The sequence below is a fragment of the Actinoplanes sp. NPDC024001 genome, assembly GCF_040638955.1.
Lineage (GTDB): Bacteria > Actinomycetota > Actinomycetes > Mycobacteriales > Micromonosporaceae > Actinoplanes.
Genome location: NZ_JBEZZB010000053.1, coordinates 1 through 54,841, shown reverse-complemented (window position 1 = coordinate 54,841; position 54,841 = coordinate 1). Strand labels below are relative to the sequence as shown.

At 72.0% G+C, this 54,841-nt stretch carries 60 protein-coding genes (1 of these 60 cut by a window edge); 31 read left to right on the top strand and 29 right to left on the bottom strand.

Annotated features, from left to right (window positions below; genetic code table 11):
- Nucleotides 1–582 carry the 5' portion of a histidine kinase gene (locus tag AB0F81_RS21780; RefSeq protein ID WP_360199963.1) on the bottom strand. 588 nt of this gene lie to the left of the window's left edge, so only the first 582 of its 1,170 coding nucleotides appear in the window; its start codon is at nt 580–582; its stop codon lies beyond the left edge, outside the window.
- Between the two features lie 116 nt (nt 583–698).
- Between AB0F81_RS21780 and AB0F81_RS21775 the strand changes: the two genes are divergently transcribed.
- Entirely contained in the window at nt 699–1,409 is a 711-nt protein-coding gene (locus AB0F81_RS21775; RefSeq protein WP_360199961.1) for a GAP family protein, read from the top strand.
- Here the strand turns inward: AB0F81_RS21775 and AB0F81_RS21770 are convergent.
- A complete protein-coding gene (locus AB0F81_RS21770) occupies nt 1,388–1,759 on the bottom strand; it encodes a VOC family protein (protein WP_360199959.1) in 372 nt (123 codons plus the stop codon). The genes AB0F81_RS21775 and AB0F81_RS21770 overlap by 22 nt on opposite strands.
- A 26-nt stretch (nt 1,760–1,785) precedes the next feature.
- Between AB0F81_RS21770 and AB0F81_RS21765 the strand changes: the two genes are divergently transcribed.
- Entirely contained in the window at nt 1,786–2,241 is a 456-nt protein-coding gene (locus tag AB0F81_RS21765) for a hypothetical protein (RefSeq protein WP_360199957.1), read from the top strand.
- A gap of 38 nt (nt 2,242–2,279) precedes the next feature.
- Here AB0F81_RS21765 and AB0F81_RS21760 read toward each other — a convergent pair whose 3' ends face one another.
- Nucleotides 2,280–2,885: a TetR family transcriptional regulator gene (locus AB0F81_RS21760; RefSeq protein WP_360199955.1), complete on the bottom strand. Its 606-nt coding sequence runs from the start codon at nt 2,883–2,885 to the stop codon at nt 2,280–2,282.
- 74 nt (nt 2,886–2,959) lie between these two features.
- Between AB0F81_RS21760 and AB0F81_RS21755 the strand changes: the two genes are divergently transcribed.
- The 5 genes from AB0F81_RS21755 to AB0F81_RS21735 all read left to right on the top strand — a co-directional run bounded on the left by AB0F81_RS21755 (nt 2,960) and on the right by AB0F81_RS21735 (nt 9,450).
- Nucleotides 2,960–3,367: a VOC family protein gene (locus tag AB0F81_RS21755; protein WP_360199953.1), complete on the top strand. Its 408-nt coding sequence runs from the start codon at nt 2,960–2,962 to the stop codon at nt 3,365–3,367.
- 9 nt (nt 3,368–3,376) lie between these two features.
- Nucleotides 3,377–3,781, top strand: a complete 405-nt coding sequence (locus AB0F81_RS21750) for a hypothetical protein (protein WP_360199951.1) — start codon at nt 3,377–3,379, stop codon at nt 3,779–3,781.
- A gap of 99 nt (nt 3,782–3,880) precedes the next feature.
- Nucleotides 3,881–5,251, top strand: a complete 1,371-nt coding sequence (locus AB0F81_RS21745; RefSeq protein WP_360199949.1) for a glutamate decarboxylase — start codon at nt 3,881–3,883, stop codon at nt 5,249–5,251.
- Between the two features lie 10 nt (nt 5,252–5,261).
- A complete protein-coding gene (locus AB0F81_RS21740) occupies nt 5,262–7,121 on the top strand; it encodes an alkyl sulfatase dimerization domain-containing protein (protein ID WP_360199947.1) in 1,860 nt (619 codons plus the stop codon).
- 22 nt (nt 7,122–7,143) lie between these two features.
- Complete coding sequence (locus AB0F81_RS21735; RefSeq protein WP_360199945.1) at nt 7,144–9,450, top strand: glycoside hydrolase family 3 C-terminal domain-containing protein; 2,307 nt, start codon at nt 7,144–7,146, stop codon at nt 9,448–9,450.
- Here the strand turns inward: AB0F81_RS21735 and AB0F81_RS21730 are convergent.
- Nucleotides 9,352–11,799, bottom strand: coding sequence for an MMPL family transporter (locus AB0F81_RS21730; protein ID WP_360199943.1), 2,448 nt, complete (start codon nt 11,797–11,799; stop codon nt 9,352–9,354). The genes AB0F81_RS21735 and AB0F81_RS21730 overlap by 99 nt on opposite strands.
- Complete coding sequence (locus AB0F81_RS21725) at nt 11,792–12,424, bottom strand: TetR/AcrR family transcriptional regulator (protein WP_360199941.1); 633 nt, start codon at nt 12,422–12,424, stop codon at nt 11,792–11,794. The genes AB0F81_RS21730 and AB0F81_RS21725 overlap by 8 nt, the downstream gene beginning before the upstream one ends.
- Before the next feature lie 109 nt (nt 12,425–12,533).
- On the opposite strand from AB0F81_RS21725, the gene AB0F81_RS21720 reads away from it, so the two are divergent.
- Together AB0F81_RS21720 and AB0F81_RS21715 are read left to right on the top strand one after the other, a co-directional pair.
- Nucleotides 12,534–15,200, top strand: a complete 2,667-nt coding sequence (locus AB0F81_RS21720; protein ID WP_360199939.1) for a penicillin acylase family protein — start codon at nt 12,534–12,536, stop codon at nt 15,198–15,200.
- A gap of 95 nt (nt 15,201–15,295) precedes the next feature.
- Nucleotides 15,296–15,763, top strand: coding sequence for an RICIN domain-containing protein (locus AB0F81_RS21715; protein WP_360199937.1), 468 nt, complete (start codon nt 15,296–15,298; stop codon nt 15,761–15,763).
- Between the two features lie 435 nt (nt 15,764–16,198).
- Here the strand turns inward: AB0F81_RS21715 and AB0F81_RS21710 are convergent, their stop codons facing one another.
- The 4 genes from AB0F81_RS21710 to AB0F81_RS21695 are packed head-to-tail and all read right to left on the bottom strand — an operon-like array spanning nt 16,199 to nt 20,099.
- Entirely contained in the window at nt 16,199–17,014 is an 816-nt protein-coding gene (locus AB0F81_RS21710; RefSeq protein ID WP_360199935.1) for an ABC transporter permease, read from the bottom strand.
- On the bottom strand, nt 17,011–17,856 hold the full coding sequence (locus AB0F81_RS21705; protein ID WP_360199933.1) for an ABC transporter permease: 846 nt from the start codon (nt 17,854–17,856) through the stop codon (nt 17,011–17,013). The genes AB0F81_RS21710 and AB0F81_RS21705 overlap by 4 nt, the downstream gene beginning before the upstream one ends.
- A 1-nt stretch (nt 17,857) precedes the next feature.
- Nucleotides 17,858–19,063, bottom strand: a complete 1,206-nt coding sequence (locus tag AB0F81_RS21700) for an ABC transporter substrate-binding protein (protein WP_360199931.1) — start codon at nt 19,061–19,063, stop codon at nt 17,858–17,860.
- The gene (locus tag AB0F81_RS21695; RefSeq protein WP_360199929.1) at nt 19,056–20,099 is read right to left on the bottom strand and encodes an ABC transporter ATP-binding protein; all 1,044 of its coding nucleotides are present in this window, start codon (nt 20,097–20,099) and stop codon (nt 19,056–19,058) included. Before AB0F81_RS21695 ends, AB0F81_RS21700 begins: the two co-directional genes overlap by 8 nt.
- A gap of 107 nt (nt 20,100–20,206) precedes the next feature.
- On the opposite strand from AB0F81_RS21695, the gene AB0F81_RS21690 reads away from it, so the two are divergent.
- The 3 genes from AB0F81_RS21690 to AB0F81_RS21680 all read left to right on the top strand — a co-directional run bounded on the left by AB0F81_RS21690 (nt 20,207) and on the right by AB0F81_RS21680 (nt 22,383).
- Nucleotides 20,207–20,980 (top strand): GntR family transcriptional regulator, encoded by a 774-nt coding sequence (locus AB0F81_RS21690; RefSeq protein WP_360199927.1) that lies wholly within the window; start codon nt 20,207–20,209, stop codon nt 20,978–20,980.
- A gap of 41 nt (nt 20,981–21,021) precedes the next feature.
- On the top strand, nt 21,022–21,753 hold the full coding sequence (locus AB0F81_RS21685; protein ID WP_360199926.1) for a cache domain-containing protein: 732 nt from the start codon (nt 21,022–21,024) through the stop codon (nt 21,751–21,753).
- Nucleotides 21,754–21,879: 126 nt separating this feature from the next.
- Nucleotides 21,880–22,383, top strand: coding sequence for a hypothetical protein (locus AB0F81_RS21680; RefSeq protein WP_360199924.1), 504 nt, complete (start codon nt 21,880–21,882; stop codon nt 22,381–22,383).
- A 109-nt stretch (nt 22,384–22,492) separates the two neighbouring features.
- Here AB0F81_RS21680 and AB0F81_RS21675 read toward each other — a convergent pair whose 3' ends face one another.
- A complete protein-coding gene (locus AB0F81_RS21675; protein WP_360199922.1) occupies nt 22,493–23,092 on the bottom strand; it encodes a dihydrofolate reductase family protein in 600 nt (199 codons plus the stop codon).
- 95 nt (nt 23,093–23,187) lie between these two features.
- Between AB0F81_RS21675 and AB0F81_RS21670 the strand changes: the two genes are divergently transcribed.
- From AB0F81_RS21670 to AB0F81_RS21660, 3 genes are read left to right on the top strand one after another with little or no spacing between them, the layout of a single operon-like run.
- Nucleotides 23,188–23,706, top strand: a complete 519-nt coding sequence (locus AB0F81_RS21670) for a helix-turn-helix domain-containing protein (protein WP_360199920.1) — start codon at nt 23,188–23,190, stop codon at nt 23,704–23,706.
- A complete protein-coding gene (gene ligA, locus AB0F81_RS21665; protein WP_360199918.1) occupies nt 23,703–25,700 on the top strand; it encodes an NAD-dependent DNA ligase LigA in 1,998 nt (665 codons plus the stop codon). The genes AB0F81_RS21670 and ligA overlap by 4 nt, the downstream gene beginning before the upstream one ends.
- Entirely contained in the window at nt 25,693–25,881 is a 189-nt protein-coding gene (locus AB0F81_RS21660; RefSeq protein WP_360199916.1) for a hypothetical protein, read from the top strand. The genes ligA and AB0F81_RS21660 overlap by 8 nt, the downstream gene beginning before the upstream one ends.
- A 299-nt stretch (nt 25,882–26,180) precedes the next feature.
- Here AB0F81_RS21660 and AB0F81_RS21655 read toward each other — a convergent pair whose 3' ends face one another.
- Both AB0F81_RS21655 and AB0F81_RS21650 read right to left on the bottom strand, forming a co-directional pair.
- Entirely contained in the window at nt 26,181–27,401 is a 1,221-nt protein-coding gene (locus tag AB0F81_RS21655; RefSeq protein WP_360199914.1) for a DinB family protein, read from the bottom strand.
- A 95-nt stretch (nt 27,402–27,496) separates the two neighbouring features.
- A complete protein-coding gene (locus AB0F81_RS21650) occupies nt 27,497–28,372 on the bottom strand; it encodes an AraC family transcriptional regulator (protein ID WP_360199912.1) in 876 nt (291 codons plus the stop codon).
- Nucleotides 28,373–28,457: 85 nt separating this feature from the next.
- Between AB0F81_RS21650 and AB0F81_RS21645 the strand changes: the two genes are divergently transcribed.
- Nucleotides 28,458–29,084, top strand: a complete 627-nt coding sequence (locus tag AB0F81_RS21645; RefSeq protein WP_360199910.1) for a methyltransferase domain-containing protein — start codon at nt 28,458–28,460, stop codon at nt 29,082–29,084.
- A 48-nt stretch (nt 29,085–29,132) separates the two neighbouring features.
- Here AB0F81_RS21645 and AB0F81_RS21640 read toward each other — a convergent pair whose 3' ends face one another.
- Genes AB0F81_RS21640 through AB0F81_RS21630 form a run of 3 tightly spaced genes read right to left on the bottom strand, consistent with a single transcriptional unit; the run spans nt 29,133 to nt 29,985 of the window.
- On the bottom strand, nt 29,133–29,294 hold the full coding sequence (locus AB0F81_RS21640; RefSeq protein WP_360199908.1) for a hypothetical protein: 162 nt from the start codon (nt 29,292–29,294) through the stop codon (nt 29,133–29,135).
- Entirely contained in the window at nt 29,291–29,506 is a 216-nt protein-coding gene (locus tag AB0F81_RS21635; protein ID WP_360199906.1) for a helix-turn-helix transcriptional regulator, read from the bottom strand. The genes AB0F81_RS21640 and AB0F81_RS21635 overlap by 4 nt, the downstream gene beginning before the upstream one ends.
- A complete protein-coding gene (locus AB0F81_RS21630) occupies nt 29,506–29,985 on the bottom strand; it encodes a DUF2975 domain-containing protein (RefSeq protein WP_360199904.1) in 480 nt (159 codons plus the stop codon). Before AB0F81_RS21630 ends, AB0F81_RS21635 begins: the two co-directional genes overlap by 1 nt.
- Nucleotides 29,986–30,073: 88 nt before the next feature.
- On the opposite strand from AB0F81_RS21630, the gene AB0F81_RS21625 reads away from it, so the two are divergent.
- Both AB0F81_RS21625 and AB0F81_RS21620 read left to right on the top strand, forming a co-directional pair.
- Complete coding sequence (locus AB0F81_RS21625; protein ID WP_360199902.1) at nt 30,074–30,523, top strand: pyridoxamine 5'-phosphate oxidase family protein; 450 nt, start codon at nt 30,074–30,076, stop codon at nt 30,521–30,523.
- A 14-nt stretch (nt 30,524–30,537) separates the two neighbouring features.
- The gene (locus tag AB0F81_RS21620; RefSeq protein WP_360199900.1) at nt 30,538–31,500 is read left to right on the top strand and encodes a YafY family protein; all 963 of its coding nucleotides are present in this window, start codon (nt 30,538–30,540) and stop codon (nt 31,498–31,500) included.
- Here AB0F81_RS21620 and AB0F81_RS21615 read toward each other — a convergent pair.
- Both AB0F81_RS21615 and AB0F81_RS21610 read right to left on the bottom strand, forming a co-directional pair.
- Nucleotides 31,491–32,408, bottom strand: a complete 918-nt coding sequence (locus tag AB0F81_RS21615; RefSeq protein WP_360199898.1) for an SDR family oxidoreductase — start codon at nt 32,406–32,408, stop codon at nt 31,491–31,493. The two genes, AB0F81_RS21620 and AB0F81_RS21615, sit on opposite strands and share 10 nt — an antisense overlap.
- A 43-nt stretch (nt 32,409–32,451) precedes the next feature.
- Nucleotides 32,452–33,105, bottom strand: coding sequence for an HAD hydrolase-like protein (locus tag AB0F81_RS21610; RefSeq protein WP_360199896.1), 654 nt, complete (start codon nt 33,103–33,105; stop codon nt 32,452–32,454).
- A gap of 71 nt (nt 33,106–33,176) precedes the next feature.
- On the opposite strand from AB0F81_RS21610, the gene AB0F81_RS21605 reads away from it, so the two are divergent.
- Nucleotides 33,177–33,494, top strand: a complete 318-nt coding sequence (locus AB0F81_RS21605; protein WP_360199894.1) for a hypothetical protein — start codon at nt 33,177–33,179, stop codon at nt 33,492–33,494.
- Entirely contained in the window at nt 33,494–34,756 is a 1,263-nt protein-coding gene (locus AB0F81_RS21600; protein WP_360199892.1) for a DUF6745 domain-containing protein, read from the top strand. Before AB0F81_RS21605 ends, AB0F81_RS21600 begins: the two co-directional genes overlap by 1 nt.
- 34 nt (nt 34,757–34,790) lie before the next feature.
- Here the strand turns inward: AB0F81_RS21600 and AB0F81_RS21595 are convergent, their stop codons facing one another.
- The 9 genes from AB0F81_RS21595 to AB0F81_RS21555 all read right to left on the bottom strand — a co-directional run bounded on the left by AB0F81_RS21595 (nt 34,791) and on the right by AB0F81_RS21555 (nt 43,504).
- Nucleotides 34,791–35,447, bottom strand: coding sequence for a hypothetical protein (locus AB0F81_RS21595; RefSeq protein ID WP_360199890.1), 657 nt, complete (start codon nt 35,445–35,447; stop codon nt 34,791–34,793).
- A gap of 49 nt (nt 35,448–35,496) precedes the next feature.
- Nucleotides 35,497–36,357 (bottom strand): STM4011 family radical SAM protein, encoded by an 861-nt coding sequence (locus tag AB0F81_RS21590; RefSeq protein WP_360199888.1) that lies wholly within the window; start codon nt 36,355–36,357, stop codon nt 35,497–35,499.
- The gene (locus tag AB0F81_RS21585; protein WP_360199886.1) at nt 36,344–37,648 is read right to left on the bottom strand and encodes an STM4012 family radical SAM protein; all 1,305 of its coding nucleotides are present in this window, start codon (nt 37,646–37,648) and stop codon (nt 36,344–36,346) included. The genes AB0F81_RS21590 and AB0F81_RS21585 overlap by 14 nt, the downstream gene beginning before the upstream one ends.
- Nucleotides 37,645–38,487 carry an STM4013/SEN3800 family hydrolase gene (locus AB0F81_RS21580; RefSeq protein WP_360199884.1) on the bottom strand — a complete coding sequence of 281 codons (843 nt, stop codon included), beginning with the start codon at nt 38,485–38,487 and terminating at the stop codon, nt 37,645–37,647. Before AB0F81_RS21580 ends, AB0F81_RS21585 begins: the two co-directional genes overlap by 4 nt.
- Nucleotides 38,480–39,844, bottom strand: a complete 1,365-nt coding sequence (locus tag AB0F81_RS21575) for an STM4014 family protein (RefSeq protein WP_360199882.1) — start codon at nt 39,842–39,844, stop codon at nt 38,480–38,482. The genes AB0F81_RS21580 and AB0F81_RS21575 overlap by 8 nt, the downstream gene beginning before the upstream one ends.
- Entirely contained in the window at nt 39,844–40,764 is a 921-nt protein-coding gene (locus AB0F81_RS21570) for an STM4015 family protein (protein WP_360199880.1), read from the bottom strand. Before AB0F81_RS21570 ends, AB0F81_RS21575 begins: the two co-directional genes overlap by 1 nt.
- Before the next feature lie 117 nt (nt 40,765–40,881).
- Entirely contained in the window at nt 40,882–41,589 is a 708-nt protein-coding gene (locus AB0F81_RS21565) for a siderophore-interacting protein (protein WP_360199878.1), read from the bottom strand.
- A complete protein-coding gene (locus AB0F81_RS21560; RefSeq protein ID WP_360199876.1) occupies nt 41,586–42,356 on the bottom strand; it encodes an MBL fold metallo-hydrolase in 771 nt (256 codons plus the stop codon). Before AB0F81_RS21560 ends, AB0F81_RS21565 begins: the two co-directional genes overlap by 4 nt.
- Nucleotides 42,356–43,504: an MFS transporter gene (locus tag AB0F81_RS21555; protein ID WP_360199874.1), complete on the bottom strand. Its 1,149-nt coding sequence runs from the start codon at nt 43,502–43,504 to the stop codon at nt 42,356–42,358. Before AB0F81_RS21555 ends, AB0F81_RS21560 begins: the two co-directional genes overlap by 1 nt.
- A 49-nt stretch (nt 43,505–43,553) precedes the next feature.
- Between AB0F81_RS21555 and AB0F81_RS21550 the strand changes: the two genes are divergently transcribed.
- From AB0F81_RS21550 to AB0F81_RS21535, 4 genes are all read left to right on the top strand, one after another.
- Complete coding sequence (locus tag AB0F81_RS21550) at nt 43,554–44,279, top strand: FCD domain-containing protein (RefSeq protein WP_360199872.1); 726 nt, start codon at nt 43,554–43,556, stop codon at nt 44,277–44,279.
- Nucleotides 44,248–44,781: a GNAT family N-acetyltransferase gene (locus tag AB0F81_RS21545; RefSeq protein WP_360199870.1), complete on the top strand. Its 534-nt coding sequence runs from the start codon at nt 44,248–44,250 to the stop codon at nt 44,779–44,781. Before AB0F81_RS21550 ends, AB0F81_RS21545 begins: the two co-directional genes overlap by 32 nt.
- Before the next feature lie 171 nt (nt 44,782–44,952).
- On the top strand, nt 44,953–46,299 hold the full coding sequence (locus AB0F81_RS21540; protein ID WP_360199868.1) for an FAD-dependent oxidoreductase: 1,347 nt from the start codon (nt 44,953–44,955) through the stop codon (nt 46,297–46,299).
- Between the two features lie 104 nt (nt 46,300–46,403).
- Entirely contained in the window at nt 46,404–46,979 is a 576-nt protein-coding gene (locus AB0F81_RS21535; RefSeq protein WP_360199866.1) for an RICIN domain-containing protein, read from the top strand.
- A gap of 51 nt (nt 46,980–47,030) precedes the next feature.
- Here AB0F81_RS21535 and AB0F81_RS21530 read toward each other — a convergent pair whose 3' ends face one another.
- Together AB0F81_RS21530 and AB0F81_RS21525 are read right to left on the bottom strand one after the other, a co-directional pair.
- A complete protein-coding gene (locus AB0F81_RS21530) occupies nt 47,031–47,810 on the bottom strand; it encodes an ABC transporter permease (RefSeq protein WP_360199864.1) in 780 nt (259 codons plus the stop codon).
- A complete protein-coding gene (locus tag AB0F81_RS21525) occupies nt 47,807–48,745 on the bottom strand; it encodes an ATP-binding cassette domain-containing protein (RefSeq protein WP_360199862.1) in 939 nt (312 codons plus the stop codon). Before AB0F81_RS21525 ends, AB0F81_RS21530 begins: the two co-directional genes overlap by 4 nt.
- A gap of 77 nt (nt 48,746–48,822) precedes the next feature.
- Here AB0F81_RS21525 and AB0F81_RS21520 point away from each other — a divergent pair, with 77 nt between their 5' ends.
- From AB0F81_RS21520 to AB0F81_RS21490, 7 genes are all read left to right on the top strand, one after another.
- The gene (locus AB0F81_RS21520) at nt 48,823–49,581 is read left to right on the top strand and encodes a TetR/AcrR family transcriptional regulator C-terminal domain-containing protein (protein WP_360199860.1); all 759 of its coding nucleotides are present in this window, start codon (nt 48,823–48,825) and stop codon (nt 49,579–49,581) included.
- Entirely contained in the window at nt 49,578–50,336 is a 759-nt protein-coding gene (locus AB0F81_RS21515; protein WP_360199858.1) for an ABC transporter permease, read from the top strand. Before AB0F81_RS21520 ends, AB0F81_RS21515 begins: the two co-directional genes overlap by 4 nt.
- A 48-nt stretch (nt 50,337–50,384) precedes the next feature.
- On the top strand, nt 50,385–50,783 hold the full coding sequence (locus AB0F81_RS21510; RefSeq protein ID WP_360199856.1) for a helix-turn-helix domain-containing protein: 399 nt from the start codon (nt 50,385–50,387) through the stop codon (nt 50,781–50,783).
- Complete coding sequence (gene modA, locus AB0F81_RS21505) at nt 50,780–51,547, top strand: molybdate ABC transporter substrate-binding protein (protein ID WP_360199854.1); 768 nt, start codon at nt 50,780–50,782, stop codon at nt 51,545–51,547. The genes AB0F81_RS21510 and modA overlap by 4 nt, the downstream gene beginning before the upstream one ends.
- Nucleotides 51,544–52,365 (top strand): ABC transporter permease, encoded by an 822-nt coding sequence (locus AB0F81_RS21500; RefSeq protein ID WP_360199852.1) that lies wholly within the window; start codon nt 51,544–51,546, stop codon nt 52,363–52,365. The genes modA and AB0F81_RS21500 overlap by 4 nt, the downstream gene beginning before the upstream one ends.
- The gene (locus AB0F81_RS21495; protein ID WP_360199850.1) at nt 52,362–53,426 is read left to right on the top strand and encodes an ABC transporter ATP-binding protein; all 1,065 of its coding nucleotides are present in this window, start codon (nt 52,362–52,364) and stop codon (nt 53,424–53,426) included. The genes AB0F81_RS21500 and AB0F81_RS21495 overlap by 4 nt, the downstream gene beginning before the upstream one ends.
- 162 nt (nt 53,427–53,588) lie before the next feature.
- Nucleotides 53,589–54,323: an SDR family oxidoreductase gene (locus tag AB0F81_RS21490; protein ID WP_360199848.1), complete on the top strand. Its 735-nt coding sequence runs from the start codon at nt 53,589–53,591 to the stop codon at nt 54,321–54,323.
- Here the strand turns inward: AB0F81_RS21490 and AB0F81_RS21485 are convergent.
- A partial coding sequence (locus AB0F81_RS21485; protein ID WP_360199846.1) for a helix-turn-helix transcriptional regulator occupies nt 54,261–54,841 on the bottom strand: 581 nt, incomplete at its 5' end. The two genes, AB0F81_RS21490 and AB0F81_RS21485, sit on opposite strands and share 63 nt — an antisense overlap.

The following is a 54,841-nucleotide window of genomic DNA, read 5'->3' as shown; positions in this document are numbered from 1 at the left end:
CAGGTCGCGGGCCATCGAGGCGCGTTCGGCCAGGACCGCCTCGCGGGCGGTGCGCTCGGCGTCCAGGGCGCCGAGCTGGCGCTGCTGGCGGATGTTCGCCGCCCACCACAGCGGCACGAACAGCAGCGTGATCAACTGCAGGGCGATGAAGACGGCGACCCGGAACTCGCCGGTGGCCAGCCCGCCGACCACGCTGACCGTGCCGATCAGCACGAACACCGCGGTCGTCACCGAGGCGCGGGCGCGGGCGGAGGCGAACAGGCCGACCGAGAAGATCAGGTCGAACAGCACCATGACGAGTGCGATGCTGCCGCCGAGCAGGATGTCCGCAACGGCCGCGGCGGTGCCGACCCCGAGCGCGAGCATCGGGTGACGGCGTTTGCCGAGCATGGCGAGGCACCCGATCGCCAGCGGGAGGGTGTGCCACCCTTCGGGCAGAGCGGCCAGGGCCGGTGGCTCCGGAATGTCCCAGATGTTGACGAGCCCGACGAGGTTGACGGCCAGACCCGCCACGAACGTCCCGGCGGCATATCCGGCGTCCTGGAAGCGGGTGCTGTTCTTCCAGCGCGCTTTCAGCCCCACGCCCTCATCCCATCACGGATGGGCGGCTGCGGCGTACCCCGAAGGATGTATGCGCCGGTGGGCCGGACATCCTTCGGCCGACGCGCCGTCAGGCGCCGGCCGCCGACGATGAGCGCATGGATGTCGCTCTCCTGGGATCGCTGGCCGTGCTGGCGCTGATCGATTCCACCAGCTTCGGCACGCTGCTGATCCCGATCTGGCTGATGCTGCATCCGGGCCGGCTGCGGCCCGGCCGCATCCTGATCTTCCTGGGTACGGTCGCCGCGTTCTACTTCGTCATCGGGGTGGCCGTGGCGCTCGGCGCCGACGCGTTCCTGCCGCAGATCAGCCGGGTCCTCGACACCCGCCCGGCGATGTGGACCCAGCTCGTCATCGGCGCCGCCCTGTTCTTCTGGAGTTTCCGGCTGGAGCAGAACCAGAAGCGGGGCGCCGGCGGTGGGCGCCTGCTGCGCTGGCGGGAGCGGGCCCTCTCCGACGAGCGGGGCGCCCGCGGTCTCGCGGTGCTGGCGCTCGCGGCGGCGGCGGCCGAGGTGACGACCATGCTGCCCTACCTCGGCGCGATCGGCCTGCTCACCACCGCGCAGCTGCCCACGGCGCAGGTCGGGCTGGTGATGGCCGGTTACTGCCTGGTGATGATCGTGCCCGCGGTGCTGCTGCTGGCGCTGCGGCTGGTCGCCGGGGAATGGGTCAGCAAGCCGCTGACCCGGATCAGCGACTGGATGGCGAACAGCAACACACTGGCCTGGATCGTCGGCATCGTCGGGTTCCTGCTCGCCTACGACGCGGCCGCCCGGCTGGGCCTGACTCACTTCGGCAGCGGCGGCTGAAGCACGCAGAACTCGTTGCCGTCCGGATCGGCCAGCACGTGCCATGTCCAGCCGTCCTCGACCACCGGGGTGTCGGTGACCTGTCGCCCGCCGGCCTCGATCACCCGGGCCACCTCGGTGGTCAGGTCGGGCACGCGCAGGTCCAGATGCAGCCGGTTCTTGACGTCGGTCTTCGGCTCCGGCACCCGCTGCAGCAGCAGCTCGACCCCGGGCCGGCCGGCGGGCAGCAGCCTGCGGTACCGGCCGGTGCCGCCGGGCTCGGCGCGATAGTCGAGGACCTCGCACCAGAACGCCGCCGAGCGGTCGAGATCGGCGCAGTCCAGGACGAGGACGATGTCTTTTCCGGTCACCGCCCCACCTTATGTATCGTGCGCCGGTGACAAAACGCTGGTGGGGCCTGCTGGCCGGGGTCTTCGCGGTCGCCGGTCTGGCCTGGTCGGGCCTGTTCGCGATGGACCGGGCCAGTTCCGGGCCGGTCGCCACGCCGGTCTCGCCCACTCCACTGTTCATCAGCTGCATCCGGGTGGAGGGCACGCCGTCGCCGTGCGACAGCTTCGCGAACTACCGGCTGTGGCGGCGTCCCCTCGAGGACTACGAGCGCACCGCGGCCGAGAAGGTCAGGGCAAATGTCGAGGCGGCCGTCCCGTCCGCAACTCCGGCTCCGGGGGTGACTGAGATCGCGTCGGCACTGGCCGGGGCCGGCCTGGTCCGGGCGATCGTGCGGACGGCCCGGGCCGAGGACCCGGCGCCGCTCGGCAGCGTGATGCTGGCGGTGCCGGTCGGCCGCGCCTGTGTGCTGGGCTTCCACGACGACGGGGTGCTGCAGGCCTAGCCGGCGGGGCCCCTGCACGACGGCCGCTGCCTGGCGCTCTAGCCGCCGGCCCGGTCGGCCGGGCGCAGGCCGTTCAGCAGGCGCAGCAGGTCGGCCCAGGTCTCGTCGAGGGCGGCGTCCCGGTCGGGTGACTCGGCGATCCGCAGCGCCGCCTCGTTCATCGCCCCGGAGAGCAGCGCGGCGGTCGCGTCCGGCGAGGTGACCCGCAGGTGGCCGGCCGCGGCCAGCTCGGCGACCGCCTCGGCGAGGTGGTGCCCGGAGGCGGCCGCGTCCTGGCGGCGCCAGGTGCTCCAGCCCATCACCGCCGGCGCGTCCAGCAGCAGGATCCGCCGGTGGGTGTCGGTCACGCTCGCGGTCAGGAACGCCCGGCAACCGGCGACCAGGCCGTCCCACGGCTCGCCGGCCGCATCCGCCGCGGTGGTCACCGCGTCGGCGACCCGCTGCTGCGCGGCGGCCGCGACCGCCTCGAACAGCGCCTGCTTGTTGCGGTAGTGGTGGTAGACCGCGCCGCGGGTCACCTCCGCGGCGGCGGCCACCTCCTCCAGGCCGACGGCCGCGTAACCGCGCTCGGCGAACATGGCGGTCGCCACCTCCCGGATCCGCCTGGCGGTGATCTCGCTCTGCTCCTTGGTGGCCCGCGCCATGCCCCGTCCTCCCTTTACATACACGCTGTATGTATGCTCCACTTACCTGCACAGTGTATGTAAAGGGGGAAGTCATGGCACTGACCAGCTGGTACCCGGTCCTGATGACCGGCGACGTGGCCGCCACCGCGGCCTTCTACCGCAAGCACTTCGGGTTCGAGAGCACCTTCGAGGCCGACTGGTACGTGAGCCTGCGCCGCGACCGGTGGGAACTCGCCGTGCTGGACCGCGACCACGAGACCATCCCCGCCGCCTACCGTGGCCCGGCCGCCGGCGGGATGCTGCTCAACCTGGAGGTCGACGACGTCGACGCCGAGTGGGAGCGGCTGGTCGGCGGGGGCGCCCTGGAGCCGCTGCTGCCGATCCGCACCGAGGCCTTCGGCCAGCGCCACTTCATCGTCGCCGGGCCGGACGGCGTCATGATCGACGTGATCACCAATGTGGAGCCGTCGGAGGAGTTCGCGGCGGGCTTCACTTCCTAGACTGGTGGCATGCCGCATCGCCGTCGGAGCTGGGTCTGGCCCGGCCGGGTCGCCTTCGCCGTCATCCTGCTCGCGCTGATCGGATATCTGGTCGCGGTCGGGCTGGAGCGGGCGGACAAGGTCGCCAGCAGCGTCGCCGCCGTGCTCGCGCTGGTCGCCCTCGGCGCGCCCCATCTCCTCCCGTCGCGGCCGGCGCCGCCTCCCACGACAGCCGCCGGGACGGGGTCGGTGGGCATCGGCGGCAACAACTCGGGCGCGGTGTCCACCGAGGTCAGCGGGACGGCTCCGCCGCCACCGGCCGTGCCTCCGGGTCCGGGTGTCACCGCGAGCGGCCCGGGTTCGGTGGCGGTCGGGGGCGACAACACCGCAGCGATCCGCACGCGCGTGACCGGTCCCGAAGAAGGCCGCCGGTGATCTTCCCGCGGTCGCGTACCGCGTAATCATCCGCGGCGGGGGAGGCATTGCCGACCTCGCGTCGCTGTGATGGGTGGCAGCGACGAGGGGAGACGCGCGATGTTGAAACATCCCAAAGCGGCCCGGCCGGTGTCCCCGGTGCTGTCGGTGGCACCGCGATTCGGCCTGGAGGGAGTGGCGATCCCGCGCCACGAGATACCGGCCGGCGAGATGCCACCGGACGTGGCCTACCAGATCGTGCACGACGAGCTGATGCTCGACGGGAACTCGCGGCTGAACACCGCCACCTTCGTCACCACCTGGATGGAGCCGCAGGCCGACCGGTTGATGGCCGAGTGCTTCGACAAGAACATGATCGACAAGGACGAGTACCCGCAGACCGCGGAGATCGAGTCGCGGTGCGTGCACATCCTGAGCCGGCTGTGGAACGCGCCCGACCCCCGGCAGGCGACCGGCTGCTCGACCACCGGCTCCAGCGAGGCCGCGATGCTCGGCGGGCTGGCGCTGAAGCGGCGCTGGCAGCGCCAGGGCAAGCCGGGCCGGCCGAACCTGGTCATGGGCATCAACGTGCAGGTGTGCTGGGAGAAGTTCGCCAACTACTGGGACGTCGAGATGCGGCTGGTCCCGATGGACGGCGACCGTTTCCACCTGAACGCCGAGGAGGCGGTGCGGCTCTGCGACGAGAACACCATCGGCGTGGTCGCGGTGCTCGGCTCCACCTTCGACGGCTCCTACGAGCCGGTCGCCGAGATCTGCGCGGCCCTCGACGACTACCAGGCCCGCACCGGCATCGACGTCCCGGTGCACGTGGACGGCGCCTCCGGCGCGTTCGTCGCGCCCTTCCTCGACCCGGACCTGGTGTGGGACTTCCAGCTGCCCCGGGTCGCGTCGATCAACACGTCGGGGCACAAGTACGGCCTGGTCTACCCCGGTGTCGGCTGGATCGTCTGGCGCGACGCGCAGGCGCTGCCCGAGGACCTGATCTTCTGGGTCAACTACCTCGGCGACGACATGCCGACCTTCGCGCTGAACTTCTCCCGGCCCGGCGCGCAGGTCGTCGCGCAGTACTACAACTTCCTGCGGCTGGGGTTCGAGGGCTACGCCCGGGTGCACGGTTACGCCCGGGAGGTCGCCACCCGGCTGTCCGGGCAGATCGCCGACCTCGGGCCGTTCGAGCTGATCACCCGTGGTGACGAGCTGCCGGTCTTCGCGGTGAAGCTGCGCGACGGGATCACCAACTACACCGTCTTCGACGTCTCCCAGGCGCTGCGCGAGCGGGGCTGGCAGGTGCCCGCGTACACGTTCCCGAAGAACCGGGAGGATCTCGCCGCGCTGCGGATCGTGGTGCGCCGCGGCTTCACCCACGACCTGGCGGACCTGCTGGTCGAGGACCTGAAACGGCATCTGCAGCACCTCGACAAGCAGTCCGGCCCGGCGCACGACGCGACCACGTCCGGCTTCCACCACTGAAGGGCGGATCATGTCCGAACCGGCGAGCCGCACCATCGAGGCTCAGCACGAGTACCTGAGCAAGGCGCTGCCGTTCCACGACCGGCAGGACTTCGAGGACGCCCAGCGTGGTTTCGTCGCCGCGCTGGACCGGACGCTGGTGCACACGTCCGAGGGCCGCGTGGTCTGGGACAGCGAGCCGTACCGGTTCCTCACCGGCGACGCCCCCGCGACGGTGAACCCGAGTCTGTGGCGGCAGTCCCAGCTCACCGCGATGCACGGCCTGTTCGAGGTGGTCCCCGGCATCTTCCAGGTGCGCGGCTTCGACCTGTCGAACATCACCTTCGTCGAGGGCGAACGCGGCGTCATCGTGATCGACCCGCTGATCTCGGTGGAGACGGCAGCCGCCGCCATCGCGCTCTACCGCGCGCATCGCGGCGACCGCCCGGTGACCGGCCTCATCTACACGCACAGCCACGTCGACCACTTCGGCGGGGCCCGCGGCGTGCTGCCCGGAGACACCGCCGACGGCGTGCCGGTGCTGGCCCCGGCCGGGTTCGTCGAGCACGCCGTGCGGGAGAACGTCTACGCCGGAACGGCGATGGCCCGCCGGGCCGCCTACATGTACGGCGCGGTGCTGCCGCGCGGCCCGCAGGGACAGGTGGGCGCCGGGCTGGGCCAGACCAACTCGACCGGCACGATCACGCTGATCCCGCCGACGCTGGAGATCACGCACACCGGCCAGGAGGAGACGGTCGACGGCGTACGGATGGTCTTCCAGATGGCGCCGGGCAGCGAGGCGCCCGCCGAGATGCACTTCTACTTCCCGGACCACCGGGCGCTGTGCCTGGCCGAGAACGCCGTGCACAACCTGCACAACCTGCTGACCCTGCGCGGCGCCGAGGTCCGCGACCCGCACGCCTGGGCCGGTTACCTCACCGACGCCGTCGACATGTTCGGCGCCGACCTGGAGGTGGTGTTCGCCTCGCACCACTGGCCGACCTGGGGCCGCGAGCGCGCCGTGGAGTTCCTGCTGCTGCAGCGCGACCTCTACGCCTATCTGCACGACCAGACCGTCCGGATGCTGAACATCGGCCTGACCGGTCCGGAGATCGCCGAGGCCATCCAGTTGCCCCCGGCGCTGGAGCAGGCCTGGCACGCCCGCGGCTACTACGGTTCGGTGAGCCACAACGTGAAGGCCGTCTACCAGCGCTATCTCGGCTGGTACGACGGCAACCCGGCCCACCTGTGGCCGCACCCGCCGGTCGAGGCGGCCCGCCGCTACGTGGAGTTCATGGGCGGCGCCGACGCCGTGGTGGACAAGACCCGGGCCAGCCTGGCGGCCGGCGACTTCCGCTGGGCCGCCGAGGTGCTCAACCACGTGGTCTTCGCCGAACCGGAGCACGCGGCGGCCCGGGCCCTGCTGGCCGGCGCCTACGAGCAGCTCGGGTACGGCTCGGAGAACGGCACCTGGCGCTGCGTGTACCTCTCCGCCGCCCACGAGCTGCGGCACGGCGGGTTCGGCACCCCGGTCTCCACCAGCTCCGGTGACCTGATCTCCCAGCTCACCCCGGAGCAGCTGTTCGACACCATGGCGATCCGGGTCGACGGCCCCCGCTGCTGGGACGAGCGGGTGACGGTGGACGTGCTCCTCACCGACCTGGGACGCCGCTATCGGCTGACGCTGCGCAACGGGGTGCTCACCTACACGGCGGCGTCCCGACCGGAGCCGGCGGACGCCTCGCTGATCCTCACCAGCGCGGTGCTGCCGCTGGCGCTGACGACGGGCGACGCCGCGGGCGTCACCGTCGACGGCGACCGGGCGGCGCTGGGCCGGCTCCTGGCCGCCCTGTCCGAACCCGACCCCGACTTCGCCATCGTCACCCCCTGACGCGCGCCGATAGGGTCGGGGCGTGATCGCCGCCTCCGCCCTTGATCTTCGCCGTCAGGTCGCCCTGCTCTCCGGCAGCGACTCCTGGAACACCGAGCCGCTGCCGGAGGACGGCGTGCCGTCCTGCGCGCTCAGCGACGGCCCGCACGGGCTGCGTTTCCAGGCCGACGCCGGCGACCATCTGGGTGTCAGCGGCAGCGAGGCGTCCACCTGCTTCCCGACCGCGGTGACCGTCGCCAGCGCCTGGGACGAGGAGCTGGCCGAGCGGATCGGCCGGGCGCTGGCCGTGGAGGCCCGGGCGCTCGGCGTCGACGTGGTCCTCGGGCCGGGGCTCAACATCAAGCGGCATCCGCTGTGCGGGCGCAACTTCGAGTACTTCTCGGAGGATCCCCTGCTCAGCGGCCGGCTCGCGGCGGCCATGGTGCACGGCCTGCAGCGGCACGGGGTGGGCGCCTGCCTGAAGCACTTCGCGGTGAACAACCAGGAGTCGCACCGTTTCGTGGTGGACGCTGTGGTGGACGAGCGGACCCTGCGCGAGCTGTACCTGGCCGGGTTCGAGCACGCGGTCAAGGAGAGCCGGCCGTGGACCGTGATGGCGGCGTACAACTCGGTGAACGGGCATCCGGCGACGCAGAACCGGAGGCTGCTCACCGAGATCCTGCGCGGCGAGTGGGGTTTCGACGGGCTGGTGATGAGCGACTGGGCGGCCACCAACGACCGGGTCGCCGCGGTGGCCGCCGGGCTGGACCTGGAGATGCCGGGCAGCAACGGGCTGTTCGACCGGGATGTGCTCAAGGCGGTGGAGTCCGGGAGGCTGCCGGCCGGCCTGGTCCAGGCGTCGGCGCAGCGGGTGCTGGATCTGGTGGAGCGCTCAGGCCGGGAAAAAGGGCCTTCGGCGGATCATGACGCGCTCGCTCGCAGCGCGGCGGCCGAGGGCACGGTGCTGCTGACCAACGACGGGTTGCTGCCGCTGGCGCCCGGGCGGACGGTGGCGCTGATCGGCGCCTTCGCGGAGCGGCCGCGCTATCAGGGCAGCGGCAGCTCGCTGGTCAACCCGACCCGGATCACCACGGCGCTCGACGAGTTCCGGCGGCGCGGCATCGCGGTGACCTACGCGCCGGGCTACGACCCGGCGGACTCGCACCACGACCCGGCGCTGATCGCCGAGGCGGTGGCGGCGGCGTCGGCCGCGGACGTCGCGGTGGTCATGGCGGGGCTGCCACCGGTGTACGAGAGCGAGGGCTTCGACCGTACCGATCTGGGGTTGCCCGGCCAGCACGACGAGCTGATCGCCGCGGTCTGCGCGGCGAACCCGCGGACCGTGGTGGCGCTGTCCAACGGCGCCCCGGTGCTGATGCCGTGGAAGGACGCCCCGGCCGCGATCCTGGAGTGTTACCTCGGCGGCCAGGCCTCCGGCGCGGCGCTCGTGGACGTGCTCTACGGCGACGCCGAACCGGGCGGGCGGCTGGCCGAGACGTTCCCCGCCTCGCTGGACGACGTGGCCGCCGGCCCGTGGTTCCCGGGCGAGCCGCACCAGGTCGAGTACCGCGAGGGCCTCGCCGTCGGCTACCGGCACCACACCACAGCAGGGATCGCGCCGCTGTTCGCCTTCGGCCACGGCCTGAGCTACACGACGTTCGCGTGGTCGGACGTCACCGGCGACCGGGGAAGTGTCACGCTGACGGTCACCAACACCGGGACGCGGGCCGGCGCCGACGTGGTGCAGGTCTATCTGCACGACCGGACCGGGGTGGTGGCCCGGCCGCGCCGGTCGCTGGCCGGTTACGCCAAGGTGCGCCTGGCCGCCGGGCAGAGCACCACGGTCACGGTCGCCGTGCCGGAGCGTGCCTACGCGTTCTACGACGTGACGGCCGGCGACTGGCGTACCCCGGCCGGCGAGTTCGACCTGGAGATCGCCCGGTCCAGCACCGATGTGGTGGCCACGGTGACGGTCACGGTCAGCGACGGCGTCACGGCCGCCGCCGAACCGGCGGGCACGCCGCTGATCGCGGCGACCGACGAGCAGTTCCGCCGCCGGCTCGGCCGTCCCGTTCCCCAGCCCCGCCCGGTACGCCCGTTCACCCGCGACTCCACGCTGGACGAGGTCGCCGCCACCCGCCTCGGCCGGCTGTTCAAGGCGGCGCTGTGGCGGGCCGCCCCGATCGACGAGGCGACCCGCGCCAACCCGGCCGAGCTGGCCATGTACGAGCACAGCCTGGCCGAGCTGCCGTTACGCGCCGCCGCGATCTTCTCCGGCGGCAAGCTGCGCTGGGGCACGATCGACCTGCTGCTGCGCCTGTTCAACGGGTTCGGCGGCCGGCGCGGCTGAGTGCCGGCGCTCCAGCGCGGCGCCCTCCACGTCGACGTTGGGCAGGATCCGGTCCAGCCACCTCGGTATCCACCAGGCCGAGCCGCCGAGCAGGTGCATCACGGCCGGGATGAGCAGCATCCGCACCAGGAAGGCGTCGACCAGCACGCCGAAGGAGAGGCCGAAACCGAGCGACGTGATGATCGCCGAGTTCGAGAAGATGAACCCGCCGAACACCGAGATCATGATGATCGCGGCGGCGATCACCACGGTCCGGCCGGCGTGCACGCCCTGCCGGACCGCGACCCGGGCACTGGCGCCGTGGGCGTACGCCTCCCGCATGCCGGAGACCAGGAACAGCTGATAGTCCATGGCGAGCCCGAACAGGATGCCGATCAGGATGGTGGGCAGGAAGCTGAGCACCGGGTTCGGGTCGTGCACGCCGAAGATCCCGCCCAGCCAGCCCCACTGGAAGATCGCGGTGAGGCCGCCGAAGGTGGCGAACAGCGACAGGATGAAGCCGAGCGTCGCGGTGACCGGCACCAGGATCGACCGGAACACGAAGATCATGATAAGCATCGAGAGGCCGACCACCACGCCGAGATAGCCGGGCAGCGCGTCGGACAGCTTCGCCGAGATGTCGATGTTGCCGCTGGCGCTGCCGGCCACGCCCAGGGTCACGTCCCCGGTGAGCGGTGAGATGCCGCGCAGGTCGCGGACCAGCTGCTCGGTCGAGCCGCTGGACGGCCCGTCGGTGGGGATCACCTGGAAGGCGAGCAGCGTGTTGTCGCTGGACTGCCCGACCGGGGCGACCGCGGTGACGTTCTGCTGGGCGAGCAGCACGCCGCCGATCTTCGCCTGCGCGGCGAGCAGGTCGTCGCCGGTGGCCGCCGCGGGCAGCTCGGCCGTCACCAGGATCGGCCCGTTGACGCCGGCGCCGAACCGCTCCTCGATCAGCTGGTAGGCCCGGTACTGGGTGGAGTCCTGGGCTTCCGACGAGCCGTCCGGCAGGCCGAGGCGCATCGACAGCGCCGGCAGCGCGACCACGACCAGCACGACCAGGCCGGCGATCACGGTGAGCACGGCGCGGCCGGTGCCCATCGGCGTGGCCGGGGCCGGGGACGGCTTGCGGGCCTTGCGGTTGAGCACCCGCGGGCCGATCAGCGCCAGCAGGGCCGGGGTGAGCGTCACCGCGATCAGGACCGCGACCGCGACGCAGATCGCGCCGACCGTGCCCATCATGCCGAGGAACGGGATGCCGGTCACGTTGAGGGCCAGCAGCGCCACCAGCACGGTGGAGCCGGCGAACACCACGGCGTTGCCGGACGTGCCGTTGGCCAGCCCGATCGACTCGTGGAAGTCGGCGCCCTCGAGCAGCTGGCGGCGGTGCCGGTTGAGGATGAACAGGCAGTAGTCGATGCCGACCGCCAGGCCGAGCATCACGCCGAGCACCGGGGTGATGCTGAGCATGTCGACCACACCGGAGAGCGACAGCGACGCGGTGACGCCGATGCCCACCCCGGTCAGCGCGCTGATGATCGGCAGCGCGGCGGCGATGGCCGTGCCGAGCATGACCAGCAGGGTGATCGCGGCGACCACCAGGCCGGCGACCTCACCGACGCCGAGGATCTCCGGGACGCTCTGGGTGATCTCGTTGGAGAACTCGACCTGGACGCCGTCCGGCAGGTTGCCGCGGACGTGGTCGACGACCCGCTGCTTGGTCTCCGGCGTGACGTCCATCTGTGCCTCGGTGAACACGACCGGGGCGACCGCGGCGGTGCCGTCCTCGGAGACCGTGCGGATCCGCGACGACATGGCCAGCAGCCGCTCGCCCAGCTCCAGCTTGCGGATCTGCGGCTCCAGCCGGGCCCGCTGCGCGTTCAGCGTGGCCTGCTGCTGCTCCAGCCCGTCGACGCCGAGCGCCCGGGCGCCGTTCAGCTGCTGCTGGCCCTGGTCGAGCTGGGCCCGCCCGGCGTCCAGCTGCTTGCGGCCCGCGGCCAGCTCGGCGGTCTGCTGGTCGACCTGCTGCTGGGTGGCGAACGGGTCCCGGGTGGCGGCGACCCCCGCCAGCGCGCCGGTGCTCTTCACCAGCGCGGCGATCCCGGCGCGCTGCACATCCGTGAAGGCCGCGCCGTCGCCGGTGTGGAAGACCAGCGTCCCGTTGCCGCCGGCCACGCTGGGCAGCCGCTCGGCGAGCTGGTCGGTGACCTTGGCGGTCTCCGTGCCCGGGATGGTGACCTGCGAGGACAGGGTGCCGCCGGCGAGCAGATAGCCGGAGACGGAGACGCCCAGGAGGACCGCCCAGGCCGCCAGGACCAGCCCGGCGCGGCGGGCGCAGAGGCGGCCCAGTCGATAGAGGAACTCAGCCAAGGGGAATCGATCTTTCTTGGTAGCCCGTACGGGTGCGTTCGATGAGGCGGTCGAGCAGGTGCTGCCAGAGGGCGCGGGACTCGTCGTCGAGGCGGGCCGAGGCGGCCGTCAGCCAGTGGTTCACGATCACCTCGGTGCCGTGCATCAGCGAGCTGACCAGCAGCTCCGCCTCCAGCCGGTCCTGGTCCGGGTGGCGTTCGGCCAGCTCGCGGGCGAGTTCGTCGGTGGTGCGCGAGAACGTCGCCTGGAAGATCTGCCGCGGGCGCGGGTCGCCGGCGTGGAAGCCGCCGAGCGCCCGCCACAGGAAGGCGACGACGCCCGGCACGTCGGTGGCCCGCAGCGCGCCGGCCACGTCGTCGAACATGGAGGCCGGGCTGCCCTCGGCGAACGAGGCCAGGAAGTTCTCGATCACCACGCCGAGGGCCTCGGTGCAGGCCGTGGTCACCACGTCGTCGATGGAGGCGAAGTGGTTGAAGATGGTGCGCCGGGAGACGTCGGCCCGCTCGGCGAGCTGGTCGACGCTGAACCGGGCCGCCCCGCCCTCGGAGATCAGCGCGTTGGCGGCGTCGAGGATCGCGCGCCGATGGCGTGCCTTCAGCGCGGCCCTGCGGTCGTCCTTCACCATCGATACACTAAGTGCATCGTTGCACTAAGTGCAAATTGGGGTGACCTTCATCCATGGGCGTCACTCGGTCGAATGCCCGGTGTCCACCGACCGAGGTTTAGGAGCCCCGATGCGCCTCGCCCTGTTGTCCGCCGCCCTGATGGCGGCCGGCTCGATCGTCGTCCTTCCGCCCACGTCCGCCCGGGCCGCCGCCTCCGTCGTGCGCGACGCCGACGGCGTCCCGCACATCAAGGCCGCCAGCGCGCACGACCTCTTCTACACGCAGGGCTGGGTGCACGCCGAGGACCGGCTCTTCCAGATGGACGTGACCCGGCGGCGCGCCTGCGGCACGCTCGCCGAACTGCTCGGGCGCGGCGCGCTGCCGAGCGATGTGCAGATGCGACCGTACGGGCTGAGGCGCACCGCCGAGAAGAGCCTCCCGCTGCTGTCCCGTGAGACGCAGGACGCGCTGCGGTCATACGCCGAGGGGGTCAACGCCTGGATCAACCGCGGCAGACTGCCCGGCCAGTACGCGACCGTGCAGGTCAGCAAGGTGCCGCCGTGGACGCCGGTGGACAGTCTCGTGGTCAACAAGGCGCTGGCCTTCACCCTCTCGTTCGACCTGGACATCGACCGGAGCACGAACGTGCAGGCGTACCAGGCGGCCGGCGTGGACGGGCACACCGCGGTGTTCCAGGACCTGTACCCGTTTGCGCCGTTCGCCCAGGCGTCCCCGGTGATCGACGCGACCACGGTCCGGACCAAGGCCGTTCCGGCGAAGCTGGCCGACGACTACCTGCGGCGCGCCCAGCAGGCGCCGATGATCGTCGACGCGCTGAACCGCTCCGGCGACCGCGGCTCCAACTCGTGGGTGATCGGCGGCAGGCACACCACGACCGGCCGGCCGATCCTGGCCAGCGACCCGCACCTCGGCCTGGAGGCGCCGGCCGTCTTCCACCCGATCACCCTGGAGGGCGGCGGGTTCGACGTGCAGGGCGACAGCCTGCCGGGCACGCCGTTCATCGTGCTCGGGCAGAACCGGCACATCACCTACGGCGCCACCCAGCATCTCGCCGACGTGACCGACACCTACGTCGAGAAGATCGAGAAGGACCCGGCGTCGCCGAGCGGCCTGTCCACGGTGTATCAGGGCAAGCGCGAACCGGTGCGGGCGATCGAGGAGACGTTCCGGGTCAACCCGCGTACCGGGGGGAAGCTGGACGTGCTGGAGCCGGCGCCGGCCGGCCGGACCCTGATCGTGCCGCGCCGCAACAACGGGCCGCTGCTGTCGGTCGACGAGAAGGCCGGCACCGGGCTGTCCGTGCAGTACACCGGGTTCTCCCCGACCACCGAGCTGGAGGCGTTCCGCCGGCTCAACCTGGCCCGGAACGTCGACGACTTCCGGGAGGCGATCCAGCACTTCGACGTCGGCTCGCAGCACTTCGTCTACGCCGACGTGAAGGGGACCATCGCCTACTTCACCAACGCCGAGGTGCCGGTCCGCGAGGACCTGCAGGCCGGCAGGGTGCGCGGCAACCCGCCCTACCTGCTGCGCGACGGGACCGGCGGCAACGAGTGGCTGCCCGTCACCAACCGGCAGCCGAACCAGTCGGTGCCCTACGAGATCATCCCGTTCGCCGAGCTCCCGAAGGTGATCAACCCGCCGGCCGGGTTCATCGTGTCGGCCAACAACGACCCGACCGCCAACACCTTCGACAACGACGTGCTCAACCAGATGCGCCCGGGCGGCGGCATCGCCTACCTCAGCTTCGTCCACAACGGCTTCCGCGCCCGCCGGATCACCGACATGGTCCGCGCCGCCGTGGCCCAGGGCCCGATCTCGCCGGCTGACGTGCAGGCGATGCAGGCCGACACCACCTCACTCGACGGGCAGTACTTCACGCCGTACCTCGCTCAGGCCTGGAAACGAGCCCGCGCCAGCAAGGTGCCCGCGCTCGCCGAGCTGGCCGCCGACCGGCGGATCGCCGAGGCCGCGGGCCGGCTGGCCCGCTGGAACCACACCTACCCGACCGGCATCCCGGAAGGCTACGACGCCGCCGACCGCGACGGCCGGCTGAGCCCGCCGTCGCAGCGGGAGATCGACGAGAGCGTGGCGGCCACCATCTACGCGCTGTGGCGCGGCCGGTTCCTGGTCAACACGCTCGACCGGCACGTCCAGGCGATCTCGCCGAAACTGCCGACCGCCGACGTCCAGTCGGTCGTCGCGGTGCGGCGGCTCCTCGACGAGTTCGCCACCCGCAAGGGCGTGGGCCGCTCCGGCATCGACTTCTTCGCGGTGCCCGGCATCGCCGATCCCACGGATCGGCGCGACTTCCTCATCCTCCAGAGCCTGGGCGACGCGCTCACGCTGGCCGCGTCCGACAACTTCAAGCCGGCGTACGGGAACTCGACGCGGCAGAGTGACTACCGCTGGGGCAAACTGCACCGGGTCACGCTGACGTCGCCGCTGGGTGCGCCGCACAACATCCCGTCCGAGGGCAACCGCTTCCCGTCGCCGCTGCCCGGCCTGCCCGGCATCCCGATCGACGGCGGCTTCAACGTGCCGGACGTCTCCGGCCACCCGGTCCGCGCCGACGCCGCCGACAGGTTCACCGTCGGCCTGGTCCCGGTCCGCCGCTTCGTCGCCGCGGCGACCCCGTCCGGCTGGCGCACGGTGAACGCGATGCCCGGCGGCGCCAGCGAAGACCTGGGGGACCGCTTCGAACAGAACCTGCTGCCGCGCTGGCTCACCAACGACACGTACCCGGTGCGCCGCTTCGACACCGCGACCGGCTGACTGCGACGCCGGGCCGGGTGGCGCGTTGTCACCCGGCCCGCCGTCGTCCTGGCATATCGGCCGTCCCGCGGACCGATCCTTCCTATCGTGAGGGCATGGCGACCCGTCGTGCTCTCGTCCTGCTCGTGGCCGCTGCCCACCTCGGCGCTCCCACCCCCGCGGCCGCCGCCCCGGCCCCGCCGCCGCTGCTGCAGGGCTGGCTGGTCACCGGCGAGGCGCCGGGCCGCTGCCTGACCGGCGGCGTGGTCGGCGTGGTGCTGCACACCGCCGCGTGCCGGCCGGAGAGCCCGGCGCAGGGCTTCTACCAGACCAGCGACGGGCACTTCACCAACAACGGCAACTGCGTCCGCCCGGACAGCCTTGCGCGCGGCGCGATCGTGCGGGTGGTGGCCTGCAATTATCAGGACGATCAGGCGTGGTGGTTCACCACCACGCTGCGGGCGGGCCGGTTCGGCCGCTGCCTGACCGAGGTCGCCGTCTCCAGCGCCGGCCAGGGCACCGTCCGCCTCCGCGACTGCACCGGCGCCGCCACCCAGAGGTGGCGCACCCACACACCCCGCTGATCGAGCGGCCCGCCACCGGCCGGTCGGCCGCCGCTCCACAGCCCGTGCCCGCCGCCCGAGCCGTCCCTCCCGCCCCTCACACAGCCTCAGCGCCGGCCCACCAGCTCCGGCTGGCCGCCACGCACCCAATGCGGTGTTCTCAAGGTGCCTCAGCGCCAGCCGAACTGGCCCGGCTGGCCGCCATGCACCTAACGCGGCGTTCTCGAGGTGCCTCAGCGCCAGCCGAGCAACCCGGGCTGGCCGCCATGAAACCTCACGCGGCTGCCATTGTCGGCTCCGCCGGAAAACTGACCCCGTGGTTCCGGCCCAATCGGGACCACCTCCTGAAGCATCGGGAGGTGCTGAGCGTGGAGGACTGGGCAGAGATCCGGCGGCTCGGCGGTTCGGCGGCTCGGCGGTTCGGGATGAGCGCCGGCCGGGCATTTCGGGAGCCGGTCAGGTGCGGCTGGCGCCGGCCTCCGGGCCGGCCAGCCGCTGGGCCAGCCACACCGGGATGACCGACAGCACGATCAGGACGGCCGCGACCACGTTGACGATCGGCGCCTGGTTCGGCCGGAACAGGTTGTTGAAGATCCAGATCGGCAGCGTCGTCACGCCCGGGCCGGCCGTGAACGTCGTTACGATGATCTCGTCGAAGGAGAGCGCGAACGCCAGCAGCCCGCCGGCCAGCAGCGCCGTCCGGATCATCGGGAACGTGATGTAGCGGAACGTCTGCCACGGCGACGCCCCGAGATCGGCGGACGCGTCCTCCAGGTTCATGCCGGTGCGCCGCAGCCGGGCCAGCACGTTGTTGTAGACCGTCACCACGCAGAACGTCGCATGCCCGACGATCACCGAGAACATGCCCTTGCCGATGCCCAGGTCGCCCATCACCGAGCGCCAGGCGCTGTCCAGCGCGATGCCGGTGACGATGCCGGGCAGGGCGATCGGCAGCACGATCAGCAGCGACACCGTGTCCCGGCCGAAGAAGGCGAACCGTTGCACGGCGAACGCGACCATCGTGCCCAGCACCAGCGCGACCGCGGTGGCGCCGAGCGCGGCCTGGACCGAGGTGAGCAGCGCCTGGCGGGCGCCTTCGTTCGCCCAGGCCGCGGCCCACCAACGGGTGGTCAGGTCGTGCGGCGGCCAGGCGAACGTACGGTCGCCGTTGAAGGAATTGACCAGCACCAGCAGCAGCGGGACGTAGATGAAGATCAGCCCGAGGGCCATCATGGCGCGCAGCGCCCAGCGGGCGGTGGGGGAGAGCGTCACAGTTCCTCCAGGGCGCCGGAGCGGCGGACCGCGACCAGGTAGACGACCATGATGGCGACCGGGACGGTGGCGATCGCGGCGGCGAACGGCAGGTTGTTGGCCGCGCCGATGTTGGCGTAGACCAGGTTGCCGATCAGCTGGGTCTTGCCGCCGACGATCTGCACGGTGATGTAGTCGCCGAGCGACAGCGAGAACGTGAAGATCGACCCGGCGATGACCGACGGCACCAGGATCGGCAGCACGATGGCCCGGAACGTACGCCAGGCCCGCGCCCCCAGGTCCGCCGACGCCTCCAGCATCGAGTCGGGCAGCCGTTCCAGTCCGGCGTAGACCGGCAGGATCATGTACGGCAGCCACAGGTACGACAGCACCAGGATCGTGGCGAACAGCCCGTACCCCGGTCCGCTGCCCGGCCCGCCGAGCAGCGTGTCGACCGGGCCGCCGTTGGCCAGCAGGATCCGCCAGGCGTACGCCTTGACCAGGTAACTCGCCCACAGCGGGGTGAGGATCGCGATGACCAGCCAGTGCCGGGACCGCGCCGAGGCGACCTTGGCCATGAAGAACGCCATCGGCACGGCCAGCACCACGCAGATGCCGGTGACCGCGGCCGCCACCCCGACGCTGCGCAGGGTGACGGCCCGGTACACCTCCTCGGTGAGCAGGGTCCGGAAGTTCGCCAGGGAGAACTCCCGGACCGTCTCACCGGTGAACCCGTTGACCGTCCAGAACGCCGACACCAGCAGCACCGCGAGGGCGCCGAGGTAGGCGACGACCAGCCAGAGCAGCGGGGCGGAGAGCAGCCCGGCCAGGCGCAGCCGCGGGTGCCGATGGAGAAAAGACACGCTATCCCTTGACCGTCGTCCAGGCCTGGGTCCAGGCCGCGTAGTCCTTGCAGGTCACATCGGTACGCCCGTCGACGCACTGGGCCAGCGGGGTGGTCCAGTACCAGACCTGGTCGAAGTAGGCCTCGTCCTCGGCGTGGAACGTCGTGCAGTGGTTCGGGTCCTTGGTCTTGCCGCAGGACAGCTTGTTCGACGGGGCCTCACCGAACCATTCGGCGACCCCGGCGTTCGCCTCCGGGCTGATGATGTGGTTCATCCACAGGTACGCGCAGTTCGGGTGCTTGGCCTTCGCCGACACCATCCACGTGTCGGACCAGCCGGTGGCGCCCTCGGTGGGCAGGACCACCTCGACCGGCGCCTTGTCGGCCTTGGTCAGGTTCGCGATCACCTGCCAGGTGGTGCCGAGCACCGAGTTGCCGGCTTTGAACGCCTGCACCTCCTTGGTGTAGTCGGACCAGTACTCGCCGATCGCCTCGTTCTGCTGCTTCAACAGGTCGACCGACGCCTGGAACTGGGCCTCGTCGAGGGCGTACGGATTCTTGATGTTGAGTTCGGGTTTGGTCTTCATGAGGTAGAGCGCGGCGTCGGCGATGTAGATCGGCGAGTCGTAGGCGGTGATCTTGCCTTTGTAGGGCGACGCCGGGTCGAAGACCGCACCCCACGAGGTCGGCGCGGGTTTGACCACGTCGGTGCGGTACATCAGCAGGTTCGCCCCGCGGCCGTGCGGCACGCCGTAGGGCTGCCCGTCGACCGAGTTCCAGGTCTTGTTCTTCAGGCTCTCGAACACGTCTGTGTAGTTGCTGATCAGGTCGGTGTTGACCGGGGCCACGTCACCGCCGTAGATCAGCCGCAGCGACGCGTCGCCGGAGGCGGAGACCACGTCGTACTCGCCGGTCTTCATCAGCGCGACCATCTCGTCGCTCGTCCCGGCGATCTTGTTGTTGACCTGACAGCCGGTCTCCTTCTCGAACCCGGTCACCCAGTCCACGGCCTTGTCGGTGGAGCCGTCCTCGACATATCCGGCCCACGACACCACGTTGACCGAGCCCTCGCCGGCGCCCAGCGACGCCATCTTGTCGATCTTCGGCACCTCGAGCCCGCCGGGACCCGAGCCGCTGCCCGAGTCGCCGTCGCCGCCGCCGCATCCGGCGAGCGTGAGCACGCCCGCCGCCAGCGCCGCCACGACCATCCTGCTTCTGCTATGCATGCGCGGTCTCCTTCTCCTCCGGGGGGATCTCGACGACGTGGTCGTCGTGCCAGCTCAGCCGCACCCGTTGGGCGCGGGCGGCGAGCGGGGCGCCGTTGTGCCGGTTCTGCGAGACGACGACGACCCGGGCGCCCACGTCGAGGTCGACGACATAGCGGGTCAGCGGCCCGGCATAGATCACCTCGGCCACGGTGCCGGGCGTCCCGGCCTCGGCTTCGCCGTCGGCCTCGATCAAGATCTTTTCCGGGCGTACGGAGAAAGCACCGTCCCGATCGAGCAGTGCCTTCGCGGTGTCCCCGGCGAACACGTTGGACGTACCGACGAAGCCGGCGACGAAGGAGCTGGCCGGCGTCTCGTAGACCGCCTCGGGTGTGCCGACCTGGGCGATCCGCCCGTGCTCGAAGACCGCGACCCGGTCGCTCATGGTGAGCGCCTCGTCCTGGTCGTGGGTGACGAACACGAAGGTGATGCCGGCCTCGCGCTGGATCGCCTTCAGCTCGACCTGCATCTGCTCGCGCAGTTTCAGGTCGAGGGCGCCGAGCGGCTCGTCGAGCAGCAGCACCTTGGGCTGGTTGACCAGGGCCCGGGCCAGCGCGACCCGCTGCCGCTGACCGCCGGACATGGCGGCGGGTTTGCGGTCGCCGAAGCCGGCCAGCCGCACCTTCTCCAGGGCTTCGGCGGCCCGGGTGCGGCGCTCCCGCTTGGACACCTTGCGGACCTTCAGGCCGTACTCCACGTTCTCCAGCACGGTCATGTGCGGGAAGAGCGCGTAGTCCTGGAAGACCGTGTTGACGTCGCGCTCGAACGGCGCCAGCCGGGTCACGTCGCGGCCGCCGAGCTCGACGGTGCCGGCGGTGGGCAGCTCGAAGCCGGCGATCATGCGCAGCACGGTGGTCTTGCCGGAGCCGGACGGCCCGAGCATCGAGAAGAACTCGCCGTCGGCGATCTCCAGGTCGATGCCGGCCACCGCCTCCACGCTGCCGAAGGTCTTGCGGAGCCCGGAGAGCCGGATGGCCGGGTGAGGTGTGTCGGTCACGTGAGTCCCTCAGGCGTCGATTTTCGGAAAACGTATGGCGTTAGACTTTAAAGGTCAAGGTCGCCCGGTAACCGCTTGGTAAACAGCCGTGAGGAAGAATCAAGGTCATGCCGGACCGAGCCAGCGCGCGATCCGTGGTCTTCGCACCACTCGACCCGCACAGCCGTGCCGAGACCGTGGTCCGGCGGCTCACCGACGCCATCACGTTCGGCCTGCTCACCGACGACGAGCAGCTGCCCAGCGAGGCCGACCTGGCGGCCCAGTTCGGGGTCTCCCGGGTGACCGTGCGGGAGGCGCTGGTCGCCCTGCGGCACCGCAACCTGTTGGAGACCCGGCGCGGGCGCGGCGGCGGCAGTTTCGTCCGTGCGCCCTCCGGCAACTCGGACACCTCGCTGCGGTCCCGGCTGACCGAGCTGAGCCTGCCGAACCTGCGCGACACGGCTGACCACTACGCGGCGATCGCGGGGGCCGCCGCGCGCCTGGCCGCCCAGCGGGCCACCCCCGACGACGTCGAGCGCATCACCTCGGCCGTCGACGAGGGCTGGCCGGTGCACCGGGTCGAACGCGCCTTCCACCTGGAGGTCGCCGCCGTCGCGCAGTCCGCCCGGCTGGCCCGCGAGGAAGTACGATTCGGAACGGAACTGGGCACGCTGCTCTGGTCGCCGGCGCTGCACGCGGCCGGGTCGCCCACGCTTCACACGGCCGGGTCGCCGACGCCGGACGGGGCCGGTGAGACCGGCGATCCGCACGCCGACCACCGGGCGATCACCGCCGCCATCGAGACCGGTGACGGCGACCTGGCCCGGCGGCTCACCGAAGAACACATTGAGAAGGCCGTCGACCGACTGATAAACCTGCATCTGACGCTGGTCGAGCCGTGACCGCGCCCGTCGCAAGAGTCGAGGTGGGTCCTGTGGGACAAGTGAGCACCCGCACCGCAGCGCCGGCCGGCACCGCCCTGGCCGACCACGTCACCACCCTCGCGGAGCAGACCTTCGCCGTGGCCGAGCGGCTGCGCCGGTGCGCCGAGGAGCTGTTCGCCGCCGTCCAGCCGATCCGCTCCACCGACCTGGTCGCGGTGCGCCCACAGTCGACCGCCGCCCTCGGTGGCCTGATCACCGGCGCCGGCGTGATCACGGTTCCGCTGGCTGACGACCGCTCCGGTCTGGAGTGGTGGATGGACAGCCGCCCCGAAGGCCGCACCCGCCTCGAGCTCGACCTCGACCCGGCCAGCGACACGTTCGTCGACGTCAGCCGGCAGCCCTGGTTCGCGGTGCCGCGCGACACCGGCAACCGGCACGTCACCGGGCCGTACGTGGACTACGTCTGCGCCGAGCAGTACACGCTGACCTTCACCGTCCCGCTGACGTTCGCGGGCAGCTTCGCCGGCATCGCCGGCGCCGACGTCTTCGTCGGCGACTTCGAACGCGCGCTACGGCCCGCGCTGCGCGCGATCGGCGCGCCGGCCGCCCTGGTCAACACCCAGGGCCGGGTCATCGCCGGCAACACCGCCCACCACATCACCGGCTCGCTGGTCCGCGAACCCCACCTGCGCGCCGCTCTCCAGAAGGGCACCGCGCAGGCGCTGGTGGACGGCTCGGGAGTGGTCCCGTGCGGCACCCTGCCCCTGGCGGTTCTCACCTTCGGCCGCTGACCGCCGGAAATGGCGGGTTCGCCCATTCGAGTGCATTCACGGTGCGCAGTGAACTCGACCGTGAATGGCGGAGTGGTGGTGGTGAGTGGCGCGACGAATAAGCGCTGCCGGCCGAAAGGAACAGCAATGAACAGCCGAATCCTGCGGATCGCCGCCACCCTGCTCACCTCGTCCGTCGTCACCGCGGGATTTCTGGCGGGAAACACGCCGGCGCAGGCCGCTGGGTGCGTGGAAAGCCGGGCCACAGCCCGGGAACTGGCGGCCTCCGGAGACTTCGTCGAGGCACGGGACCAGATGGAACTGCTCTCGTTGACCATTCGGACATCAGAGTCGGCGGGATGCGCCTGGGGCATCGTGTCCGGTGTGGTGCCGGGCCTGATGAGCGCTGCGGTATGGGTGGACAGGTCGCCGGACGGTGGCGCGACCTGGGTGAAGAGCGCGGTGCGCAAGGTGGGGCCGGGCAACTGGAGTACCTACACATCCGCGTACGGCACCGACGGATACGACGCCGTTCGTGCCTGCGGCCAATACAGCCGGCAGAACATCACGAGCGACATCAGTCGCCAGACCGGGATCTCCGATTTCCCCACCACGTCGGACATCTACTGCACGTGGTGGGTTGCCGTGTGATTGCCGGGCCACCTGCCGTTTCCCGGCGGTCGCGCTGGGGCGTCCGCCCGTGCCCGATCGCGCATGGCCACGGGCGGTGTAGTTCTGGGGCACGTGGCCGCTCGTACGATCAATGGGTTGTCACGCGGTAGGTGATGTGCGTGGCCAGCGACGCCGTGCGGACCTTGAGCTGCTCGAGGCTGAGCGGCGGAACGCCGTCGAAGAGGCGCTGGCCGGCGCCGAGGGTGACCGGCGCGATGGTGAGGGTGAGCTGGTCGACGAGGCCGGCGGCGAGGAACTGGTTGAGGGTGGCCGCGCCGCCGGCGATCGCGATGCGGCCGTCGCCGGTGGCCTCGCGGGCCCGCTCGAGGGCGTCGTGGATGCCGCCGGTGACGAAGTGGAAGGTGGTGCCACCGGCCATCGGCAGGTCGGCGCGCGGATGGTGGGTGAGGACGAAGACGGGCTTGTGATAGGGCGGCTCGTCGCCCCACCAGCCCTGCCAGGACAGGTCCCACTCGCCGCGGATCGGGCCGAACATGTTGCGGCCCATGATGAACGCGTCGGCGTCGACGATCTCCTCGGTGATCGCCTTGTTCTCCTCCGGGGTGTCGAACATCCAGCGGTGCAGCTCGTCGACCGGGCCGTCGCCGAACGGCTTGTCGGCGCTCAGGTTGGGGCCGGCGACGTAGCCGTCGGCGGACATGGAGATGTAGGCGTGGACGAAGGCCATGACTCTCATCCTCTGCTAACTGGTTGCAGGTTGCTATCGGTTTGGACCGTAGCGAAGACCGGTTGTAGACTGCAAGTGGTTATGAGGAGGAAATCGTGGACGATCACCGGTCCGGGTGCCCGATCAATCTGTCGCTGGAGGTGCTCGGTGACAGGTGGTCGCTGCTGATCATCCGCGACATGATGTTCGGCAACCGGCGGCACTTCCGGGCGCTGCTCACCCAGTCGCAGGAGGGCATCGCCTCCAACATCCTCGCCGACCGGCTGCAGCGGCTGACCCAGCTCGGCATGATCAGCTCGGCGCCGGATCCGCGGCACAAGCAGCGGGTGCTGCTCAGTCTCACCGAGCCGGCCATCCAGCTCGTGCCGGTCCTGGCCCACCTCGGCGCGTGGGGGCGCCGCCACCTGCCGGTCACGCCCGAGCTGGCGATCCGCGCCGAGCTGCTGGAGCGGGGCGGTCCCGAGATGTGGGCGCGGTTCATGGACGAACTGCGCGAGCTGCACCTCGGTGTGCCGCGGCCGGCCGGGACCCCGTCGGTTCTCGACGAATTGACCGCGGCCTACCTCGCCGAGGCCGAAAAACTGTCACACCCCAGCCGTATTCTCACCCCATGACCGCAAGCTTCCCGTTCCCGACCCGCGACGAGTTCGACGAGGCGGTGGAGCAGGCGCGCGCCGCCGCGCAGGCCTACTACGACACCGGCGACGCGCTGATGACCGACGCCGACTACGACGTGCTCGCCGACCGCATCGCCGCCAGCGTCGCGGCGCACCCGGAGTGGGACGACCGGGGGATCACCACGGCGGTCGCGGCCGGCGCGTCCGCGGGCGGCGACGTGCGGCACCCGGTGGCGATGCTCTCCCTCGACAAGATCAAGACGCCGGAGGAGGTCGCCGAGTTCGTTGCCACCCTGGGCGGCGACGGCTGCCTGGTCGAGGTGAAACTCGACGGTCTCGCCATCCGGGCCGAATATGTCGAGGGCCACCTGGTGCTGGCCGCGCTGCGCGGCGACGGCACCACCGGTGAGGATGTGACCGCCCAGGTGCGGCGGGGCATCGCCGGGCTCCCGGAGAAGCTGGCCGGTCCGTGGAGCGGTGAGGTGCGCGGCGAGGTCTACATGACCGTCACCGACTTCGAGACGGCCAGCGCCAACCGGGTCGCCGCCGGCAGCAAGGCGTTCGTCAACTCGCGCGGTGCGGTCGCCGGGTCGATCCGGGCGATCGACCGCAACTACGAGGCGCCGATGACCTTCGCGGCCTATGAGATCAGTGGCGAGTTCGCCAGCCACCTGGCGGCGATGGCCGAGGCCGAGAGTCTCGGGTTCACCCCGGCCTGCAATCTGATCCCCGAGGTGGCGGGGGAGCTGCACACCGCCGAGCAGGTGATCGCGGCGATCGAGACGATCGGTGCGCACCGCTCCGACCTGGCGTTCCCGATCGACGGCGCGGTCATCAAGGCCAATCTGGCCGGCACCCGGCGCCGGCTCGGTCTCGCCAGCCGCACGCCCTATTGGGCGACCGCGTTCAAATACCCGCCGGACACCGCTTCCACGGTGCTGCGCGACATCCAGGTGCGGGTCGGGCGGACTGGGCGGATCAGCCTGCGCGCGATCGTCGAGCCGGTGCACGTCGCCGGCACGACGGTGACCTATGCGACCCTCCACAATCCGCAGTGGGTCGCCGAGCAGGGCCTGGCCATCGGGCAGACCGTCGCGGTGTGGCGGGCCGGTGACGTCATCCCGCGGGTCACCTCCCCGATCGGCGAGCAGCCACACGGCCTCACCCCGTGGGCCGCGCCCGAGGAGTGCCCGCAGTGCGGCGAGCCGTGGGACAAGTCGAGCCTGCTGTGGCGTTGCCACACCGCCTCGTGTTCGGCCGCCAACGCGCTGGCCTATTGGTGCAGCCGTGAGGCACTCGACGTCGACGGCGCCGGCGACGCGTTCTGCGACGTCCTGGTCGAGCAGGGGATCGCCCGCAACGTCGCCGACCTCTACGACCTGACCGTCGACCGCATCGCCGAGCTTCCGGTGGGCAAGACCGCCGCGGGCGGCACGGTGACGCTGGGCCGCAACAACGCCGAGCGGATCATCGCGGGGCTGGAGGCCAGCAAGGCGCAGCCGTTCAACCGGGTGGTCACCGGGCTCGGCATCCGGATGACCGGCCGCAGCGTCGGCCGCTGGCTGGCGGCGCACTTCAAGACGATGGAGGCGCTGCGAGCCGCCACCGTGGAGGAGATCGCCCAGATCGACAAGATGGGCCTGATCAAGGCCCAGCACGTGGTGGACGGGCTGGCCGCGATGAGCGACGTGATCGACCGGCTGGCCGCGCACGGCCTGACCATGGCGGTCGTCGAGACCGGCGGGCCGAAACCGTGGGAGGGCAAGAAGGTGGTCGTCTCCGGCTCGGTGCCCGGTCTGAGCCGCACCGAGGCTCAGGAGGCCGCGGCCCGCCTGGGCGCGTCGGTGTCCGGTTCGGTCAGCAAGAACACCGACATCCTGGTGGCCGGCGACGGCGCCGGCAGCAAACTGGCGAAAGCCGAGGCGCTGGGGGTGACGGTGATGAGCGCCGAGGAGTTCGCGGCGCTGGTGCAGGAGACGGCCGTTGCCTGATGCGAGCCGGGGCGAGTGGACCGTCGAGCGCCATCTGGCCGGGAAGCCGCCGCAGGTCGTCGCGCTCTTTCAGCGTTTCATCGACATCGCGGAGGGGTGTGGACCGTTCACCGAGTTCGCCGGGTGGGTGGCTGAGGCCTATGCGGTGGGGGCGGGCGCCCATTTGACCAGCCGGTCCTGATCCCGGCGGGCCGGCTTGGTGGGTGCTCGCTGCCGGTCAGGTCCGGCTTGCTGTGGGCTGGGCTGGCTAAGCAGCTTCGCAGTTCCGCCGCCAGCCGCCGCCGCCGCCAGCCGCCGCCGCCAGCCCCCCGCCACCGCCGGCAGCTGCCGTCGCCAGCCGCCGCCCGCCGCCGTCGCCGGTTGCCAGCAGTTCGCCGCTTGCTGGCGACCGCCTGTGGTCATGGCGTTGGTGAGCGCCGGCGGCGAATGGCCGCGGCTGATATCTGCGTGTGCGGCTGGCTGCGGCCGATGCTGCCGGCGTCAAGCGGCGTGGGGTCGGTGTTCGGCTAGGTCGGCCAGGCGGTCGAGGGAGGCGCGGAGCCGTTCGGCCGTGGTCGCCTGGGCGCGGGGGATGCGCTGGGCGTCGGTCAGCTGTGACCAGTCGTAGGTGTGGGTGACCCGCGTGCGAGCGGGCCCGACCGGCTCCAGCTCCCAGCGCCACAGATGGCCGGGCGGGGTGCGGTCCGGCTCGGCGGGGCGCCAGGCGATGCGGCGGCCCTCGGCGAACTCGACGATGTGGTTCTCGCGGATGTTGCCCTTCGTGGTCGTCATGGCGAAGACGTCGCCGATCGCGCGGACCCGTCGGCCGGTGACCGCGCCGGCCAGGTTGTCGTTACCGTCCCAGCGGGGTTGCTCGGCCGGGGTGGCGATGAGCTCGAAGACGGTCTCCGCCGGGGCGGCGATCAGCCGGGTGGCGTGGACCAGCCGCCCGGACTCCCGGAACAGCGCGTCCAGGTCCCGCTCCGCGTAGAGCCGGTGCTCCCACTCCTCGCCGAGAACCGTCTGCAGGCACTCCCGGACCGGATAGCTGCGGGACTCCGGCCAGCCGGGGCCCTCGACCGGCTCGGTGTGGCCGGCCAGCGTCTCCTCGGTCAGCCCGTCCAGGAACCGCCGGACGCCGGCCATCCGGTCCCGGCGCAGGGCCAGCACGGTCTCCAGCTCAGGCCGGGCCTGGCGGTCGCGGGGGATGCCGGGCGTGTCGGGCATCTCGTCCCACGGCAGGCCGAGCAGATCCCACGGGGCCGGATCGCCGAGGACAGCACGCCGGAGCCAGGCGTCGGTGGCGAACACCAGGTGCCGCAGCGTCTCGATGAACGACCACTCGCCGCCGACCGAGTCGTGCAGCCGCGCGGGATCCAGGGCGCGGGCCCGTTCGACGGTGCCGGCCCAGAGCCGTTCCAGGATGTCCCAGGCCTCGCGGAAGCCGGCCACATCGGTGGGCCGCATCCGGGCCCGGTCCGGATGGCGGCGGTCGAGTTCGGCCTCGACGTAGCCGCTCACCTCAACACCGTTGATCGTCACGTCGGCGATCTCGCCGTGGATGTCGACGTCGACCAGCTCGACGCCGCGCATGACGACCTGGTGCAGCCAGACGGCGTGGAACCGGGTGCCCCGCAGGTCGCTGGCGCGGAACTGGGCGTCGCGCAGCGACACCCGCTCGAACCGGGAACCGCTGAGATCGTCACCGGCGAAGTCGGCCATGAACCCCGACCCTAACGGGCGACGCGGCCGCCCGCCGCCCCTCGCCCGCGGCCCCTCGGCCGCCGGCCGAAGGGCGGCGGTCCCGCTGCTGCCCGTCAGCCGGCGGCCCGCCATTGGGCCGGCGTCATGTTGTGGTCGGCGCGGAAGCGCCGGATGAAGTACCCGGCGTCCGGATAGCCCACCCGCCGGCTGATCGCCGCCACGGTGAGGTCGGTGTCGGCGAGCAACCGCCGGGCCTGCTGCATACGGCGCTGCGTCAGCCACTGCTGCACCGTGCGCCCGGTCCGGCGGCGCACCACGGTGGTCAGGTGGCCGGGCGTGAGGGACAGCTCGGCGGCGATGTCGGCCAGCGAGACCGGTTCGTGGAACCGGCGTTCGATCACGTCGAAGACGGCGGCCAGCAACGGTTCGTCTCCGGCGCGCAGGGCGCCGGCCACGTCGGTGGTCAGCCGGGAGACGGCGACCAGCAGCAGCGTCAGGTGGGCCAGGGCGGCTTCGCGATGCCCGTCGCGGCGGGCGCGCAGCTCGGTGTCGAGGGCGGCGAAACGGTCGTACCAGGCGGTGCGTTCGGCGGGTGGCACGCGCAGGCGCTGCGCGCGGTCGGCGCCGCGGGCGAACGGGAACAGCAGCGGATGGGAGCGCCAGGACGGGTACGCGCCGGCGGGCCGGATCACGTCGGCCGGGAACCAGGCCACCCAGCCGTCGTCGACGATCTGGTTGTGCGGCGTCGTGAACGACACCACCTGCCCGGGCGCGATCACGAACACGTCGCCGTCGGACATGGTCCAGGTGCGGCCGTCCAGTTCGATTCGGCCGTCGGCCCGGTGCGCATAGAAGATCACCAGGAAGTCGTGGGCGTGGGTGTGCCCGACGGCCCGCAGCTCGGCGGGCACGCGGCTGACCGCGACGGGTGGCCCGCCGGGCGACGAGTCCCAGCCGACGACAACCGAAGAATCTCCTATCGCTCCCACAGATCCGCCATTGTCCGTGTGCTTGCCAGGCATGACGCTGATGGTACGACCGAATTCCGTCCCATACCTCGATCGGAAGTGCATGATGGCAGCCACCCGACAGGACTATCTGCCGGCCATGGGGCAGCACTGGCTGCTCTTCCTCTACGACCCGCTGACCCGGTTCTGGGGTGTGCCGAAGGTGCACGGCGCCCTGCTGGACCGGGCCGGCCTGCAACCCGGGCAGCACGTGCTCGACATCGGGTGCGGCACCGGCAACCTGCTTCTCGCGCTGGCCCGGCGCCTTCCCGGCGTACGCCTGAGCGGCATCGACCCGGATCCGGCCGGGCTGCGCCGCGCCCGGCGCAAGGCCCGCCGTGCCGGCGCGCAGATTGATTTCCAGCAGGCGTACGCCGGAAGCCTCCCGTTCCCCGACGCCAGCGTCGACCGGGTGCTGTCCTCGTTCATGCTGCACCACCTCGGCGACGAGGAGACGGCCCGCGCGGCCGCCGAGATCAAGCGGGTGCTGCGCCCCGGTGGCCAGGTGCACATCGTGGACGTGGCCGGGCTGCACTCCACCGGCAGGCTGGCCCGCAAGCACCCGCACCTGACCGGTGACCTGCCGGCGAAGGTGCTCGGCACGCTGCGCGCCGCCGGGCTGACCGAGGCCGCCGAGAACGGCCGCGGCAGCGACCGATTCGGCGGCCACGTCTTCTACCGGGCGGCCGGCTGACCCGGACGACCGTGTGGATCCCGGGTGTGCCCCGGGATCCACACGGTGTCACCGGGAGCGGGCCTTGCGGGCCGACCACACGGTGTAACCGACGGCGCCGATGATCAGCAGCAGGCCCAGGCCCTGCAGGCCGGGGGAGTCGTCGGCCTCGCCGAGGACCATTCCGGCGACGCCGAGCGCGATCGCGACAACCAGCAGCAGATATCTCATTCGGACTCCTCGTCCACCCATTCCAGCAGGTCACCGGGCTGGCAGTCGAGCACCCGGCACATGGCCTCCAGGGTGCTGAACCGGACCGCCTTGGCCCGGCCGTTCTTCAGCACGGCGATGTTGGCCGGGGTCAGGCCGACCCGCTCGGCGAACTCGCCGACACTCATCTTGCGTTTCGCCAGCTCCACGTCGATGCGGACGACGATCGGCATCAGATCACCGCTTCCATGTCGGTGCGCAGTGTGGTGGCCCGGCGCAGCAGCGCCCGCATGACCACCATCAGCAGCCCGATCACCGCGACCCCGACCAGCGCGAGGAACAGCAGCAGCGGCAGACCCGGGTCGCTGGCGTTGAACCCGACGTAGAGGAAGACCCCGGCCAGGACCACCCAGCCGGCGGTGATCGCCCAGACGATGACGTCCACCCACTTCAGCGACTCGTCGCTGAAGATCCGGTCGTCGCGGACCCGGGTGAGCAGCTTCCAGGTGGCCACGATGACCACCTGCACGCACACCACCCAGAAGATCGACACGATGGTGGCCGGCCACCGTAGATAGGCGTCCTCCGGGCTCTCCTTCGCCATGTGGGCGAACTGACCGGGCAGCGACACGGTCTCGAAGAAGACCAGCACACCGAAGAGGGCGACCAGGAAGAACCGCAGGGCGGCCACCGCTCGACTTTCCGTAACCATAGATCGACTATCGCGGGTCACCTATCGAAAGTCAATAGGTACCGAGCGAGAGTCGATCTATCGGGTCGGTGCGGCATGATGACTGTCCATGGATCCGGTGGAGATGGCACGCGACGTTGTCGACACGAACTTCTACATGACCCTGGGCACCGCGGACGCGGCCGGCCGGCCATGGGTCTCCCCGGTCTACTTCGCGGCGGCCGGGTACCGCGACTTCTACTGGGCGTCGGTCCCGGAGGCGGTCCACTCCCGCAATCTGGCGGTGCGCGCCGAACTCAGCATCGTCATCTTCAACTCGCAGGTCCCGGTCAACCAGGGCCGGGCTGTCTATCTCGAAGCGGTCGGCGCCGAGGTCGCCGCCGGCGATCTCGACGCGGGCATCGCGATCTACAACCGGCCGGCAGCCGCGCGCGGCGCCAGCATTTTTGGTCGTACGGACCTGCAGGCGCCCGCCCGCCACCGGTTGTACCGCGCGACGGCCGTGCGGCAGTACCTGCTCGACGGCTCGGACCAGCGGATCCCGGTCCGGCTCGGTTAGCGCAGAATCGAGCCGTGCGCGCCGCCCGCCTGATCAACCTCGTCCTGCTGCTGCAGTCGCGCGGCATGCTGACCGCCGCCGAACTCGCCGCCGAGCTGGAGGTGTCGGAGCGGACCGTCTACCGCGACGTGCTCGCCCTCTCCGCGGCCGGGGTGCCGGTCTACGCCGAGCAGGGCCGGGCCGGCGGATACCGGCTGGTCGGCGGCTACCGGACCCGGCTGACCGGGCTGAACCGTGCCGAGGCCGAAGCGCTGTTCCTGGCCGGACTGCCCGGTCCGGCCCGCGACATGGGCCTGGACGAGCCGGTCCGGGCGGCCCGCCGCAAGGTGCTCGCCGCGCTGCCGCCGGGTCTGCGGGACGCCTCCGAGCGGGCCGGCCAGCGGTTCCACCTGGACGCGCCGGGCTGGTTCGACGACCCCGACCCGCCGCCGCACCTCGCCGAACTGGCCCGGGCGGTGTGGCAGGACCGGGTGCTCACCATGCGGTACCGGCGGCGCGAGGAGGTCACCCGCACCGTCGAACCGTACGGTCTGGTTCTCAAGAACGGCATCTGGTACCTGGTCGGCCGGGTGGGTGACGACCTGCGCTCCTACCGGGTGGACCGGATCATCGCGGTGGAGCCGGCCGGGGAGACCTTCGAGCGGGACCCGGACTTCGACCTGCCGGGATTCTGGGCCGAACGGGCGGCCGCGTTCGTGCGGCAGATGCTGCGCGACACGATCACGCTGCGGCTCAGCCCGCACGGCGTCCGCATGCTGCGGTTCGTCGCGGAGCCGCCGGCGGTGCAGCAGGCGATGGCGGACGCGGGCGAGCCGGATCCGGACGGTTGGGTCCGGACCCGGCTGCCCGTCGAGTCGGTGGAGGTCGCTTACACGTACGTCATGCGGTTGGGCCCGGAGGCTGAGGTGCTGGAGCCGCCCGCATTGCGTGCCCGGCTCGCGGAGGCCGCGCGCCGCCTGAACGACCTCTACCGATAACCGGTGACATCGGCGGGTTTGCCGGGATCCTGCACCTCGACCAGGTAACGCCAGGCGTCCGGCTGGCTGCCGTCGAGGTCGGTGAAGCCGTAGACCTTCGCCAGTTCGCCGCTGGAGACCGACTTGCCGTTCCAGCGGGCCCGGTCCTCGTCCGCCGCGAGGGCGGCGACCGCGCGCCCGACGTACGCCGGGGTTTCCGAGATCGCGAAGTGCGGCTCCTTGGCGCAGGCGTCCCGCCAGTTCTCCTCGGTGACGCCGTAGATCTCCAGCATCATCTCCGAGCGCAGCCAGCCCGGGGTCAGCGCCACCGCGGTCGCGCCGTGCTCGGCCAATTCGGCCGACCAGACGAACGCCAGCCGGTTCACCGACCATTTCGCCAGGTCGTAGAAGGCCGACAACCGGTAGTTGGTGGAGTTGTAGGCGGTGGTCCCGTCACCGATCTCCAGGACCAGGCCGCCCGGGCGGCGGATCATGAGCGCCAGCGCGTAGTGGCTGGTGATGATGTGCGTGTCGATCGCCTGGCGCAGCAGCCGCAGACCCGGCTCGAGCGGCTGCTCCCAGACCGGCTTGTTCCAGGTGGTCAGCGGGTCGCCGCCCCACACGTCGTTGACCAGCACGTCCAGGCGGCCCTGCTCGTCGTCGATGCGCTGCACCAGGGCAGCGACCTGCTCGTGGTCGAGGTGGTCGACGGCCACCGCGATGCCCGTGCCGCCGGCCGCGGTGACCAGCTCGGCGGTCTCCTCGATGGTCTCCGGGCGGTCCATCGGCGACCGGTTGGCGCGGGTGCTGCGGCCGGTCGCGTAGACCGTGGCCCCGGCCGCGCCGAGCTGCACCGCGATCTGCCGTCCCGCGCCGCGGGTCGCGCCGGCCACCAGAGCGACCTTGCCGGTCAGTGGTTTGTTCGTCATGGGTGTCAGCTTTTCCAAGAAACCTGACAACCGGCGTCCGGTTTTACAGTTGATCCACCACGGCGACGAGATCCGGGAAGGCCTCGATCGACGCGGTGACGTGACGGGGGTCGAAGTCCTCGAGGCGCCGGACGCCGCTCTGCAGGCAGGCGATGAAGCGGATGCCCGCCCCGCCGGCGGCGAGCGCGTCGCCGGGCGAATCGCCCACGTAGACGCAACGGTCCGGGGTCAGCCCGGTCTCGGCCAGCAGCTCGTCGAAGGCGCGCGGGTCCGGCTTGCGGAACCGGGTGTTGCCCTGGTGGTAGGCGCCGGTCACCCGGCCGGCGAGCACGTGGTCCGGCGCCAGCATGTGCTCGATCTCCTCCTGCGCGCGGGAGGTCAGCAGCATCACGGTCCGGCCGGCGGCGACCAGTTTGTCCAGCGCCGCCAGGTTCTCCGGCGGGATCACGTCGAGCCGGCCGTCGGCCAGGTACTCCTGGTGGGCCACCGGGAACAGCTCGGCGAAGCGGTCCAGGTCCAGACCCGGCGAGCGGTGCGGCATGGCGTCCAGCAGCACCTCGCCCCAGGTGGCCAGGTGCACCGCGCGGGACATCGGCGGGCGGCCCATCCGGGCGAGAACCTCGTTCTCCAGCTCGAACGAGGCCGCCTCGGTCAGGCACAGGGTGTCATCGACGTCCACGATCACGGCCTCGATCATGGGCGTCAGCGTAACTTGTCGTACCCCGGCGATACGGTTCGGCTGTTGCTCGGCGGATCGGGGGAGGCTTCATGTACCGGCAGGGTGATGTGCTGATCGTCGCGGTGCCACCGGCCGAGGTGCCGGCCTGCGCGCCGGTCCCGCGCGACCGTCGCGGGCGCATGGTGCTGGCCCGCGGCGAGGCCACCGGTCACGCGCACGTGATCGGCGGCCCAGGCCTGCGATTGCTCGCCGACCTCGACGATCCGGAGCGGATGTTCGTCGAGATCCCGGAATACGGGCGGGTCACCCACGAGGAGCACGGGCCGATCTCGCTGCCCTCCGGGCACTATCGGGTGGTGCGCCAGCGGGAGTACATCCCGGGCGCCTTCCGGCCGGTGGCCGACTGATGCGGCTCACCCACGCCCAGGAGGCGATGGCTGCCGCCATCGAGGACCAGTGGCTGGCCTCGGCGTTGGCGACCGGGCCGGCGGATTTGCAGGCCGCAGAGCAGGGGGTCCGTGAGGCGTACGCGCTTGTGGGCGCCGAGCCACCGGAGCGCATCTTCTGGCTGGGGTCGCCGCGCGCGGGTGCGGCCGCCATGGCGCTGCTCTCCGGAGCGGCGGTGCCCGAGGGGCCGTCCTGGGTCGCCGAGGTGGTCGAGGAGCTGCGCGCCCAGGGCTGGCGGCCAGAGAGCTCTGCCGGCCGGATGCGGGCTGACTCGTGGGAGTCCGGTCGTCGGTCGCTGAGCGATCAGACGCGTGGTGGGGCTGGTCGGTCGCTGGGCGGTGATGGTCGGCCCTTCGGTGGTCAGGTGCGTGGTGGGGCTGGCCGGTCGCTGCGTCATCGGGTGCGGACTGAGCCGTGGGCCGCTGCCCGTGCTGCGGCTGCCGCCGAGCTCGGCGCCGATGGCTGGGCGCAGCTCGGCGCGGCCGCCGGGCGCCGGTCGTGGGGCCTGGTGATGGACCGGGTGGCCGGCCGGCTGCGGCTGCGCCTCGGCGAGGACCTGGCCGCTGACCTGCCGGCGGCCCGGTCCCCGGTGCTCGACGCGATCTACGGCCAGCACGACGGCGCCTGGCTGTCCACCTTCGAGGCTGCCGACCGGCTCTGCCCGCAGGCCGGCCTCATGAAGCCGCTGGCCGGTTTGGCGGCCGTCGCGCGCCACGCCGGCTGGTGGTGGGCGAGCGAGCGGTTCGCGGTGCTCACGGCGCGGCCCGGCACGCTCGCCCGCGACAACGTCGGCCGATTGCACCGCGGTGAGGGCGCCGCCATGGAGTTCCCCGACGGATACGGTCTGTGGGCCTGGCGCGGCATGCCCATCCCGGTCTCGCTGGCGGCCGAGCTGCCCCGGTTGAGCATCGAGCGCATCCGCGCGGAGAGCAACGCCGAGATCCGCCGCGTCATGCTCGAGCATTTCGGCTACGACCGCTATCTGCGCGAGTCCGGCGCCCGCGAGCTGAACACGGACGCCACCGGCACGCTGTGGTTCCTGGATCTGCCGGGCGACGAGCCGCTGGTGATGGTCGAGGTGGTCAACGCGACGCCCGAGCCCGACGGCACGAGCCGCGTCTACTGGCTGCGGGTGCCACCGGGCACGCGGACGGCTCGGGAGGGGGTGGCTTGGACGTTCGGGCTGAGCGCGGAGGAGTATCAGCCGCTCGTGCAGACGTAACGTCTTCCCGCCGGGCCCGATGCCCCGACTTCGCTCACCGATCCGGCCGGCCGGATCGGGAGGGCGAGGGTTGGTCGTCGGCTGTCGCGCCGTGCAGGAAGAGGTCGACCACGCGCTCGGTGGACAGCGCCGACGGGGCCTCGTCCGAGGAGCGGGCGCTGCTCAGCGCGACGGCGAGGAAAGCCTCGGCGAGGGCGTCGGGTGGGAAGCGCAGGCGTCGCAGGTCCGGCTCCAGCAGCCTGGTGACGGCTGTCCGGATCTCGGGCAGGTCGCCGAGGCTCTGGAAGTCCTCGCGCTGGAACGGCTGCGCCAGCGGTTCGGGGGACGGGCCGCTGGGCGGGTAACCCGCCTGCTCGAAGGCATCGAGGTCGGCGCGCACGCGGTGGTAATAGGCGTCCAGGATGTCGACGACCTCGGTCAGGCGCGCCGCGAGCGGCTGGTCGAGGCGGATCGCGTCCAGTTTGCGCACCTCCTCGGCGGGGTCGAGCATCACGCCGAGGTGCGCCGCCAGCGTGGCGGTGCACGCCAGCAGCACCGCGTCCTTGTCGGGGAAGACGGTCAGCAGGGCTTCCTCGGTGATGCCCGCGGCCTGGGCGATCTGCGGCATGGTCACCGTGGTGAACTCGCCGAGCAGGGGCACTGCCGCCCACACGACGGTCTGACGGAGCTGGTCTGCACTCGTCTCGGCCATCAGCGTTCCTCCGGGCTCGCTACCCGGGACCGTACGACCTGGGCGCAAGCTACCAGCCGGCGGGGATGCGTTCGAGCAGGCCGTCGGCGTACACGTCGCGCAGGCGCAGCGGCTTGAGATGCACGTACCCGATGTGGCAGTCGCAGAGCGAGTTGGTGCAGGCCCGCGGCCGCAGCGCCGCGCGCCACGTGCCGTCGTAGAGGTTGCCGATCGGCGCCGGGATGAAGTGGCAGCGGCGGACCGTGCCGTCACCGATCACCGAGATCGCGGTTTCGCCGGCGTGGCACGGCAGGCCGAGGGAGGCGTGCGGGCGGACGCTGTCGCCGAAGCGCGGGTCGAGGGCGGTCCACCGCTGTTCCTCCTCTGCGGTGTAGAGGTGACCGTCGGCGGCGTTCACCCACAGATAGACCGAGTCCGGCAGCGCGGCGCGCAGGGCGATCGCCTCGTCGTAGTGCTCGGGCAGGCCGACCACGCCGACCGAGTAGCGGACACCCCGCTCGTCGAGGCTGCGGCAGCGCTCCAGGAACCGGTCGCGGGTGACCTGGCCGGGATGGTAGGTCGCCCAGAGCGCGGCCACCCGCGGGTTCGCTTCGGCGAGCCAGCCGGTGCGGGCGGCCAGGTTGGTCTGGATGGCGACCCGCGCGACGTGCGGCAGATGGGAGAGGCGGACGATCACCTCGCGGTACCAGGAGCGGGTCAGGCCCTCACCCCACGGCGTGAACAGCACCGACAGACGGCGATCGGTGGTGGCGGCCACCCAGTCGGCGAACCGGTGCAGGTCGGCCCGGTCGGCGCGCAGCAGGTCCGGTGGGTCGACCCGCTTGGCGAACGGGCAGTAGGGGCAGTCGTAGTTGCAGCTGGCCAGCGGGCCGCGGTAGAGCACGTAGAGGTCGGCGTCATCGGGGGACATAGGCGCCCATCGCCTCGCGGACCCGGCCGGAGACCAGCCAGGGGCCGATCGCGTCGGACTGGGCCAGGCCGTCGGGGGTGAGCGTGGTCCGGTCGGGCGTCAGCCAGCCACGGTCCACGAGTTCGCTCAGCTGCGGGAAGTCGTCGTCGTGGCGCCCACCGAACCGGGCCCGGTAGGCGGCCGCGTCGACGCCCTCGGCGCGGAGCAGGGACTTGAGCAGCCAGCGGCGGCGCTGTTCGACACCGTCGAGGCGGAAGCCGATCTCCGCGTACCGGAAGTCGTCGGCGGGACGGGACAGGTAGTCGTCGAGGACGGCGCGGACCTCGGAGACCGCGACGGCGTAGTCGAACGAGTAGTGCAGATCTGTCGTGTAGGAGCGGGAGCCGCAGCCCAGGCCGACGGTGCCGTCGTCCTGGCAGCAGTAGTCGGGTCCGTCCGGGGCCGGGGCGCCGGCGCGGCGGAACTGGCGCATCGAGTGCTGCACGTAGCCGGCGGCGGTGAGCACGTCCACGGCCTGCCGGTACAGCTGCTGCCGCTGGCGGTCCCAGTCGGCGCGGCCGTGCGCTCGGCGGCCGAGCCCGGTCAGCGGGCGCACGTAGAGCGGGTAGAGGTACAGCTCCTCGGGCCGCCAGCGCAGGGCCTCGTCGAGCGAATGCTGCCAGGTCTGCGGCGTCTGCCCGTCGATGCCGTAGATCAGATCGACGTTCAGCACCGGGACGCGCGCGGCGCGGATCGTCTCCAGCGCGCGCAGCACCTCGGGGAGCCGTTGCGGACGGCCGGCGGCGTGTGCCTCGCCGTCGAGGAAACTCTGCACCCCGATGCTGACCCGGGTGGTGCCGTGCGCCGCGAGGACGGCGAGGCGGTCCGGGGTGGCGGTGGCGGGGGACGTCTCGACCGACATCGGGACCGCGGTCGTCCCGAACGCGTCGAGGACGATGCCGAACAGGTCCTCGAGCTCGGGCGCGGTCAGATAGGTGGGGGTGCCGCCGCCGATCGCCAGCCGGGAGAACGTGGCGCCGGGGGAGAGGCTGTCGCGGACGGCGGTGGCCTGCCGGCGCAGCTGGGCGAGGTAGGCGGAGACCTGCTCGGCCGGTGGGTTGGCGCGGGTGAACAGGTTGCAGAAGCCGCAGCGCATCTCGCAGAACGGCAGATGCACGTAACCGAAGAGCGCATCCTGTTTCTCGGCCGCCCAGACCTCGGCCAGCGGCGGCCGGGGTTCCAGCTTCCGGTAGGCGGTCTTGTGCGGGTAGGCGTAGAGATAGCCCTGGTAGGGCGAGTCGTCGAGGGTCACGGCCGGGCCTTCCCGGCACCGGCGGCCGAGGCCGCGGCAGCGGGTGCGGCCGGCAGGACGAAGTCCGCGTACGGCACGGTCCACACCGCCTCGTGGGCGACCCGGTGGCCGACGTGGCCGTCCTCGCCGTAGAGGGTGCCGTGGTCCGAGCAGATGATCACCTGGCACGGCCGGCCGCGGCCGGTGACCAGGTCGAACAGCCGGCCGAGCAGACCGTCGACGTATTCCAGGGCGGCGGCGTGGCTGGCCGGGCCGTCGGCGTCCGCACCCGGCAGGTAGTGCCGGTTCGGCTGGTGCAGCGCGGCGACGTTGATGAACGTGAACAGCGGCTTCTCCGGCGGCAGCGCGGCGATGACGGTGCCGAGCCGGTCGAGCTGGGCGCCGAAACAGTCCGGCGCGGTCACCCCGAACGCCGGCTCCCAATACGCCTCGGTGAACAGGCCGGGCAGCACCCGGCCGAGTGGCGCGTCCGGGTTGAAGAAGCCGACGCCGCCGAGGCAGAGCGTGTGATAGCCGGCGGCGGCCAGGCCGGTCGGCAGGTCGGCGGCGTCGAAGACGAACGTCGCGGGCCCGCTGGACTCGCTGCCCGCGAACCGGGCGGCGAACAGGCGCTCGTGCGGGCCGGGCGTCACCGGGGTTGGCAGGAAACCGGCGAAGAACGCGTGGTGCGCGGCGTAGGTGAAGCTGGCCGGCGTGTGCCGCCGCTGCCACACCCCGCCGGGCAGCACCCGGGCCAGCTGAGGCGTCCGGCCGGAGGCCAGGCACTCGGCCGCGACGTCGTAACGCAGCGTGTCCAGGGTGACGAGGAGCAGGTCGTGGCTGCCGATCCGGTCACGCATGCGCGACCCAACCCTCGATCAGGGCGGCCACCTGCGCGCCGTAGGTGTCCGAGCCGTCGGCGAGCACGCCCGGCAGAAGGTCACCGAACGCGTTCACCTCGGCCACCGCATGGTCACGCCACCCCGCCCGGAACATAAGATCAACACCAACATGAAGGGTACGGGGGAAGCACGCCGCGACCCGTTCGCAGGTTTCCATCGCTGACCGCCACGACTGCTCCCCGGCCGCCGCACGCACCGAGGCCACGTCGCCGCGGGCGTTGCCGAGATGCAGGTTCGTCATCGGCGACCGGCTGGTCCGCACCACGATGTGCCGCGCCCGGCCGGCGATCACGACCACCCGCAGATCCAGGGTCCGCCCGCCGAGCCCCGCTTTCGGGAACCAGCGCTCCACATGCAGTCCGTCCGGCGCCAGCCGGTCGACGATCGCCGCCACCGACGCCTCATCCTCATAACGCCGCACCCGCAGGCTGTTGAACAGCCGCCCACCCTGCAACTCGACCGACGTGGTCGCCGCAACCCGCCCGCTGCTGGCCGTCCTTGCCGATCCGTCGCCCGAGGTCCCTGCCGGTCCCGTGTCGCGCGGGTCCGGTGTGGGCGCCGCGATCCGTCCGCTGCCGGCCGAACTTGCTGAGCCCGGGTCCGCGGGCGGTCCTGCATCGCGCCGGCCCGACGTGGTCTGCCCGCCGTGCGCTCCAGCCGAGCCCGCGTCCGCAGGCCCGGCCGGTCCCGCGCCCTGCCGGTCCGGCGCGGTCGCGGCGACATGCCGACCCGCGGCCGGGCTGAGTGGCTGCGGGTGCAGGGTGACGGACGACGCGCGCCGGGTGGCGACCGCCAGTGCGAGCACACCGGAGGCGGACGAGCCGTAGGCGGGTTTGACGAACACCCGGCCCCAGCCGGCCTCGCGCATCGCCGCCCGCAGCGACGCGTAGTCGTGGATCGAGCCGAGGGCCGCCGGCACCGGGATGCCGGCGGCGGCGAGCAGGGCGTGGCACCGCGGCTTGTCGGTCATGGTCAGGACGTCGTCGGCCTGGCTGAGCAGGGCACCACCGCCGCCCGAGATCCGGGACAGGGCCTGGCGCAAGCCGGCGTAGGCCGCCGCCGTCCCGAGGATCTCGCCGTGCTCCGCCGGGCGGGACGGGCGGCCGCTGCCCAGCTCGCGCAACAACAGGTCGACCTCGGCGTCCTCGCCGGGCGAGTCGATGCGCACAAGAACGCCCGGGCCGGGAACGCGGCCGTGGCGGAGCACGTCACGCCACGGATGGATCTCGGGTGCGGGCAGGCCGGCGCGGGCGACGGCCTCGGCGAACAGGGCGACCCGGCGATTGGCGGGGTTGCCGACGACGGCGAGGCGCACTACTCAGCGACCGCCGTGTATCGGCCCCACTCCTCCTCCTTCTGCCGGTCGGAGACGTCGACGTCGACGCCCGGCAGCTCGTCGGTGAGGCGCTGGGTCAGCTCGGGGCTGATGAAGTGGTGGCTGAGGTCGAGCCGGGTGAGGTGGGTGAGCGGCTGCCCGGTCAGCAGCGCCTCGACGCCGGTGTCGCCGAGCGCGCCCATCGACAGGTCGAGCTCGGTGAGGCGGGCGACGACCGGGGCCGCGGCGACGGCAGCGGCCACCTCGTCGGCGATCTCGGCGTTGCGCAGGCCGAGCCGGGTCAGCGCGGGCAGCGAGCGGCCGGCCAGGATCGGGGCGAGGTCGTCGGCGCGGGCGTCGCCGCCGTATTCGTCGACGCCGAGCCACAGCTCCAGGTGGGTGAGATTCGGCAGGTCGCTGGCGCCGACCGCGCGGACCGCCTCGGCGGGCAGCCCACCGGACTGCAGGACCAGCTCGCGCAGGGCCTCGTGGCGCACCGGCTTGAGCTCCAGCCCGTCGGCGCCGCGGACCCACAGGTGCTCCAGTGCGGGGAAGGCGGCCAGCACCGCGGTGATGTCGCCCTGCTGGATCCAGGAGATCTCGCACTCCTCGAAGGTCATCTCGCCGATGAACAGCGAGCGCAGGGCGCCGAGCCGCCCGGCGTTGTCGACCAGCACGTCGAACGGGAAGGCCCGCTCGTAGGACGAGCCCCAGTCGCCGGCGATCAGCGCGGTCGGCCCGCCCGGCCCGCACCGCTTCAGCAGCGCCTCGAGCGCCTCGGCGAACTCGTCGTCCTCGGCCTCGGAGTCGTCCACCGAGACGCGCCAGGCCACCGCGGCCGGGTCAGCGGGGCTCTCCGCCGCGTCCCACGCCACGATCGGCAGGCCCGCGAACGTCGTCACATGCTCGTTGATGGTCACCCGGACTCCCTCGGCCGCTGTCGCCCTCACCCGATCAGTGCCGAGACGGTAGCAACCCCCACCGACACTTTCCGGCCGGGCGGCGGATCGGCGCCGAGCCGGCGTCCGAGTAGCCCGTCAGTCGCCGCCGGCGCCGAAGCCGGGCCGGCCCGGTGCCCACTGCGGCTGCGATTGCACAGCCCGCCGCGACCACCCCCGCTGCTCGAGATGCCGCTGAATCAGGCGGCACGTCTCACTCTCACCGGCCACGTAAGCCGCACCTGACCCGCCCGGCAGCTCCAGATCCTGCACCGCCCGCAGCAGTACACGGGACCCGACAGCGGACCCACCACCTCGATGCACCCACGGCAGCGGCGGCAGCCCCTCCACGCCCGGCACCTCCTCACCGGGCCCGCCCGCCTCGAAGACCCCGCACACCCGCGCCGCGGGCGGCAGCGCGGCCCGCATCGCCAGCAGTGGCACCGCAGCCGTCTCATCCCCGATGAACAGGTGGAACCCCGCCCGCTCATCAAGCGTGATCTTCCTGCGCGGCGGCTCGACCGTGATCCGGTCGCCCACCGCGACCTCACCGGCCCAGGCGCACCCGGGCCCGCCTTCCGCATGCGACAGGACCCGGATCGTCAGCGTCGCGTCCCGCGCGCTGTGCCGCCAGATCGAGTAGACCCGGCGGGCATGCCCCTCCCCGTCCGGCACCCGGACCACCAGGTGCGCACCGGCCCGGAGCCGCAGTCGCGGCACCTCCGGCCCGGTGAGCTCGATCTCGCGCATGTGCGCGGTGACCTCGCTGACCGACCGGACCCGGGTCGGCAGAGCGGCGCGGTTCACCCGGCTCGCCGGAGCAGCTCGGGGTCGTGCGCGTTGACGATGCTCAGCCCGGGATCACCCGCGGCCCACAGTTGCCGCAGCCGTTCGTGGTTGGCCCGCGCCAGTGCCCGATCGTGGGCGATCATCCGCTCGGACCGGGCCAGCAGGCGCGGCACCGGGCTGCCGTCCAGTTGCCCGCGGTGGTAGAAGGCGTCACCGGTGTGCAGGATCCACCGCTCACCGGCGTCGACGGCGACCGCCGCGTGCCCGCGCGTGTGCCCGGCCAGCCCGATCAGCACCACGCCGGGCCGGATCTCGGTCGCCGCGGCGAATCCCCGCCATCCCGTGCCCCGCGCCGGGTCGTGTTCGACCAGGTCGGGCCCGTGCGCGTACTGCGCCGGCAGGTAGCGGTAGCGCTCGTTGCGGGTGCGTGGATGCCGCGCGGCGCCGGCTTCCGCGGCGGTCAGGTGGACGCGTGCCCACGGGAAGTCGGCGAGGCCACCGGTGTGGTCGCCGTCGAAGTGGGTGAGCACGATGTCGCGGACGTCCGACGGCGCGTACCCGAGGCGTTCGACCTGGCGGATCGCGGTCTCGTCCGGGTCGAGGGCGGGCCGCAGCAGGAACCGGGCGGCGCCGATGCGCCGGGCCGGGTCGGCCGCGTCCCGCAGGCCGAAACCGGAGTCGACCAGGAGCAGGCCGTCGCCGGTCTCGACGAGCAGGACGTGGCAGACCAGGGCGGGGGTGAGCGGCGGGCGCATGGTGCCGCAGTTCAGGTGGTGGACCTTCATCAGCTTCCGGCCTTCACGAGGGTCGTGTCGCGAGCGGCGGCCGCGCCGGCCGCGATCTGGAGCAGTCCGAGGACCATCAGCATGAGGAGACTGGCCTGCCAGGCGCCAGTGCGTTCGGCGAGAAATCCGGCGGCGACCGGCCCGGCCGCGGCGAGCAGATATCCCAGGGACTGTGCCATTCCGGACAGCCGGGTGGTCTCGGCCTGGGTACGCCCGCCCAGGCTGATCAGCGTGAGGGCGGTGACCAGCGCGGCGCCCTGCCCGATTCCGGCGACCACGGCCCACAGCACCGCGAGCTGCGGCGCGGTGAGCAGGCCGAGGACGGCGAGCACGGTCGGCACGCTCGCGGCGACCGCGCCCAGTGCCCGCCGGTGCGGGTGCCGCAGCAGGATCGGGACGGCGAGGCCGCCCGCGATCCCCATGCCCTGGAAGACGAACAGGTGCAGCCCGGCGGTTCGCTCCGACACCCCGTTGGCGATCTCGATCGTCGGCAGCCAGGTGACCAGCACGTAGAAGCAGGTCGACTGCAGGCCCATGAACGCGGTGATCAGCCACGCTTTCGGCTGCCGCCACACGGTGACCGTCCGGCCCGGCCCGGCCCGGGCCGGGGGTGGAACCGGCACGCGGGCACGGGGCGCCCACACCGCGGCCACGAACAGCGCCAGCATCGACCACACCGCGAGCGCCAGGCGCCAGTCGGCGGTGTCGGCGATCGGCACGGCGACGGCCGACGCGACCGAGGCGCCGATGGTGATGAAGGCGGTGTAGACGCCGGTCGCCCGCGACACGTTGGCCGCGTAGTCCCGTTTCACGATCGCCGGCACCAGCACGTTGCCCACCGCGATCGCGCAGCCGATCACCAGCGTGCCGGCCCACAGCCCGGCATCGCCGGTGTAGGACCGGACCACCCCGCCCGCGGCCAGCACCAGCAGCGCTCCCAGCACCGCCCGTTCCGCCCCGAACCGCGACGACGCCCGGTGCACCTGTGGGGAGATCAGCGCGAACGCGAGCAGCGGCAGCGCCCCGAGCACACCCTGGGCGACCTCGCCGAGGTGCTCGTCGGCGCTGATCTGCGGCAGCAGCGGCCCCACCGTGGTGATGGCCGGCCGCAGGCACAGGGCGACGAGAAAGATGGTCGCGACGATCATGGGCGTCCTCGGGCAGCGTGTGCAGATGTCCAACATTTACACTAGGCGGGTGAGCCCGATTCGTCAGGTGCCCCTGGTCCATCAGATCTCCGACGAGTTCCGGCAGCTCATCGCCACCGGGCAGTGGCCGGTCGGCACGAGGATCCCCGGTGAGCTGCAGCTCGCCGAGGAGCTCGGGGTCAGCCGCGGCACGGTCCGCGAGGCGCTGCGCTCGCTCAGCCTGACCGGCCTGCTGGAGCCGCGGGTCGGCGACGGCACCTACGTGCGGGCCACCAACGAGATCACCGGCGTGCTGGTCCGCGACGCGGCGGCGGCCCTGACCCAGGTTCTCGACGTGCGGGCCGGTCTGGAGGCGGCGGCCGCCCGCCTCGCCGCCGCCGGCGGCACCGGCGAGGACCTGACGGCGCTTGCGGCCGCAGCAAGGGCGCGCGATGCGGCACACGAGGCGGGCGACTTCGAGGCGTACGTCGCAGCCGACGCCGCGTTTCACCGGGCGGTGGTGACGGCCGGCGGCAATCCGCTGCTGATCCGGCTCTACGACGCGGTGGCCGAGGTGGCGGCCGCGTCGATCGAGCACACCGCGACGCTGCCGGAGGATCCGCGGATCGTCGACGCGCACACCGCCCTGGCCGATGCGGTGCTCGGCCGCGATCCGGACGCCGCGGTGGGCGCGGCCTACGCGCTGATCGACACGGTCAAATCCGGTTTGCTTCAGCGGGGGTCCGACCCGCAAGCTACCGGGCATGGAACCACCCGAGATGATCAACGCCGGTGAGCTCGTTCTCAAGCGCTGGGAGCCGGAGTGGGCGCAGGAGGGCGCGGCCGCGGTCCAGGAGTCGCTGGCCGAGCTGAAGCCGTTTCTGCCGTGGGCGACCGACGGCTACGACGTGGCCGCCGCCCGGGCGTATATCGAGATGTCGGTGGAGAACTGGGCGAAGGGCACCGAGTTCAACTACGCCATCTTCACCACGGTCGGTGATCTGATCGGCTCGATCGGCCTGATGACACGGGTGGGGCCGGGCGCTCTGGAGATCGGTTACTGGCTCCGTACGCCGTGGGCCGGGCGCGGGCACATGACCGCCGCCGTCACGGTGCTGACCCGGGTGGCGCTCACCCTGCCGGGCGTCGAGCGGGTGGTGATCCAGCACGACATCGCCAACCCGGCGTCGGCCGCGGTCGCGGCCAAGGCCGGTTTCACCGAGATCGACCGGGTCGCGAGCGACCCGGCGATCCACGCCGGCACCGGCGTCACGGTGATCCGGGAGTTTCGCCCCTGAGTTGTACGGATTGACCCCTCACTTGTACGGCCGCGCGGGTAACGGGTGACGAACACCGCATTGACCGCCGCTGCATTGATCTCAACCGGGGTTGAGGTTCTACTGTCGCAGGCGACCTGTCGAAGATCTTGGCTCCGGCCGGACTCTTAGCGCGAGTGAGGGAAAGCAACCATGGACCGCCCCCTTCGGGTTGCCGTCATCGGAGCCGGCCCGGCCGGCATCTACGCTGCCGACCACCTCATCAAATCGTCGGAAACGGTCACCGTTGACATCTTCGACAAACTCCCGACCCCGTACGGCCTGATCCGTTACGGCGTGGCACCGGACCACCCCCGGATCAAGGAGATCATCACCGCGCTGTTCCGGATCCTGGACAACCCGCGGATCCGCTTCATCGGCAACGTCGCGTACGGCGTGGACGTCAAGCCGGAGGAGATGAGCCGCTTCTACGACGCGACGATCATCGCGACCGGCGCCGAGAAGGACCGGGCCCTGGACATCCCGGGCATCGACCTGCGGGGCAGCTACGGCGCCGCGGACTTCGCGTCCTGGTACAACGGGCACCCGGACGTCTCGCGTGACTGGCCCCTCGAGGCCAAGGAGGTCGCCGTCATCGGCGCCGGCAACGTCGCCGTCGACGTCGCCCGGATCCTCGCGAAGACCGCCGACGAGCTGCTGGTCACCGAGATCCCGGACAATGTCTACCAGGCGCTGAAGCAGAGCCCGGTGACCGACGTGCACGTCTTCTCCCGGCGCGGCCCGGCGCAGGTCAAGTTCACCCCGCAGGAGCTGCGCGAGCTGGACCACTCGCCGAACGTCGAGGTGATCGTCCACCCGGAGGGCATCGAGTTCGACGAGGGCAGCCTCGAGGCGATGCGCAAGACCCGGCACGTCAAGATGTGCGTGGACATCCTGCAGAACTGGGCCGTGCGCGACCCGCGGGACCGCCCGCGCCGCCTGCACCTGTACTTCCTGCAGGCCCCGGTCGAGGTGCTCGGCGAGGACGGCAAGGTCGTCGGCCTGCGTACCGAGACCCAGGAGCTGACCGGTGACGGCTGGGTGCGCGGCACCGGCGAGTTCACCGACTGGCCGGTGCAGGCGGTCTACCGCGCCGTCGGCTACCTCAGCACCGCGCTGCCCGACCTGCCGTTCGACACCAAGACCGGCACCATCCCGCACGACGCCGGCCGCGTCCTCGACCTCGACGGCGAGCACATCCCCGGCATGTACGTGGCCGGCTGGATCAAGCGCGGCCCGGTCGGCCTGATCGGCCACACCAAGGGCTGCTCCGGCGAGACCGTCACCAGCCTGCTGGAGGACGCGGAGAAGCTGCCGCCCGCACCGCAGCGCGACCCGGCCGAGGTGGTCGAGTACCTGTCGCAGCGTGGCCTGCAGCTGACCACCTGGGAGGGCTGGCAGAAGCTGGACAGCCACGAGATCGCGCTCGGCGAGCCGCACGGCCGCAAGCGCGTCAAGGTCGTCCCGCGCGACGAGATGACCGACATCTGCAACAGCTGATCCTGGGGTCCCGCCGGCGCTCGCCCGGCGCCGGCGGGGCACACGGCGAGGAATATTCACATTAGACTCCCCGCGAGATTTGATCATCTTCGTTGGGGGAGCGAGTGAACAAAGCAATCCGCCGGTTCGTCACCGGCGCGGCCGTCGTGGCGGGTTTCCTGGCCGTGACGGCCGTCCCGGCCGCGGCCGTCGAGGGTGGCCCGACCCACGTGCTGCGCAACCTGAACAGCAACGACGCGGTCGCGGTGCAGGGCGCCTCGAAGTCGAACGGAGCGCTGGCGATCCAGTACCCGTTCAAGAACAACGGTGTCGACAACGACATCATGGTTCTGGAGTACGTCGACCAGAACGCCAACGACTGGGTCCGGCTCAAGCCGCTGCACGCCTTCACGCCGGACGGCAACGTGCACAACGACAAGTGCCTGGCCGTGCAGAACGCGGCGACCGGCAAGGACAAGGCGATCATCCAGTACACCTGTACCTACGGTGACACCAACAACGACGTGTGGCGCGAGCAGATCGTCAAGCGCGCCAACGGCACCACGTACTACCAGTTCCGCAACGTGCACAGCGGCATGTGCATGGTGGTGAAGGGCGCCGTCAAGACCGACGGTGCGCAGCTCATCACGCACGACTGCGACGGGGGCGCGAACACCCTCTGGAACCACAGCTGGTTCTGACGATCCGGGGCGAGGCCCCGCGGACCGCACCGGTCCGCGGGGCCTCGTCGTTCAGGCGCGCAGCCGCCGGTAGGCGCGCGCCGACAGCGGGGCGAAGATCGCCACGAGCAGCACCGGCCAGCCGATGGCGAGCCAGATCGCCGCGTCCGCGAGCACGCCCTCGGTGATCCCGGTCGGATTGCCGAACAGCTCACGAGCCGCCGTCGCGGTGGCCGACAGCGGGTTCCACTCGGCGAGCGCGCCGAGCCAGGCCGGCATCGTCTCCGGGGACACGATCGCCGTGGAGAGGAAGCCGATCGGCCAGACCAGCACCTGCACCGCGGTGGTGGCGCCCTCGCCGCGGAAGGTGAGGCCGAGGAAGATGCCGATCCAGAGCACCGCGAACCGCAGCAGGAGCAGCAGGAGCACGGCCAGCACCGCGGACGCCGGGTCGGAGGTGATCCGCCAGCCGATCAGCAGGCCACCGACGATCAGCACGAGCAGCTCGATCGCTGAGTTGGCCATGTCGGCGCCGACCCGGCCGAGCGCCACCGACGCGCTGCCGATCGGCATCGAGCGGAACCGGTCGGTGATGCCCTTGCGGGCGTCGTTGGCCATCGCGGTGGCGGTGGACTCGACGCCGAACATCATGCTCAGCGCCATCATGCCGGGCAGCAGATAGGTGATGTAGTCGCCGCCGCCCGGCAGGGTGATCGCGCCGCCGAAGAGGAAGCCGAAGACCAGCAGCAGCATGATCGAGAAGAGCAGGTTGAAGATCGGGCCCCACGGCTCGCGGGCCCAGTGGGCCAGCTCCCGCAGGGTGATGATCCAGCCGGCGCGCAGGGTGGTCATCGGGCGGGCTCCTTCTCGGTCAGGGTGAGGAACACCTCGTCCAGGGTGGGGCGGCGCAGCAGCAGGTCCTCGGGGGTGACGGCCAGCTCGTCCAGGGCGCGGACGACCCCGGCCAGGGCGGTCACCCCGGCCAGCTCGAACGTGACGGTGCGGGTGTCGTCGTCGGTGACCCCGTCCTCGCCGAGCGCGGCCGAGAGCTGGTGCGCGACGTCGTGCAGGTCGTCGCGGAGCCCGACGGTCACGGTGACCCGATCCCCGCCGATCTGGCGTTTCAGTGCCTCGGGCGTACCGTTGGCGATGATCCTGCCGTGGTTCATCACCGAGATCTCCGAGGCCAGCTGGTCGGCCTCGTCGAGGTACTGCGTGGTGAGCAGCACCGTGGTGCCGCGGGCGGCGGTCTCCCGGACCGCGGCCCAGACCTCGTTGCGGGCGCGCGGGTCGAGGCCGGTGGTCGGCTCGTCGAGGAAGAGCACCGCCGGGGTGAGGATGAGGCCGGCGGCGATGTCGAGCCGGCGGCGCATGCCGCCGCTGTAGGTGGAGACCGCCCGGTCGGCGGCGCCGGCCAGGCCGAAGATCTCGAGCAGCTCGTCGGCGCGGGCCCGCGCCCCGGACTTGCCGAGGCCGTAGAGCCGGCCGAACATCACCAGGTTCTGCCGGCCGCCGAGGACCTCGTCGACCGCGGCGTTCTGCCCGATCAGGCCGATGCGCCGGCGCACCTGCGCGGCCTGGGTGCGCACGTCGAAGCCGGCCACGGTGGCGCTGCCGGCGTCGAGGTCGATCAGGGTGGCGAGCGCCTTGACCGCGGTGGTCTTGCCGGCGCCGTTGGGACCGAGCAGTCCGTGGATCACTCCGGACGGGATGTGCAGGTCGAAGCCGTCGAGGGCGGACAGGTCGCCGTACCTCTTGCGTAGTCCCTCTGCTGCCAGGGTGTGCACTGCCGCTCCTAACTCCGTATGCCTTACGGAAAAACGATGCGCCAAACACCGTACACCCCACGGGGTAATATGCGCACATGGAAAATCAGGACGTCGACCGCACGCTCGAGTTGCTGTGGCGCCGCAAGCTCGGCGTCCCGCAGGGCTCCCGCGGGCCGAAACAGCGGGTCAGCGTGGACGAGGTGATCCGCGCCGGGATCACGGTGGCCGACGAGGAGGGCCTGCCGGCGTTCTCCATGCGCAAAGTCGCCGACCGGCTCGGGCTCAAGTTGATGTCCGTCTACACCTACGTGCCGGGCCGCTCCGAGCTGATCGGCCTGATGGTCGACGAGGCGATCGGGGAGGTCCCGCACCCGCCGCACGAGGGCCCCCTGCGGCAGCGGCTGGCCGGGGTGGCCCGGCACCTGTGGGACGAGTACCACCGGCACCCCTGGCTGCTGCAGATCGAGAGCAGCCGGCCATGGATCGGCCCGCACGGCTGCGACCGGTACGAGTGGCAGCTGGCCGCCCTGGAGGGTGCCGGCTTCACCGACCTGGAGATGGACCAGCTCGTCACCCTGATCGGCGACTTCACCGCCGGCTCCGCGCGCACGTCGGTCGCGGCCCGCGCCACGGCCGAGCGGTCCGGGATCTCCGACCTGCAGTGGTGGGAGGTCAACGCGCCGATCCTGGACCGGGTGATGCCGCCCGGCGCGTACCCGCTCGGCGGCCGGGTCGGCACCGTGGCCGGGCAGGAGTACAACGCGGTCGGCGACCCGGACCGCTCGTTCCGCTTCGGCCTGGACCGGCTGCTCGACGGCGTCGAGCTGCTGCTGCGCGAACGGGTCGAGTCGTGACCGGTGGCGCCGTCGCGGTCGGCCCGGTCCTGGCCGTCGTCCTGGCGCTGCTCATGATCATCGCGGCCGGGGCGGGCGCTGCCGGCCGGCTCGGGGTGAGTCGGGCGGTCGTCACCGCCTCGCTGCGCGCGGTGCTCCAGCTGGCCGTGGTGTCGCTGCTGATCGCGGCGGTGGTCCGGTCCTGGTGGGCGACCGCCGCCTTCATCCTGCTGATGGTGCTGGTCGCGGCGTTCACCTCGGCCCGCCGGGTCGGCTCGCGCCGGCACGCCCGCCTCGTCGTCCTGCCGATCGCGGCGGGGGCGCTGCCGGTGGGCGCCCTGATCGTCGCCGCCGGCACCACGCCGCTGACCGAGATCGCGGTGCTGCCGATCGCCGGCATCCTGATCGGCGGCGCGATGACCGCGACCTCGCTCTCCGGGCGCCGCGCGCTGGACGAGCTGCGCGACCGCCACGGCGAGTACGAGGCGGCGCTCGCCCTCGGTTTCCTGCCCCGCGACGCCGCGCTCGAGGTCTGCCGGCCCACCGCCGGGCAGGCGCTGGTCCCGGCCCTGGATCAGACCCGCACGGTCGGGCTGGTCACCCTGCCCGGCGCGTTCGTCGGGGTGCTGCTCGGTGGGGGATCGGCGGTGGAGGCCGGCGCCACCCAGCTGCTGGTGCTGGTCGCCCTGCTCGCGGTCGAGGCGATCGCGGTCGCGGTGACCGTCGAGCTGGTAGCTGCGGGTCTTCTCTCTCGCGCCGCTCCGCAAACGCGATGAAGAAGACCGGCTTCCCCTCGCATATGCATAGCCGATAGGGTCACCGCTGTGACGGAGTTCCGGATCGGCGAGGCCGCCGAGCTGCTCGGGGTCAGCGCCGACACGGTGCGCCGCTGGGTGGACGCCGGCCGGCTCCCGGCCGGCCGCGACGAGCACGGCCACCGGGTGATCGACGGCGCCGAGCTGGCCGCGTTCGTGCGCGCCAGGTCCGCCGAGCCCGACGAGCGCTCCGAGGAGTCGTCGGCGCGCAACCGGCTGCGCGGCATCGTCACCGCGGTCGTCAAGGACACCGTGATGGCCCAGGTGGACATTCAGGCCGGCCCGTTCCGGGTGGTGTCGCTGATGAGCCGGGAAGCCGTCGACGAGCTGGACCTGCGGGTCGGCTCGGTCGCGGTGGCAGTGATCAAGTCGACCACGGTCGTGGTGGAGCGCGGGGGGACCGGTTGAGGATTCGTTTCGTGGTGGCCGCCGGACTCAGCGCTCTGACGCTGCTGGCCGGGTGCGGGGAGAGCTCCCCGGAGCCCGGAGCGGCGAGCGACGGGCGGGTCAGCGGCACGATCACCGTCTTCGCGGCCGCGTCGCTGACCGAGTCGTTCACCACCATCGGCGAGCGGTTCGAGAAGGCTCACCCGGGGACGACGGTGACGTTCAGCTTCGCCGGCAGCTCGGGCCTGGCCACCCAGATCAACGAGGGCGCGCCGGCCGACGTCTTCGCCTCCGCCGCCCCGCAGAACATGACCGCCGTGACCAGCGCGATCAGCCCGGTCACGTTCGCGCGCAACCAGCTCGTCATCGTGGTCGCCAAGGGCAACCCGAAACGCGTCACCGGCCTGGCCGACCTGGCGAAACCGGACCTCAAGGTGGCACTCTGCGCCGAGGCGGTGCCGTGTGGCGCGGCCTCGGCGTCGGCCATCGCCGCGTCCGGTGTGAAGATCACCCCGGTCACCCTGGAACAGGACGTCAAGGCGGCCCTGTCCAAAGTGAAACTGGGCGAGGTCGACGCCGCGCTGGTGTACCGCACCGACGCCAAGGCGGCCGCGGCCGACGTCGACGGCATCGAGTTCGCCGAGTCGGCGAAGGCGATCAACGACTATCCGATCGCCGCGCTGCGCGACGCACCCAACCCGGCGGGCGCCCGGGCGTTCGTCGAGTTCGTGCTCGCCCCCGAGGCGCTGGCGGTGCTGACCGAGGCGGGATTCCAGGCGCCTTGACCACTTCGGAGGCGGTGCGACGCCGCCCCGGCACGGGCGCGCGCGTACCCGTACCCCTGCTGTTGCCCGCGGTTGTGGGCTTGCTCTTCCTGATCCTGCCGCTGGCGGGGCTGCTGGCCCGCACCCCGTGGGCGACGCTGCCGCAGCGGCTCACCGAGCCGGAGGTGGTCGAGGCCCTGCGGCTGTCGCTGCTCACCTCGACCCTGGCCACGCTGTTCTGCCTGGCTCTCGGGGTGCCGCTGGCGTGGCTGCTGGCCCGGGTGGATTTTCCCGGCCGCCGGGTGGTGCGGGCGCTGATCACCGTGCCGCTGGTGCTGCCGCCGGTGGTCGGTGGCATCGCGCTGCTGCTGGCGCTGGGCCGGCGCGGACTGATCGGTTCGTGGCTGGACAGCACGTTCGGGATCACGCTGCCGTTCACCACGGCCGGTGTGGTGGTGGCGGAGGCGTTCGTGGCGCTGCCGTTCCTGGTGATCGCGGTCGAGGGCGCGCTGCGCGGCGCCGACACCCGCTACGAGGAGGCGGCCGCCACCCTCGGCGCCACCCGCTGGACCGCTTTCACCCACGTCACGTTGCCGCTGGTCGCACCGGGGATCGCGGCCGGCGCGGTGCTGTGCTGGGCGCGGGCGCTCGGCGAGTTTGGCGCGACGATCACCTTCGCCGGGAACTTTCCCGGCATCACCCAGACGATGCCGCTCGCCGTCTACCAGACCATGGAGAGCGGCGACCTGGAGGGCGCCGTGGTGCTCAGCCTGATCCTGCTGGCGGTCTCGGTCACCATCCTCGCCGCCCTCCGCGACCGCTGGCTGACCGCGCCGTGAGCGCGCTGCTGGACGCCCGTCTCGTGGTGCGGCGCGGCACCTTCGAGCTCGACGTCGACCTGCGGATCCAGCGCGGCGAGACCGTAGCCCTGCTCGGGCCGAACGGCGCCGGCAAGACCACCGCCCTGCGCGCGCTGGCCGGCCTCACCCCGCTGGCGGGCGGGCACCTCACGCTCGACGGCCGCGACCTGGACCGGCCGCAGGCCCGGGTCTGGACGCCGCCCGAGGACCGCCCGATCGGTGTGGTGTTCCAGGACTACCTGCTCTTCCCGCACCTGAGCGCCCGGGACAACGTCGCCTTCGGCCCGCGCCGGCACGGGGTGGACCGGCGGACCGCGCACGCCACCGCCGACCGGTGGCTGGAGCGGGTCGGGCTCGGCGAGCAGGGCCGGCGCAAACCCCGGCACCTCTCCGGCGGGCAGGCGCAGCGGGTGGCCCTCGCCCGGGCCCTCGCCGTCGACCCGGTCCTGCTGCTGCTCGACGAGCCGCTGGCCGCGCTGGACGCCCGGACCCGGCTGGAGACCCGTGCCGAGCTGCACCGGCATTTGACCGCGCACCCCGGCGCCACCCTGCTGGTCACCCACGATCCGCTGGACGCGCTGGTGCTGGCCGACCGCCTGGTCATCGTCGAGCACGGGCGGGTGGTGCAGGAGGGCGACGCCGCCACGATCACCGCGCGGCCCCGCACCGATTACGTGGCCCGGCTGGTCGGGCTGAACCTCTACCGCGGGCGGGGCGACGGGCAGACCGTCGAACTGGCCGACGGGTTCGTCCTGACCACCACCGACACGGTGCACGGCGACGCGTTCGTGGCGTTCGCGCCCGCGGCGGTCGCGCTGCATCCGCACCGGCCCGACGGCAGCCCCCGCAACTCCTGGCCGGCGGTGCTGGCCGACATCCAGCGGCACGGCGACAACCTGCGCGTGCGGCTGGACGGGCCGATCACGGTGGCCGCCGACATCACCCCGGCGGCGGCCACCCAGCTGGAGCTGGAGCCGGGCCGGCGGATCTGGGTCGCGGTGAAGGCCAGTGAGACCCGCGCCTACCCCGACACCGTCTGACGTCACGAACCGGCGGGCTGTCCGGTCGTCATTGCATGGCTGTCATCACCACGCAACGCCGGGTGCGGACCACGCAGTCTCCGGGGCGCGACCGGGCTGTCCCGGGCGCGACGCTGAGGACCGTGGCGCAGCTGCCCGTTGCCGACCGGAAAGGACACTGACATGCGGATCGCGGTGCTCGGAGGGACGGGCCTGATCGGGTCCCGGGTGGTGCGGATCCTGACCGCCGGCGGGCACCACGCGCGGGCGTACTCGCTCTCCACCGGCCTGGACCTGACCAGCGAGAAGGAATTGCCGCAGGCGCTCAAGGGCGCCGACGTCGTGGTCAATCTGACCAACTCGCCGGCCCGTGACCACTCCTCGCTGGTCTTCTTCCGGCGGACCATGGAGAACCTGCTGGTGGCCGCCGAGGACGCCGAGATCGGCCATGTGGTCGTGCTCTCCGTGGTGGGCGCCGACCGGGTGCCGGCCGTGGCCTACTACCGGGCCAAGATGCTGCAGGAGGAGCTGCTGCGGGGCGGGCCGGTGCCGTTCTCGATCGTCCGGGCGACGCAGACGTTCGAGTCGGTCGGCGCGCTGCTGTCCGAGACCGCCGACGCGGACACGGTCCGGCTGCCCGGCACGCTGCTGCAGCCGATGGCCGCGGTGGAGGTCGCCTGGGCGCTGGCCGAGGTGAGCGTGGGCGCGCCGCTGCAGGACGTCCGCGAGATCGCCGGGCCGGAGGTGTTCTCCCTCGACGAGCTGGGCCGGATCACCCTGGAGGCCCGCGGCGACCACCGCAAGATCGTCACCGACGACGCCGCCGGCTGGTTCGCCGCCGTGCCGGGCCGGGCGCTAGTCGCCGGCAACGAGGCGGTCGTCGCCACCACCGAGTACCGCCACTGGCTGGCCGGCTGACCGGCCGTCCCGCAGCTGCTTGCGGGAGCCGATGCCGAGTTTGGCGTAGACCTTCCGCAGGCGCCACTCCACCGTGTGCGGGCTGAGGAACAACTGCGCGCCGATCTTCGGGTTGGTCAGCCCGGCGCCCGCGAGGCGGGCGATCTGCGCCTCCTGCGCGGTGAGCACGGAGGACACCTCGACCGTACGACGGCGCACGCTCTCCCCGGTGGCCGCCAGCTCCCGCCGGGCCCGTTCGGCGACCGCCTCGGCGCCCATCGCGCTGAGCGCCGGGTAGGCGGAGGCGAGCTGCTCCCGGGCGTCGGTGCGGCGGTTCTCCCGGCGCAGCCACTCGCCGTAGAGCAGCCGGGCGCGGGCGGGCATGATCCGTACCTCGGTGCGGCCGAGCAGCTCGATCGACTCGCGGTACCCGGCCTCGGCGGCGGCGCCGTCGCTGACCAGGGCGCGGGCCCCCGCCGCGGTGCCCAGCGCCCAGTCGGTGCCCGCGGCCCGGCACCCGGTGCCACGCCCGGCGCTCC

Excerpts from the sequence above, each read along its gene's own strand:
- AB0F81_RS21775 (WP_360199961.1), top strand. The coding sequence starts at position 699 with ATGGATGTCGCTCTCCTGGGATCGCTGGCCGTGCTGGCGCTGATCGAT.
- AB0F81_RS21760 (WP_360199955.1), bottom strand. The coding sequence starts at position 2,885 with ATGGCGCGGGCCACCAAGGAGCAGAGCGAGATCACCGCCAGGCGGATC.
- AB0F81_RS21755 (WP_360199953.1), top strand. The coding sequence starts at position 2,960 with ATGGCACTGACCAGCTGGTACCCGGTCCTGATGACCGGCGACGTGGCC.
- AB0F81_RS21750 (WP_360199951.1), top strand. The coding sequence starts at position 3,377 with ATGCCGCATCGCCGTCGGAGCTGGGTCTGGCCCGGCCGGGTCGCCTTC.
- AB0F81_RS21745 (WP_360199949.1), top strand. The coding sequence starts at position 3,881 with ATGTTGAAACATCCCAAAGCGGCCCGGCCGGTGTCCCCGGTGCTGTCG.
- AB0F81_RS21740 (WP_360199947.1), top strand. The coding sequence starts at position 5,262 with ATGTCCGAACCGGCGAGCCGCACCATCGAGGCTCAGCACGAGTACCTG.
- AB0F81_RS21725 (WP_360199941.1), bottom strand. The coding sequence starts at position 12,424 with ATGGTGAAGGACGACCGCAGGGCCGCGCTGAAGGCACGCCATCGGCGC.
- AB0F81_RS21720 (WP_360199939.1), top strand. The coding sequence starts at position 12,534 with ATGCGCCTCGCCCTGTTGTCCGCCGCCCTGATGGCGGCCGGCTCGATC.
- AB0F81_RS21715 (WP_360199937.1), top strand. The coding sequence starts at position 15,296 with ATGGCGACCCGTCGTGCTCTCGTCCTGCTCGTGGCCGCTGCCCACCTC.
- AB0F81_RS21700 (WP_360199931.1), bottom strand. The coding sequence starts at position 19,063 with ATGCATAGCAGAAGCAGGATGGTCGTGGCGGCGCTGGCGGCGGGCGTG.
- AB0F81_RS21690 (WP_360199927.1), top strand. The coding sequence starts at position 20,207 with ATGCCGGACCGAGCCAGCGCGCGATCCGTGGTCTTCGCACCACTCGAC.
- AB0F81_RS21680 (WP_360199924.1), top strand. The coding sequence starts at position 21,880 with ATGAACAGCCGAATCCTGCGGATCGCCGCCACCCTGCTCACCTCGTCC.
- AB0F81_RS21675 (WP_360199922.1), bottom strand. The coding sequence starts at position 23,092 with ATGGCCTTCGTCCACGCCTACATCTCCATGTCCGCCGACGGCTACGTC.
- ligA (WP_360199918.1), top strand. The coding sequence starts at position 23,703 with ATGACCGCAAGCTTCCCGTTCCCGACCCGCGACGAGTTCGACGAGGCG.
- AB0F81_RS21655 (WP_360199914.1), bottom strand. The coding sequence starts at position 27,401 with ATGGCCGACTTCGCCGGTGACGATCTCAGCGGTTCCCGGTTCGAGCGG.
- AB0F81_RS21645 (WP_360199910.1), top strand. The coding sequence starts at position 28,458 with ATGGCAGCCACCCGACAGGACTATCTGCCGGCCATGGGGCAGCACTGG.
- AB0F81_RS21640 (WP_360199908.1), bottom strand. The coding sequence starts at position 29,294 with ATGAGATATCTGCTGCTGGTTGTCGCGATCGCGCTCGGCGTCGCCGGA.
- AB0F81_RS21635 (WP_360199906.1), bottom strand. The coding sequence starts at position 29,506 with ATGCCGATCGTCGTCCGCATCGACGTGGAGCTGGCGAAACGCAAGATG.
- AB0F81_RS21630 (WP_360199904.1), bottom strand. The coding sequence starts at position 29,985 with ATGGTTACGGAAAGTCGAGCGGTGGCCGCCCTGCGGTTCTTCCTGGTC.
- AB0F81_RS21625 (WP_360199902.1), top strand. The coding sequence starts at position 30,074 with ATGGATCCGGTGGAGATGGCACGCGACGTTGTCGACACGAACTTCTAC.
- AB0F81_RS21615 (WP_360199898.1), bottom strand. The coding sequence starts at position 32,408 with ATGACGAACAAACCACTGACCGGCAAGGTCGCTCTGGTGGCCGGCGCG.
- AB0F81_RS21610 (WP_360199896.1), bottom strand. The coding sequence starts at position 33,105 with ATGATCGAGGCCGTGATCGTGGACGTCGATGACACCCTGTGCCTGACC.
- AB0F81_RS21605 (WP_360199894.1), top strand. The coding sequence starts at position 33,177 with ATGTACCGGCAGGGTGATGTGCTGATCGTCGCGGTGCCACCGGCCGAG.
- AB0F81_RS21600 (WP_360199892.1), top strand. The coding sequence starts at position 33,494 with ATGCGGCTCACCCACGCCCAGGAGGCGATGGCTGCCGCCATCGAGGAC.
- AB0F81_RS21595 (WP_360199890.1), bottom strand. The coding sequence starts at position 35,447 with ATGGCCGAGACGAGTGCAGACCAGCTCCGTCAGACCGTCGTGTGGGCG.
- AB0F81_RS21590 (WP_360199888.1), bottom strand. The coding sequence starts at position 36,357 with ATGTCCCCCGATGACGCCGACCTCTACGTGCTCTACCGCGGCCCGCTG.
- AB0F81_RS21580 (WP_360199884.1), bottom strand. The coding sequence starts at position 38,487 with ATGCGTGACCGGATCGGCAGCCACGACCTGCTCCTCGTCACCCTGGAC.
- AB0F81_RS21560 (WP_360199876.1), bottom strand. The coding sequence starts at position 42,356 with ATGAAGGTCCACCACCTGAACTGCGGCACCATGCGCCCGCCGCTCACC.
- AB0F81_RS21555 (WP_360199874.1), bottom strand. The coding sequence starts at position 43,504 with ATGATCGTCGCGACCATCTTTCTCGTCGCCCTGTGCCTGCGGCCGGCC.
- AB0F81_RS21545 (WP_360199870.1), top strand. The coding sequence starts at position 44,248 with ATGGAACCACCCGAGATGATCAACGCCGGTGAGCTCGTTCTCAAGCGC.
- AB0F81_RS21540 (WP_360199868.1), top strand. The coding sequence starts at position 44,953 with ATGGACCGCCCCCTTCGGGTTGCCGTCATCGGAGCCGGCCCGGCCGGC.
- AB0F81_RS21530 (WP_360199864.1), bottom strand. The coding sequence starts at position 47,810 with ATGACCACCCTGCGCGCCGGCTGGATCATCACCCTGCGGGAGCTGGCC.
- AB0F81_RS21520 (WP_360199860.1), top strand. The coding sequence starts at position 48,823 with ATGGAAAATCAGGACGTCGACCGCACGCTCGAGTTGCTGTGGCGCCGC.
- AB0F81_RS21490 (WP_360199848.1), top strand. The coding sequence starts at position 53,589 with ATGCGGATCGCGGTGCTCGGAGGGACGGGCCTGATCGGGTCCCGGGTG.